The following is a 57,671-nucleotide window of genomic DNA, read 5'->3' as shown; positions in this document are numbered from 1 at the left end:
CAGCGGCGAGAGGCTGCGGATCTGCTCTGCCGCGCTATGGTTCTCCCGGTAAACAATCGGCGATTGCAGCCACTCCAGCAGCGGCGGGTTCGACTTGCGGAACAGCCGCAGCGCTTTGCGCAGGTCCCAGCCGTTAATATCCAGCATATTATTAATCGGGCGCTCGATGACATCCCGCTTATCTTCAATGGACAGGTACCACTCCACCGGACGGACATAGATGAATCGAACATCATAATCACTGTCCTGCGAGGGAAAGCCCCAGGCCCGGCTGCCGGATTCACAGGCATAGATAATTCGCATCTGCTCTTCCCGTTCAATCCGGCTTAACTCCTCTAAGATTTGTTGATGGATTTCTGTCATACCATATCCTCCTTCTCCCGCTCTGCTCCCGGTACGCTCCAGGCTTTTTCTCAAGCGAACCTTTCATTTCTGACCAAATTATTGCATCTTTAAACCTCCACGAACAGGGTGGATGTATTACAAACCTTCTATGCAAGCAAAAAAGAGCTGTTCCAAAAGCCACGGACTGGCTGCTTTGGGACAACTCCTCTAGGGTTGATGCTTTGGAACAACTCTTCTAGAGTTGATGCTGACGAATCTGCTCCGGGGGTGAATCCGCAGTACTCTCACGTTAACGGACCGAGGAGCCGCTATTTCGAAGTTATGGGCGAATAAGCCGCCGTAACGGACTATAGCGCATCCATAAAGCCAAGGCACTTTCGGCCATGGGTTTGTTTCTACGGCACATGCGTCACGATCCACCCGCCGGGCGGATTCCACCGGCATACCCCCCATCAACCCGCCGCCCGGCCGGGCTCCGCCTTCTACTCTATAAACAATTCATTGCCTTCCAGCCCGTCTGACTGCACAGTAACCACTACCCGGCCGCTGAATCGCACAATGGCCTGGGCCAGTCCGTTGAAGGCACGGCGCACACGGCTATGGGCAAGCGTATGATCCGACGGGTCGCCGTTACTGGTGCCGAGCAGCTCAACCTCCCCTTCCAGCATAAATGAAAGCTCATTGCCCGCATCCGGTACCCTCCGGCCCTGATCATCCTGCACTTCCGCCTTAATGACCGCGATCTGATTCTCAGCAAAATCAAGGCTTAACACTACCCGGTACGGAGAACCCGTCGTACTGATGACAGTCTCCTTAAGCAGAACACCGTCCCGATACCCTCTGGCCCGCAGTTCTCCCGGTTCATAGGCAACCTGCTCCCATTCCAGATAGTCATCCGTCTCCATCTTCTTAATGCACAGGCTTCTTCCATTCACAGCCAGCTCAACTTCGTCGAAGTTTGCGAAGACATGCACATCCTTCAGCTCACCCGGCTGGCCATCCCAGTGCGGAAAGACATGCAGCACCTCTTCATCCGTCCACCAGGCTTTATAGTAATAATAGAAGTCCTTGGGATAGCCGCAGAGATCCATAATGCCAAATTGGGAGCTGGTCGCCGGCCAGGCATACGGGCTCGGCTCACCGTAATAATCAAAGCCTGTCCAGAGAAAAAGCCCGCTCATATACGGAGGCTTGGCAGCACGCCACTGCCGGGCACCCTTCATGTATGAACTCTCCGTCTTGTCGGTGACCGCCAGATGCCCCTTCTCCGCCTCTGTGGTGTAGCAGCCTCTTGTGGATTTAAACGTGCCCTGCTCCGTGCAGATCATCGGCTGTTCCAGATACCGCTCATGGTATTCCTGCCACCGGTGATCCTGGTAGTTGAACCCGGCGATATCGAGCTGCTCGGAGATGCCGGCAATGTCGGAGATGTCTTCAATCGGGCGTTTGTTGGCCAGATCCCACATCAGGAGGCCCATCGTCACCGGCCGGGTAGGATCGAGCTTCCGGATCAGCTCCATCATCGTGCCGGCAATTCTGGCGCCCTGCGGTGTGGTCTGCGACTGCGCTTCCTCGTTGCCGATGGAATACATGATGACGGAAGGGTGGTTCCGGTCACGCTTCACCATGAATTCAAGCTGCGCAAGATCCTCCTTGGCGCTGGAGAGCAGCCGGGTCTCGTCCATCACAAGCATCCCCAGCCGGTCACAGACGTCCAGCAGCTCCGGCGTAGGCGGATAATGCGAGGTCCGGTAGGCATTGCAGCCCATTTCCTTCAGCTTCCGGATACGGAAAGTGTATATTTCATCCGGCAGTGCCGTGCCCAGCCCGCCATGATTCTGGTGGGCGCAGACGCCTTTGATTTTGACACTTTTGCCGTTAAGGAAGAAGCCCTCATCCCCCGTAAACTTAATCTCCCGGATGCCGAAGCCGGTGGTATATTCATCCGTCAGCTCATCACCGCTATAGGCCCTGCAGACAGCCTTATACATATGCGGATTATCCAAATCCCATAGCGATACACCGGACAAAAGCACCTCCTGTTCCGCGCACTCCCCCGAGAGCTCCGTCTCCATCGCTCCCACACTGTCACCGTCCGGATTGATAATCTCCGTAACCAGCCGAATCCGGGCGGACTGCCCATTGTCCAGCTCCGTCTTTACCTTAATCCTGGCCGAAAGCTGATACGGATCGACCTCGCACGCTACGAATACATGCTCAATATGTGCCGGAGCGGTCTTCAGCAAATAAGTGTGCCTGTAAATACCGCCGCCCTCGTAGAACCAGCCTTCTGCACCTCTGGCGTCCGCCCGCACGGAAATCACGTTATCGCCGCCGTAATTGACGAAGTCGGTGATATCACAGTGGATGCCGGTGTAGCCGCTTAAATGCTTTTGCACAAAAAAGTTATTTACGAAGATCGAGCTGTCCCTGTAGACGCCGTCAAAAATAAAAACAAGCTTCTTCCCCTTGTCCTCCTCAGGAATGTAAAAGCGCTTACGATACCACCCGACATTCTTCACCAAAGAGCCGGCGGTGGTATGCATGTTGTTCACACTCTGCATCTCGGGTATGGCATTGTCCTTATCGTCAAATTCTTTGACCATGTAGGGCTGAGGCTCCCCTTCAATGACAAAATCATGGGGCACGCTCACCTCTCTCCACGCGCTGTCATCAAACCCGAAGCTTTCCGGCCCCTGGTTCCAGGACCCTGATTTTCCCCAGGCCCAGCGGTTTCTCGGCTCTGTGAAATCCCCCAGGTGGAATTTCCAGCCTTTGTCCATTGATATTGTCTCACGCATTTGATGCCCCTCCTGTATGTTCAGGCCCTCTCCGTTAACGGATGCCATCAGGCCGTAATATACTTAAAATGATAAAATTCATACAACCTTTCTTCAAGATAACGATATTCCGAATCCTATTAAAATATTAAGATCACTGTTGCAGCAAAGCCGCCCCTGCTACAATGAAAAGAAGGCACTACACCGAACGGAGGATCAGCAATGGCCAAGGAAAGCTTCGATAAAGAAATCCAGTTTCTGCGCATGCTTGTCTTAACCAGCGGTGCCTTCAGCAGGCAGCAGTTCGCCGAGCGGCTCGGCATCTCCGTCCACACCTTCGACAAGACGCTGCGGCGGCTGAAGGAAGTGGCCGGCTCCCTGCATCCGCAGGATGCGCAGGAGCCGGGCAAGGAGCTGGCGGACTCCATCCGCTTCAGCTACTATGACTCCGCCGATCCGCTGCTGCTGTTTCTGTTCCGCGCCAAATCCGTCAAGGAAACGGAAAGCCAGCGCATCTCACTCCTGCTGGGCGCCCTGAACGGGCAAGCACTGACAGCGATGGAGCTGCTGGATCTGTGCTGCGCAGGCCTGCCCGCAGGGCTCGCACTGCCCGACGAGAAGACCATCCGCTCCGATCTGAAATACCTGGAGGTGGTCGGGGTGATCCGGCGGGAGCCGGGGCCCCGGCCCTACCGGTACCGCATTCAGGACGATCTGGTGCGCAGCCTGTCGGATGAAGAGCTGATGGATTTATATGACTTCGTCGATGTGATGGCGAATACGCAGATCCCTTCTGTCCAGGGCTATCTGCTCCGGGACGGCCTCAAGAAGCAGCTCATGCGGGGGACGGAAGCGAATTATGCCGCAGAGCCTTTCCTGTATAAATATCATTATCATTCACGGATTCTGGATGAGGCCCATCTGTTCACACTGCTGCACGCCATCCGCGGCCGCCGCCGGGTGCAGTTTCAGTATTTCTCCCCCAAATCAGAGAAAAGCTATGCCGCCAGGAATACCAATCCGTTGTTCGAGCGCAGCCCCGAGGGCAGGGCCGAGAAGACGCTCCCGCTCAAGATCGTCTACGATCATCAATATGGCAGATGGTATCTGCTGGCCCACGGCCGGGAGGGCATCCGTAAATACCGCACGGAGGGAATCACCCAGATTACCGAGGAGAACGAGGCGGCTGACGAACAGTGGTACGGACAGAAGCTGCAGGAGCTGGATGAGCGGCTGCGGTACAGCTGGCTGATCGACACCGGCAAGCCGGTCACGGTGCGCGCCCGCTTTTACAATCCGGAGGGCTCGGATTTCAACTTTGTGAAGGAACGGGTGCTGCTGCAGGGGCAGTGGGGGGAAATTGTCTATGAGGACGGACATTCATTTACATATGAGATAACGGTGAACGGAACCACGGAAATTAAGCCTTGGCTGCGGAGCTTCGGGTCCAGCTGCGAGGTGCTTGAGCCGGCCCGGCTGCGCCGCGAAATGATTGAGGAATGGAAGGAGATCAGGGCCTACTATGAATCTGTTTGAGAAAATCTTCAACCACCAGATCATCTCCCGGCTGGAGGACTCCGGCATCTTCACGGTCACCTCGCATGAACGGGCCTGGCTGAAGACGATGCTTGCCCATCCGGCAGCAGACGGAGCATTCACCCCGGGGACTCTGGCGAAGCTCCGCTCCATTCTGGAGTCCGACCAGGCCATGGATATCTCAGGCCACCTGATCGAGAAGGCCCGCAGCCGGGAGAAGCAGGTCTACCATCCGCTCCTCCGTCCGCTGCGCAGACTTATCCAGGACAAGAGCGGAATCCGCATCACCTACAGCATCAAAAGCGGGCGGGTGTATGCCAATCAGTACGGCCTGCCGTACAGACTGGAGTACTCTATGGTCAAGCGGGAGTGGTACTTGCTCTGGTACCATATCCGCCACCGGGTGTTTATGAGCACCAGACTGGCCAATATACAGTCCTTAGAATCGGAATATGTTAACCCCGCAGTGGCCGAGCGCATTCTCAAGAAGATCAGCTCCACACTCGATGCGCGCAAGGACGAGGTGACGCTTGAAATCGTCCGGAGGTACAACGAAGAATTGTCGCGCATCCTCTACGCCCTCTCCAGCTTCGAAAAGAAGGTGGAATATGACCAGAAGCAGGATCTCTACCGGATTAAGGTCTGTCTGATCGGCGATGAAATGGAATATCTGCTGTCCAAAATCCGATTTCTCGGCAAGCGGGTGCGGGTGACCGAAGGCGATTATCTGAAGCGGAGAATGCTGGAAGCATCGACGAAGGCGCTGGAGCGTTACGGGGCTTCGCCGGCGGATGAGGAGATGTCGTCGTAGAGCGGCAGTGCATAACCTGCGTCCGGCAGCTTGTAGCTATCTGAGGCGGTAACCAAAATAGATTAGGTGTATAGCTGCTACTTTGGTGCAGGCGAGCTGCTAGTTCGATTTCCGCCACTTATTTTCCGCGTAAAGTCCCATTTACCAGCAATAGTTTGATTTTGGCCACCTAATATGACGATACATCCTTCCAGACGTCAACTTCACTATGATTAAGTGGCGATTATCGAACTAGACTATCGTTAACCCGGACCAGTGGGCAATCTAAGTGGCGAAAAGCAAACTAATACCTCCACAGTGAAATCTAAGCGCTCTACTGGTCGTCCAATGAAGCCACGTCTAAAGGGTACATAGTTACAGTCAAAAAACTAGCCGTCCCCGGCAGCCCTTAGGCTCTGGTGACGGCTTCTTCGTGCAATACGGCTTATAGCCGCGGATCGATTTCCCGTTCCTTGGCCACCTCGAACAGCAGGTTCGCAGCAAAATCCGCATAGGCTTCGTGATCGGGGCTGATTTCCGCAAAGGGAACCGCCAGCATCTGCTGCCCCAGACGGTACTCGTTCAGCGAGGTCCGCAGCTTCGGCCGCACATTTTTTTGCTGCAGCAGCTTCCGGTACTTATGCGGGAATTTGTAATCATAGCCATAGATGATGGACAAATAATCCGGGTTCCGCACCTTCAGATATGGTACCGTCTCCCCGTCCCACCGCTCCGGCTTAAGGACGATGCCCTCCATATGCTTCTCCAGCGTCAGCTTGGCGAAATAACGCTCTGCTTGCTCCAGGGCATCCGGAGCGGACAGATCCAGCTTTACCGCCTCGTCCTCCGACAGGAAGGCGTACATCTCGGAGGTCACAGTATCCGGGATTTCCTCGCTCCCGTCTTCATAGACCTTTTTCAGAACCGCAAACGGTTTGTACTCCATCGTTCCCGCTTCAGCGTAGAGCTCTAGCTGCCGTTTGTAGGTCTGATGCGCCTGCAGGTGTGCGGCCAGCGGAACCACCCTCTCCCGGATATCCCCCATGTACTTATAGGTCTGGTACACACTAGGGCCATACTTATCGTTCAGAGCCGCCTTGGCCGTATGATGCTGGTCCTGCTCGAACCCGCTGGCCTCATATTCGGCGGCCAGCTTCGTGAAGGCGGACTCGAACCCATTATCTTGCAGGAAGTTAAGCTCGGTGTCGAGCGCCTGCTCAATCGGCTTGAACTGCCGTTCGATCAGCCCTTCGCCAAGCGCGGTCCACGGCAGCAGCTCCCCGTCCAGCAGGAGCATCGACAGCCCTTGCTCTGCCATGTATCCGCCGAATTTGTGCAGCAGCTTTCCGTAAATCTCCGTCAGCTCCAACTGCTTGATCTTGTAGCCGTTGCGGCTGACGGCAAAGCATTGCTCTACCTCCCGGTGCAAATAAACATTGCAGCGGGAGCCCATATATTTCGGCTGCAGCACGACCTCCTGCACGCCGCGCGACCGGAAGTAATCCAGGCCGCGGCTCAGCGACTCCAGCTCGTTCGTTCCCTCATTCTTGTCGGCGGGCGACATCGTACCGGAGATGAAGTTGATCCGGTGGCGGGAGCAGTAGCGGAGACGGCGGATATCTTCCTCGCCAAGATCTCCGACGGACACCTTGCGTTCCTTCTGGAAGAGAACCGGCAACGCCTCCGTAATTACTGCCTGTGCCGACTTGCGGGACTTCAGGAACGGCTTAAACGTGATGCTGACCGAGGTCAACTGGTTTCCATGAACGGCGCCGGTATCGATATGAATTTTGTTGCCGATGCGAAAGGCCTGCCCGGCCGCGATATGGCCGAATACATGATACGGATGGTTGCTGACCGCTTCCTCCCGCAGAAACGCCAGCTGCGCTTCGGCCTCCTGCTCCCGGTCCAGCCGGAACTGGCGCTGATGCCGGGCGGAATTCGCATCCAGCTTGCCGATGTACTTTTTCCGGCACGGGGCATGGGTAACATAGAAGGACGGCCCGTTTACTCCAGCATAACGATAGAACGGCTGTGCCAGAGACACCAGCTTGCGGAACTTCTCCAGCAGCTGCGCATCGTTCAAGAGTACTTGTGTGGAATCGAAGTAGGACTGCAGCAGCTTCTCCTCAACACCCTGAACCTCGCCCTGCATGTACTTATAGACAAAGTTCTCATGGTTCCCCATCACGAAATAGAAATGCTCCCGGTTGGCATAGAGGAACTCGATGATTTCCCGTGTCTGCTTGCCTTTATCAATCCAGTCCCCGACGAGCACAATTTTGCTGTGCTGCAGCTTATCGCCGGCAACGAGTCTGCCTTCCTGCAGCTTGTACCCGTAATCCAGCAGCAGACCCTTCAAGTCCTCCACACATTCGTGGACGTCGCCGACCATGATGTACTGGTGCTTGTGCGGCAGAACGGTCTGCAGATAAGCCGGCAAATCCTCAATGACGATACGGTAAGCCGGGTTCGCCTGCGCCTGCTCCGGGATATAGAAATCCTTCGCACGCACCTTATGCACCTTTACATAGCTCTCACGGGCCAGCGATCCGAGCACCTCTTTGCGCAGCCGGTTGACGTGGTTCGTAATCAGCCGCTTTGACCGTTCAGAGGCATAGTAGTCCTCCCGCTTGCGGTAATCGAAGACAATGGCTTCCAGGTTGTAGTTGTTCGCAGCCGCAATCTCCTTCACCTTTGCCCGGAAATCCTCCGCCAGCCCGGTCGTATCGACGACCACAAATTCCGCATTCACCGGAAAAGAAGTGACCGTCCGCAGCCGCTCAAACAGCATATGGAACGCCTGCTCGCTCGCCTCCAGCATCACATGGTCGTACTTATCGTATTCGTAGCCAAGAATCTCTTGGCGGATCTGGTCCGAAGAAAGGTATTGAATATTGGCCCGGATATTCCGCTCCTGGTCGGCAAACCGCAGGCCGGGAATCAGCACCTCCTTGGCGAAGGTGGTTTTACCGCATTCCGTCGAGCCGATCAGCATGAAGATGGTATGCAATTTCGTCTGAATCTCCATCATCAGGCCCCCTTCCGTTTCAAAATAACGCCTTGCGTCGTCTGGATACCGTCCACACCGTCACCGATCATTACGAACTCGCTCAGGAGTCCGGTGCCTGTGGTAACCCGGCCCATCCACTCCCGGAAGGCCTCTATACCCATTTCCCATTTATGGTCCTCATGCCGGAAGGTCTCCAGCTCGTAATACCGGTTGAATTCGGCGTTGGGCGTCGTGATCACGAACTTATCGAAGTCGACATGACGGCAGAGCTTACGGATTAAGGCTTCCGCCTCCTCCTGGCTCATATGTTCAATCACTTCGGTGAGAATGACATCGACCCGCTCCCCGTTATAGCTCTCCAGGAACTGATCGACGGAGTTATAAGTCACGAGATTATCGAGCTCCTTGGCTTCCGCCTTGCGCTTCACCTTCTCCAGCAGCTCTGGCACAATGTCGACCGCGTAATAGCTGCCTTCAATCTTCCCGGCATACGGAATGGCGTAGAAGCCCTCCCCGCAGCCGATATCGAGAATCGCTTTGTCAAAATCCAGCACGCTCCCGATGTAATTTCTCCGCTGCAGCGCCGTTCCCCCATAGGCGAACTGGATCTCATACCGGGGTGTCTGCTCCACTTCCGCTTTGTATCTCCGGAACAGCTCACGCGAAGACAGAAAATTGCGCACAAACAGGCTGCGGATATAGAAGGGCGCATCGATAACCTTGAGGCTCCGGATATACTTGTCGAGAACTCTGTCGGAAATATCGATATATTCGTTGCCGAACATGGACAAGAACAGACACAACACGCTTACGGTGTGCAGCAGATGATACAGGCTCTTGGTCGTCGTGACGGTGAGCGAATAGCTTTTGTGCGCCAGATGGTCCGTTTCGAAGGTGAAATCCTTCAGATGCTTACCGAACACCTCGATATACCGGGGCAGCTCGATATGGATCATGTTAATGAAGAAGGTATGCGTGTAACCTTCGGTATCCCGCTCGTGCTGTGCCTTCAATGGCGCGGACAAGAACTCATTAATCGCATTCAGCGGGAACAGCGGCGTATTGTACCTTGACACGTTGAGATATTCGAAGCTCTCCTGCTCGTTCTGCTTATAGGAGATTTCATTGTCGGCATCCTTGAAATAGACATTGTAGGTCTGTTCATCCGTGTACCAGCCGTAGGCCAGCCCTTTACGAACTGAGCGCAGCTGCATGCCGGATTGCGGATTTTTTTTGAGGAGGAACGAGAACTGCGGGTGGGTCGATCTGACTTGTACGATGGCCATTTCAATCGGCTCCTTGACTTTGTTTTCCATATTATTGCATCCACTGAGCATCCCGAACAGGGTAAAAGTATTACAACCTGCGAGCCCACGCAAAAAAGAGGAGCCTCCGATTGGAGGACTCCTCTTCACGACATCATTACAAATAAATGTAAAAATGCTAAAATGGACATATCTTATGTTTACACCGGAGGTTGATCGCTGCATGTACATGGAAAGCTCAGTAAAAACGCTAATCGTCGTGTTGCTAATTCTTGTTATCGTGCTCGTGTGGTCCTTTATCAAGTGGGCGAATCACAAATCAGGGAAGAGATAAGGCGCGTTACTGCGTCTCTTGTTTAATAAAACCGAAGAATTGCGGCCTGCCCTCTTCATTTACAGGCAATGAATACGGCTCAGTCTGATCATAGTAGCGCTGCACGAACTTCCCTTCGGCTACAGTGTAGAGTTCAATATACAAGCTCCCCTTGAAGCGTACAAAATACAGTTTGCCCCCGGTATACTCCAGCTGGATTTTACCGGGCAGATAGGTCCCGCAGTAAAGGGCAAGCGTCTCTTGCCCGGCAGGCATCTCCGCATGTTTGGATGGAGCCTGAACCTCGGCCCCGTGCACGATATCGGCTATTGCATGGCCCAATTTATACTGATTGACGGCTTCGTTATTTGACAGAATAAGAATACATAAGTCCTCGGCAAAAAAGCTCTGTATATACGTGGCGACACCCAGATGGTCCCCGCCATGAGCATACCGGTCCGTCCCATAGACCCTGGAATGCTCCAGACCATAACAATAGCCGTTCATATTGGCGGTGAAGAACCGTTCATATGCCTCCGCCGACAAAAGCTTCCGGTCCCGCAGGCATTCGTGCCACTTGAATAAATCCGCACAATTGGAGACCATCGCCCCTGCACCGATACTGAATTTCTCGTTATAATACGGGCATCTGACATACGAATCGTAATTCTTCGTATAATTGAAGGATTTGCCAGCAATGATCTTGTCGCTGTCATCGATGGTTGAGCCCTTCATCTGCAAGGGTTCATAAATGTGCTGCGCCATAAACTCATCGAATGCCAGACCCGACACATGCTCAATGATCCAGGCCAGCAGGTTATAATTGGAATTATTATAGTCATACCGCTTCCCCGGCTCCTGTACCGGCTGCTTCATGATATAGTCTGCGAAATACTCATCCCGCGAGTAATATCCCCGGTTGTCCCGGTCGAAGAAATCATCGGCAAACTGATAAAAGTTGTATAAACCCGAAGTGTGCGACAGCAAGTGGTGAACCGTAATGTTCTCCGGAATCTGCAGCCTCGCCGGGAGATAATCGTTCGCCGGTCTATCCAGATCAAGATGTCCCTTGTCATGCAGCAGCATAACGGCAAACGCCGTAAACTGCTTCGTCACCGAAGCAAGCGTAAAGCGTGAATCCACAGTGTTCTTGATTCCGAATTCCAGGCAGGCGTAACCGCTGCTGCGTTCGAAGACAACCTCGCCCCGCTGAATCACTTGAATCACTCCGAAGAAATCCCATAGCTCCAGATATTGGTCAATGTACTGCTTAAGCTTGTTTATGTATGGCTTGATCACTTGTTGTCCTCCACCCGCAGAATAACCCCACTCCCCAGCTCCTTCATCCCTGCGGCATACCCGCCGCTGAACGAGGAGGAAATCTCCGAATACTCCAGCTTGGTAAGCAGGTTCCCCCGTTTATCCATATAGCCGAAGCCCGTATCCAAATACCTGAGCTCTCCATCAATAAGAGTCAGCTTGTTATTGCCGACGAGAGCAACGCCGTTATGGAAATCGTAGACCCGGTTGAAATTACGGTAAGGGATCACCAGCGTCCCGGCCTTGTTGATATAACCCCACTGATCTCTGTCATTGGATACATAAGCCAAGCCTTCACTGAAGCTGCCGGCAAAGCTGAACTTGAAGGGGATCACCGTTTTGCCGTTCTTGTCGATGTATCCCCATTTGCCGGCAGTGTTCTGCACCGGGGCCACCCCGTCCGAGAAGTCGCCCCCGTTTGCGTATTTTAAAGGAACAGTTACCTTGCCTTGTGTATTCAGGTATCCGTATTTCCCCTTGTCATTCCGCACAACCACCAGTCCTTCACTGTATACGCGCCCATAATCGTACTTGAGGGAACCACGAGCGTGCCGGAAGTATCGATAAACCCGATGCCTCCGTCCTGATTATAAACCAATGCCAGTCCGCCGTTAAAAATATAATCCGAGCTATACACTTTCTTGAACTTGCTTACTACGCGGCCGAAGCGGTCGATCACTAACTTCTCCTCGGAGCCGGGCAAGGACACACTCGCGATGCCTTCGGAATAGGTTGCTCCCGTCTCATACAGACAAGGCACGGCTAACGCGCCTTTAGTGTTGATATAACCGACAAGGTTCGTCTTCACATCCTTTACAAGTGCCCTCTGTCCGTAAAAATCACTCAGCGGCTCGACCCCTTCCGGCAGAGTAAAGGCTTCCTTCCCCTGGCTATTATAAAATACTTTCTCCCCGTCTGACTTTACTGCCAGCAACAACCCGTCATGAAATGCACCGTCGCTCTCCGGCACAGCGGGGCTGAAATCGATGGCCGCCACCTTGGACACCGAGACGTCGGGTGCAATTTAAGAAGCTGCAGCGAAGGCAGGCATGGTGACCAGCAGAGTCAAACACAGGGCAGAGCACAGGGTTACGAGTGTTTTTTTCATGTTACCGCATCCTTTATAGCAGATTTATGTGAACTGGGAATATCATCCATACATTTGGACGTATGAGCGAGTGGGAAGTTGCGGGGGATAGACAGACATAACTTAGCCGATACAACTGCTCAGCATAGCCCTATGCAATAAACAAGCAGGGAACCGACAGTCATGTCGTTCCCTGCTTCGTGCCGCCTATTCGAAGAAAGTCAGGATGCTTCCGTTCACCGTGGTCACAGCGCAGGTCTTGCCGCCCCAAGAATGCTGCTGAACCTCTGTAATTTGATTCCAGCCCTTCTTAGTCTATGCTTCCTTTATTCCCCGTACTCCTCCCGCAGCAGCCCGTACATCTCCAAATCCACAACGCCCTTGCCCGCCCACAGCGAGGCCTGTCTCAGCAGCCCTTCCTTGCGGAAGCCGTTCTTCAGCAGCACCTGCTTGGAAGCCCTATTAGGCGGCATAACCTCAGCCTGAATCCGGTTGACGTTCACTTCCCGGAACAGGAAACCGAGCAGAAGCTGTACTGCCTCCGTAGCAACGCCATTTCCCCAGCAGGCTTCCGCGAGGTAATAGCCGATCGTTACCTTGTTTACTTTGACTTCAAAATCCATCGCCTCAATAATTCCCAGCAGACGATCGGGCTCCGCCTTGGCGAAGATCCCCCATTTGATCCTCGATCTTTTGTTGAAATCCCGCTCGAAGTGGCCGATCATATTCTTCACGGTCTCTTTTTTATGCTTGGGGATGATCCCGCACCATTCGAACACTTTGTCGTTATTATAGATTTCGAATAAGCCCTCCAGATGATGGGCTTCGATCTTAGCCAGCCTGAGCCCGTCCGACTCCAGGACAGGAAATTGTCCGAATGCGGCTTCCAGATTCATGCCGTCACCGCCCTTATTCTTATGTTTAGTCTTAAACTCTTTGAATGCGATGCCTTGCAGATACCTGTTCCCGGCGATCAGCCGGCTTGCTCTCTGCAAGACCTCCGGCCCCTGGGGCACACCGCCGCTCCGTTTCAGGAGCACCCACCGTAAGCAAGCGAACGCCTCAAACGCCTCCTGTTCCTCCTGCGGAAGCTCACTGTCCGCCAGATAGGCACGAAGGAACACCTCGGCCAGCCGGTCCGAGAGATACACCCGCAGCAGCAGCACCGACCACGCCAGCTCATACCTGGGATCACCTAATTGCCCGTTCGTCCAATCAATGACCGTATACCGGCCCTGATCCTCCAGGACATTTCCCGGATGAAAATCGCCATGAATCAGGCGTTCCTGCCTGACGGTTATGCTCTCAAGGAGCGGCAGCAGTGCCTCAGTGATGTCCTCATGTTCACCGGCCCCGGGAAAGAAGTATTCCCTGAAGGTGAACGCCGGGATTTGAATATCGCCAAGCTCTTCAACGCAAAGATTATGTATTCCGGATAAAATACCCGCCAGCACCGTCATCGCCCGCTCATCCGGCTTGCGGAGTGCTTCCCCGTCATAACGGGTCAGCAGGACCTGCTCCCCTCCGGGACTGAGCCCCCAGCCGAGCGGTCTGGACACTGAGATCCCCCGGGCCGACAATGCCTCCAGCAGCCGGTATTGAAGCCGGATATCGGGCCTTGCGCTTTGGTTCCATATTTTCAGGACATAGCTCTCCTGATCTAATGCGAGCTTCACAACCTCCGCTTCCATTCCCTGGTCCAGAGGGTGCATGGTTACCTTGGCTCCCTGCTGCAGCAGAGCATCCAGTCCAGCAGTATGCTCCATCCAGGTTACTTCGCTTATCGGATCCGCCATTCGCGCACTTCCTTCACTAAATTACATTCCTCTCCGTTTAACCGGCACATACAAGTCAACCTTACATTTCCCATCCGCTTCCTTGGCAGGGTCCTCCAGACAGAATTCCAGGCACGGCCGGTCGTCGGCATCATATCCGCTGTCCGGCAGCCACAGGCCGAAGACGGTCTGATAGGCCAGCACGAAATGTTCTACCGTCCCGGAATATGGATACACCGCATACAAACCGCCGGACAATGTCTTATATTGAACTGGCCCTGCTAACCCCACTCGACTGGCTGCGCCTGGCGGCAAAGTCACACAGGCATCATACCGGCAGGCGAACTCATCTGTGGTATTCGGGTCATCCAGAGAGATGCCGATAAACTTGGCCACGGGAGGCGTAAGCCCCTGGCTGCATGCCCAGCCTTGCAGCTTGTCCCATGCCTGGCGGGTGCCCAGGTAACTCCCGACATGTCTTACATACGCCACTTCGTAACCCGGAATTTCCCGGATGGTGATCATGGCGTCCCACGCCCTTTGCCGCAGCGAGTTGTTTCGGTTTCTATTATTGTAATCCCCCGGGGCATTCGGCGCGCCTTGCTTATTGCTGAGATCGTGCAGATAATTGCTGTTCTGTCGGAGTCCGGTCCGCACTTCGCTTGGGCTCTGACCATAATGCTTCCTGAATAGCGAATGGAAAGAGGATACTGATTCGAACCCGCACTCACTGGAAATGTCCAGAATGGTAGATTCGCTCGCAGCCAACAGGTAGACGGCCCTCTGCAGACGCACCCGGTTTACATAGGCGACGGGAGTCACTCCGGCTGCAGCCGTAAATAACCGAATGAAATGATATTTGGAAAAGCCCGCGATCTCCGCCAGCAGAGCAAGGCTCAGCTTCCGGTGGCTGTTGTCTTCTATGTACCTTATGACCTTGCCGACTCTATCCTTGTAATCCGTATGCATTGGCCTTGAATCCCCAGTCAGAAATATAGTAATTTCCTAAATTATACACCTCCAGCGGAGGATACCGATAGGCTTTGCATCGGGTGGCCCCATAAAGAAAAGCGCACAGGAGATTCCCGGCGCCGGAGGACGAACGTATACGGTTGTACAGGTGAATTCAGTAGAAAGCCTGATTCAGGACTGCGGAAGGCCGCAGGGGTTCCAGTTCCCCCCTTTGGCGTATAAGGCCGGCTCACTTCTTCGCACGGACCACCCGGAACCCCTGATCCGGCCCGTAGCCGCTGGCCTCGAACTTGCCGCGGAAGGATACCGCGTCATTGCTGACATCGCCGATCCAGCCGCCGCCCTTCACGGTCCGGTATGTACCGCTGCTGACATCCGGTTCGCTGTACCAGTCCCAGCACCACTCCCGGACATTGCCGGACATATCATAGATGCCGAGCTCATTCGGCTTCTTCCCGCCGATGATATGAGTCTTGTTCTTATTCTGCTCTATGGCCGGCCAGAGCCAGTCTCCGGTCAAATACTGATCGCCGGCATTCCGCCAGTACCAGGCCACATCATCTGCTTTATCGCTGCCGCTGTACATGTAGCTTTGGCTTAGCTGACCGCCGCTTGCGGCATATTCCCATTCCGCCTCTGTCGGCAGCCGGTAACCGTTCGCCCCCTCATTCGGGGTAACTGTCCATTTCAGCGTATCATTGCCGCTTTTATTGGCCGGGTCCTTAGTCTGCTTGTCTATCCTGTAAAAGGGCTCGAAGCCCTCTTGTATGCTCCGCTTATTGCAGTACTCCACCGCATCATACCAGCTCACCATTTCCACCGGCAGCTGACTGCCCTTAAAGAGCGAGGGATTGCCGCTCATCACCTGCAGCCATTCCTGCTGCGTGACCTCATAGCGGCCGATATAGAAATCGGGAATCGGGACCTCTTGTCCATAATCATTGGTCTTCGGGTTTACGAACTTGCCGCCCTTCACGAGCACAAGCGTATCCTGCTTGACGGGCTCACTGGTAGATTGCGGCGGGGCGGTCAGTTCGCGGGAACAGGCGCTGAGAGTAAGAGCTACGGCTATGATGGTGAAAATATTCGTCAGTTTTCGCATGGAACGCACTCCTTTAAGCAGATAGGCGAAGGCAAAGCCTGCGCTCTCCGTTGCCAATGGTAAGGCCACCCGGCATAACAGCCGGGCGGCCCATAACATGATCTCGGCTAACCGGTTACCACACCGTTACATTGGAGCTGCCGCTGCTCTGGTAGCCTTCAGTGGCCAGGACCTGGTAGGACCAGCTGCTGCCCAGGTTCATGCCCTTGCTCTTCCAGGCATTCACATGGTTGGCGAACGTGATGGCAACATTGCTACCGGTCGGCCGCTTCGACTGCCGTACGCTCCAGTACTGGGTGAAGGTAGCGGTACCATCGATGGAAGGGGCATTATACCGCATAGTAGTGTAAATATCATAAGTGCCGCCGTCACTGGTTACAGAGCCTTTGTAGGTTCCGGTTGGACGGTAGGTGCCCCAGCTATCCACCACGTAATATTCAATCAGCGAGTTCCGTGTCCAGCCGTAAAGTGTCAGATAGGCATTGCCGGACGGAGCGAACACACCGGCGTTGTAGTTGATGGTACGGGAAGGCGAGCCGACATTCCAGCCTTTGCCCACAACGAAGTTTCCTGTATTAGACCAATTAACACTGTAATTACCACCAGAACCATTAACAGCGTTTACAGTTCCTCCGCCGTCAGTCCAGTTCTGCCAGTAGTCAGTCGCTGCACCTGCCGTTGCTGCAAACATGCTAAATGCCATCGAAGCGGTAAGAAGCGCGGTCATTACCTTTTTAAATTTGAACATGAATATACCTCCTAGAGTTTAGTTGATTGGTCACTGCTTAAGTGTGTATTTCCGGAATATCGTCTTACCTATCCCCTTGAATTCACATCTGCAGAAGCTCCTGGAGTAATGGCCTAATCCCTGCGCATTTCTAGCTTCCTTCTCTTTTCTGCTGTTGCCTCCTCTCTTTCCCTCTGGGCCTTTCAGCATATTTGCAAATATACGAGATGATTATAGAATGACAGCGTTATCATTGCTATCTACCAAATTAAAGGTTTTACCCTGTTTTTTTCATATATTGAATCATTAGGAATCTCAATCCCGTGTCTCATCCTCCAGCAGGATGATCTTTTCTCCCCGCTGCTGCCTCAGTTCGATATTCTTCCTCCCCCACCTGCACATCACATCAACGATCTCATTGGCTGTGACGCCGTACTCCGTGAGGCTATATTCGACTTTGGGCGGCATCTGCGGATACACGGTTCTGCTCACGAGACCGTCCTGCTCAAGTTCGCGGAGCTGCTGGATCAGGACCTTTTGCGAAATGCCGGAAATCCTCCGCTGCAGCTCACTGGTTCGTTTCGGACCGGACATCAGCATGCAGATAATCAGCGCTTTCCACTTTCCGCCGATGATTTCCAGTGTAGCTTCTATACCTAGATGATACTGCTTCATTGCCTGTTCCCCCACTCCTACCGTTCTGTTCAAGCCTGCCTAATCCTTTATTCTTGCATAACAAGGAGGGGGAGTCCAGTACACACTTTGAGGTAACTATATGACAATATTGTGTGTATTTTCTTTTTGAGAGGCGTGCCAGATAATGAGAATATTCGATTAATGAGTATTCGGGAAGGAGATTTCATGATGAAGACGTTAGTCATTCTGGCCCATCCGGATCTTGGGGGCTCCAGAGTTAATAAGCGGTGGAAACAAGAGCTGCTGCAATATCCCGGCGATATAGCCGTTCATGAGCTGTACAAGGAGTATCCCGACTGGAACATTGATATTGGCAGAGAACAACAGCTGCTTGAATCTTATGACCGTATCATCTTGCAGTGTCCGCTGTATTGGTACAGCTATCCGCCTTTGCTGAAGAAGTGGTTTGACGAGGTATGGACTTACGGATGGGCCTATGGCTCCACGGGTGACAAGCTTGCAGGCAAAGCCTTCGGCCTCGCCCTGTCCATTGGCGACAAACAGGAAAATTACCGTCCGGATGGCTCCGTTTCTTTTACCGTGGATGAAGTGATCGCGCCTTTCAAGGCCAGTCTAATTCATGTCGGCGCCGTGGCATTGCCCCACTTTTCATTCTTCGGCGCTTCCTTTAAGGCCAGCGATGCGGCGATTGAGCAAAGTGCCCGGGAGTATATGGATTATATCCGCAGCATTCAGCAATAAAATAATCCTGCAAAGCGGGGCTTTGGCATGAAGCAGGGGCTATCCCAAAGTCAGTCCCCCTGACTTTAAGGATAGCCCCTTTTCATTCTACCAAAAGATCTTACGGCTAAGCTCTACAGGCAAAGCTCCAGTGCGGCTACAGCGTCTCCGTGCTCAGCGTAAAGCCTTCCACCATAACCTCTTCTTCCACCTCAATCATGAGGTAGCGTCTCCCCTGATGGTTCACCTGCTTCAAATATCGCAAATCCTGCGGGCTGACCGAAATTGTCGCCACCTTCGTCTCGATCTTAATCGATTTCGAGGTGAATTTCGGAATGACGCTGCTCGCCTTCATCTCGTAGTTCCGGTCGTCGATGACTGTCTCGAATGCCCGTTCCACCTTCTCGGCCGTCACATCCTCCACGCCGCTGGCCATCAGGACGCGCTCCACATCCTTGAAATCCAGCCTTGGCGGCTCTTCCGCATCTGCATTGTCCTCAATGACCTGCTGGATATTCTCGTACACATGCGCAAGCGTAGAGGCTTCAAGCTGCTCGCCCGCAATTTCCTTCACGATATCCTCGAAATAGGCCCGCTCATCCAGCGCCGTTACCGTCTGTTCGGCATTCAGCACCTGCTCGATAAACTGCGGATTCGGATCATTTACCTTGCCAGCGCAGTACAGGATACGGTTCACGTCAGAGTAATTGTCCGTCACGCTCGGGTAGAAGAAGCCCTGCTCCGGCGTACTGAGCTTGATGACCGGATCGACGATCACGTTGTACTTGAATTCCCGCTCCACATAATCGAAGATCAGCGTCTTCTTCTGCACTTCCGTGGAATTTAAGCTGCACAGAATGAACGGATGGGCGAACATTTCGTCCTTCTCGCTCTCCTCCGCTTCATCGTTACGGGACTTGGTCGGGCGGTAGTATTGTCCGCGGACGAAGGTGACCACCTTATCCCGGTCGAACCTGGCATCCACCAGCATTTTCTCCACCAGCAGCAGCATCAGGTCCTGCCACTCCTCCGGATCGCCGGTGACCAGCGCCTGATGGAGCAGCACGCGCGAAGGGTCCTGCACCTCTGCGGAGTCATCCAGGAACTTCAGCTCGAACAGCTTCTGGTCGAGCTCGCCGCTGAGCAATTTTTTGAAATTGCCCATATGCAGCTCCTGCTTCTCCCGCTCCACAAGGCCGAACGGCTCCCGCTCCCAGTGATAAATCTCGTTGTTCTCTTTCATAATATACACATTAAGAATGTCGTAGATGCTCAGCAGATCATGATCCAGCTTGAACTGCTTGCGAATGTGCGCGAGTTCTTTCTTCTTCATGGCTTGTCAGACACTCCCAGCTAGTAAAATTGGCTTTACCAGTATAAACGATATGGGAAGGAGTTCGCTAGAAGGGGATTTTGGGAAGGGGCTTATTTGCTGCAAAAGATTGTAAGGTATTTTTGAAGAATATGGTATAATCACAGGGCAGTAGAAAGGCTTATATGGGCGGTCGGCTAATCTCCCAGAAAAGCTTATGCTTCCGATGTGGCTTTCTACGAAAGCCTTCAGGTGATGCCTGTGGAGGTTTACCAAGCGTTGTCATTAATGTTCATGTTCGGTATGTTCATTATTGCTCTGCTAACTTACCTCAAAAAGAAATAGACCGCCCCGGCCAAAGGATGCGGTCTATTCTGCCTAAACCTTTTGATTGAGCCTCCGCCCTTAAAAGCGGCTACTGCACGGAGAGTCGTGTTAGCAGCACGGCTCTCTTTTGCCATTGTACGCTGTTTCTGAGTCCATTATACCACGATGACAAAGTTTTACAACGCACACCCTATCATTCTGGAAATTAGAGGAGGCTGCTGCATGCTGAAGCTGTTTGAGTATAACTGGCAAGTCCGCAAGGAGTGGTTAGACTGGTGCGAGACGGTAAGCCGTGAGGAGCTGCTGAAGAAACGTACCGGCGGTATAGGGTACCTTCTTCCTACGCTGTATCACATTGTGGCCGTGGAGTACGGCTGGATCTGCGGAGGCATTCAGGAGCAAGCCATCAACATTCCCGAATTCGGGGATGTGGCCAGCGTGCAGCAGATCAGGGAATTATCTGAGCGCTGCCATGCAGAACTCGCCCCTTTCCTCTATAACTGGAACGACAGCCTCGAAGAGCGGATTATGATCGATATCACGGATGAAGGCGAAGAGGAGCCTCATACCTACGGTGAGGTTCTGCGCCACCTGATCGCCCACGAGATCCACCACATCGGCCAGCTATCTGTGTGGGCCCGGGAGATCGGCAAGGAGCCGGTCAGTGCGAATCTGGTGGGACGGGTGTTCAGCAGCCATCCGGATTACCGCCCATCTTAATTCTATTGTTGATTCGGCACAGGGTGGTACAATCAGGAAAATGCTTCAGGAGGGAAACATGGACTATACCGGTTCCGAATTCTATGATAATGATGCCAACTTCGCTAAATATATGGAGCGGCGGCAATGGCAGGAGAATGCAAACGATACACTGGAGAAGCCCGTCATCCTTGAATTGATTGGAGATGTGCAGGGCAAGAAGATTCTGGACTTGGGCTGCGGGGATGCCAAATTCGCCAAGGATCTATTCGATTTGGGCTGTGAGGAATATAGCGGCATTGAAGGCTCCGCTAATATGGTTCAGGCTGCAGCCGCAGCAGTAAAAGGTTATAACGCCAGTGTAATTCACACCACCATGGAATCCTGGCAACCCCTCCACAACAGCTTTGACCTCGTTATATCCCGGCTGGCCGTCCATTATATCGAGGATTTAGCCAGCCTGCTGCAGAAAATTCACCAAGCCTTAAAGCCTGGCGGCAGCTTCATCTTTTCTCTAGAGCATCCTGTGATTACCTCGACACTCCAAACCTCGGGAACCCGCACCAACTGGATCGTGGATAATTACTTTATCGAGGGCTACCGCGAGCAGCAATGGCTGGGAGGGTCGGTCCAGAAATATCACCGTTCCATTGAACAGTATTATATAGCCCTGCAGCAGGCTGGATTCAGGATCGACTATCTTAGAGAATCCAACCCTCAGCGAAAAAACTTCAGCACCGATGAAACCTACGAACGCCGCTTGAGAATTCCATTGTTCTTGTTTCTATCAGCTAGTAAATAATTGCGGATGGCTGAATATGGGAGAAGCAGAGCCATTACATTGCAAAAGAAGGCGGTACAGAATGATCTCTGTACCGCCTTCTTTATGTTCTCTTCCCGCTCCGCTTACTGCCGCGCGCCGCGACGAACATGCCCGCTTTGCGCTCTCGCCACAGCGGGTCAACTGCCCGGCTTGACTCGCCTGCCTCCAGCCTTACAGCCTCCCCGCCGCCTTCACCTTCACCAGCAGCGCATTGCCCGGCAGGTATGCAATCGGAATGTCCTCTACGGATACAATCTGTACCGTCTCCGGGTCCGCCCCGGCGGCAGCCGCTTCGTTCATGGCATTCTGCTTCGCATCGTGGATGACATCGTCGTACTTCCAGTCGTCCAGCGAATAGATGCGCTCCGACTCGCCGCTGACCTCACCCAGCGCCGCGCCGATGGCGTTGGCCGCATCATAATGGTCCGGCTTGATGATCCGGGCCGCACCAGCCAGCTTCTCCGGCACCAGGATGCTGCCGCCGCCGACCAGAATGACATCCACGTCACCTGCGCTGGTCTTCATCCGGTCGATGGCTTCCTCCAGCAGCTGCTGCATCACCGCATCCGCCTCGCGGCAGGCGGACTCGTCCAGCGCAGCGCTGTCTGTGCCCGGCCACACGGCGCGGCCCAGCCTGACGGCTACGTCGGTCGCCGTCAGCGTATCGCCGCCGAAGATGCGGCCCCGTTTCGTCAGCTCGTAGCCGACGCTGTCCGGGCCGACCGTCACGCCGCCCGGGCCGTCAGGCCGCACAATCGTGCCGCCGCCGAGGCCGATGGACAGAATATCCGGCATCCGGAAGTTCGTGCGGATGCCGCCCAGCTCCACCGCTGCCGAAGACTGGCGCGGGAAGCCCTGCACGAGCACGCCGATATCCGTCGTCGTGCCGCCAATGTCGACGACCAGCGCGTCGCTCAGCCCCGACAAATGCGCCGCACCGCGGATCGAGTTCGTCGGGCCGCAGGCAATGGTCAGGATCGGATAGCGGAGCGCATATTCGCTCTTCATGAGCGTGCCGTCGTTCTGGCAGATGTACAGCTGCGCATCAATGCCGAAGCCGTTCAGCGCGGCCTCGAAGCCGCGCACCACGCCGGCAATGACCTGCAGCAGCGCCGCATTCAGCACGGAGGCGTTCTCCCGCTCCAGCAGCCCGATGCTGCCGATCTCACTGGAGAATGTGACCGGCATGTCCGCTCCCAGCACCTCGCGGACGATGTCCCCGGCCAGCTTCTCCTGCTCGCGGTTCACGGGGGCGAACACGCCGCACAGGGCCACCGCGTCGACTTCGCCGGCCATCCGCCGGCACAGCCCGGCAAGCTCCGCCGCGTCGAGCTCGGCAATCTTCCGGCCGTCATATTCATAGCCGCCGGAGGCCATATAGCTATGCGGCCCGATGGCCGCACGCAGCGTAGCGTCCCAGCCGGCCAGCGGCGGAACCGCCGTCGTCGCCGGAGCGCCGATGCGGATCAGGCCGACCCGGCCCAGATGCTTGCGCTCGACGATGGCATTCGTGCAGTGTGTGGTGCCGAGCATCGCATAGCGGATATCGGCGGCGTCCACGCCGCTCTCCTGCAGCAGCCGGCGGACCGCCTCCACGATGCCTTCGTTGACGTCGGCGGTTGTGTGCACCTTCACCTTGTGGACACAGCGCAGGCTGGAATCCAGCAGCGCGGCGTCCGTGTTTGTGCCTCCCACATCAATACCGATGCGGTAAGCCTTCTCCGGTCCGGCAGCAGCTCCATTATTCACCGTAACGTTCATTCTGCCGCACCTCCCTTCGCAGCCAGCGTCTCAACCGGCACATAGTCGAGATCATAGCCGAAATAGCGCGGCCCGGCCGTCTCAATCCCTTTGGCCGTGCGCCATTTGGCGTCGCAACGTAGGCCTGCGACCGTCACCCGGGCGCCGTACTTCAGGTTCTCCGTCGTCACCGGCATGCCTGTGTCCTGATCGAGCAGTGTAATCAGGTCCGGTGTAATTGCGACTGGCTCGTCCTCTACGGTGGCGAGCAGGAACTCGTTCTGGAAGAACAGCCGCAGCGACCGGCCCTTATCCGCGCCGGTGCCCTCGAACACCGCTTCGCCGCGCGTGAACCCGCCGTCCATCCGGCGGCGGATGTCCACGGCCTTGCCGTGGAACAGCGCATAGCCGTCCAGCTGCGTCAGCAGCTCCTGGACGGGATTCAGCTTCTGCTGCTTCGCCTCGAACAGCGTCCGGCCAATGTCATAGGCCAGCGACAGCGTACCGCCAATCGCGCTCCGCTTGGCCTCCGCTCCGGTCAGCGGATAATCGCAGATGGAGGCAGAACCGCCCATCTCCACCGTCAGGGCGCGGGCCAGCCGCTCCTCCCATACGCCGTCAATCGTATGCAGCAGTGCGGTGTTGCCCCGCTCGTCCGCCATCGTCACCGGGCTGCAGGGGATGCCCTCCAGATGGAAGGTCACCATCTGCGACTCGGGAAAAGCCCGTCCCATCGCATCGGCATCGACCAGCGGAATCCCCCGCTGCGCCGCCGCAAGCACCGGGACCAGCGAATTGCCGCCGCCGACCTCAATCGGCATGACGGCCGTTACGGGTCGGCCGAGCTCTTTTTCCAATAGATCCAGCGGTTTGGTTAGCTGCTGTGCCGAAGGAATCTTCTCCAGCATCACCGTTGGCGCTCCAATCATCGATACGGGTACGATCAGCCCTTCGTCGCCCAAATACTCGAGCTGCACGATCGCTACCGGACCATACTTACGGATCGCTTCCAGCGCCATCAGCTTGCCGACATGGGGATCGCCCCCGCCGCCTGTGCCCAGGACTGCTGCTCCTACCGCAATATACTCCACCGCTTGTTCGTCCAAGCTAGTTAATCTGGTTGTGTTATTCATGCTGTCATCCTTTCTTTACTGCCCACTTGCCAATCAATGCCTGCAAAATAAAAGCAATCAGGAAGCTGTCGAGCGCCGGAACCTGCGTCACCTGGAACCAGCCGAGCCCGTCCGGGCTTGCCGTTGTCATAAATCCGAAGAAGGTGGCTACGATCCAGACGGCGATCGAGCGGCTAATCCAGTTCCTGTTGCTGTCCAGTCCCTCGAACGAGAAGCGCTCCTTATTCACGAGCAGGTATTCCGCCGTATAAATGCCGCCTAGCGGAGCGACCAGCATTGTAATATAGGTAAGGAACGTAAGGAACCGGTCATAAATGCCAAAGTAAGCGAGCAGCGTCGCAAGCACACCGGCAATAACCGTAATCACAGATTTCGGCACCCGCTTGAATACGACGGAGAAGCCCAGCCCTGCAGAATACAGATTGTTCGTATTGGTCGTCCATTGCGCCAGCGTCAATACGATGATGGCCGGAATGCCCAGCCCCAGCGCCAGGAAGATGCCCGTAAGATCGTCGGAATCCATCGCGCGGGACAGGAAGAGGGCAATAACGGTCATAAAGCTGTTGCCGACAAAAAAGCCGATAAACGCCGCCGTAATCGCATGCTTAGGCGTCTTGGCCCAGCGCGCAATATCGGGAGACAGCGCCGTTCCGAGCACAAAGATGCCGATTACCAGCGAAATCGCCGTTCCCATCGGCAGCGCCTCTCCCTCAAAGGGCACCCACACCTTACTGCCGCCGTCACCGTTCAGTGCCATAACAAGCGCGATAATAATAAACACCACAAGCAGCGGCACCGACCACACACTTAACCGCTCAATCGCCCGGTAACCCCAGATAGCCGTAGACATCATCAGCAGCCCGCCGATGACGGACAGTACCCCTAGAGACCAGTGCCAACCGAGCAACTCGCTTAGCGCCGTCTGGAAGTTGGAGGCGAAGAAGCCCACCTGCACCCCGAACCAGCCCAGCGATGAAATGCCCAGAATGACGGAGACGATCAGCGCCCCTTGATTGCCGAACAGAAACCGGCTCAGCATCGCCGTTGACAGGCCGGTTTTGGCCCCGACATAGGCACAGACGGCCCCGATAATCCCCAGGATAATGGACCCCACAATAACTGCGGTAAGCGAATCGCCGATGCTCATTCCTGCACCGAGCTGCGCCCCCAGAAACATCGCCGACAGATCAATGCCAATTGCGATCCAGACAAGTGCCATGGACAGCCATGATTTCCGCAGGTGCTGCGGGACGGGCTCTCTTTCGTAATCCTGAATTTTTGTCTCGTTGCTCATCCTCTGACCCCTGCCTTCTGTCTATTCTAGTTGATTGCCTATGCCTTGACCGCTCTCCAGAACAGCTCGAACCCATGCTCCAGCTTCCGCTCGAACAGCTCCGGCGACTTATAGTAGTTGTACTGCACACCCAGTCCGTCCATCAGCGTGAGGAACGCATCCGTCAGCGTCTCTACCGGAAGGTCGACCAGCTCGCCGCGGTCCAGTCCCTCCTGCATCATGGCGTTAATAATTCCGCTCAGCAGCAAGTCGGAACGCTCGAACGACTCCTGCAGCCGCTCCTCCAGGAAGCTCGGCGGGAACACCAGATACCGGAACGTAAATACAGCCAGCTCATGCCGGTTCCGCTGAAAATCATAATGGCGGAGCAGCAGCTCATGCAGCTTCTTCTCCGTATCCATCCCTTCGCCGCTGTCCGTGAGAGCTTGGATAAACTCAGTGTAGGAGCTCATCGATTCCTCAAACACCGTCATGAACAAATCTTCCTTGCCCTCAAAAAAAGCATAGATCGCCGGCGTCTTCACCCCGACCTCCTTGGCAATCTCCGATAACGCCGTCCCGTCGTAGCCCTTCTGCCCGAACAGCCTCAGCGCGGCCTCCTTCAGCTTATTCCTGGTCATGGCCATCCCCTTTTCCAGTTTTTAATTAACGTTAATTAAGTAGATTATACAACTTTCTGCATAAAAATCAATTGGTTTATATCCCCGTTATTGTCGCCGGATAGGCCGCTCTATAAACAAAAAGCTTCAAGCCAGACGCAGCTTGCTGCGCCGCCGGCTTGAAGCCCTTGCGTAATGTCCGCTGTTTACTTGGCACCCTTGCTTTCACCTATAAGCGAGCTTAACCGCTCCAGCAAATCGCCGCCGCCCGTTACCGAGATGGAGCCGATCTTGTCGCAGATCTTCTCCAGGAATTCCAGCTCCTTCAGCCGGAACAGCGTCTGATTCTCGTCCATCAGCTTGGCCGTATTGAGCAGGCTGCGCGTTGAAGCTGTCTCTTCCCGGCGGGTGATCAGGTTGGCCTGGGCCTTTTTCTCGGCGAGCAGCACGGTGTTGAGGATATCCTTCATTTCCCCCGGCAGAATTACATCCTTCACCCCTGCACGGAGGAAGCGCACCCCGAACTCTTCGCCTTTCTCCTGGATACGGGACAGGATGAAGGAAGCCACATCCTCTTTGCGTTTCAGTAAATCGTCCAATTTCAGCGTCCCGACATATTCCCGCAGCAGTAGCTGTAGCTGGATGTGGATCTGCTCGTCGAAGGCTTTCATCTCCAGCACACGCTGCGGATTCACAATCTTGTACTGGCAGACGAAGTTCAGGCGCAGCGTTACCTTATCCTCGGTCATCATCTCCTGGCCGATGAGATCCATCTGCTGCTGCCTTAGATCAACCGTTCTCACCATCACCGAGACAGGGCCTTTCCAGAAGTAATATTTACCGGGGGCAAGCTCCCGCTGGAGGGCATGATCATAGAACAGAAAGCCGGACTCATGGCTTGCGATTTCGCAGCACTGTACATACGGAGTAAGCTTCATAACAACCGAACGGTCAATCCCGGCAGGGATTTCCGGCTGTCTGATATCTGTATGTACGAAGGTATGCTTCTTCAGAAGGTTCCAGTAAGCATAGACACCCGGCTTCAGCAGCAATGCGAATTGCCCGTCCTCATAGTGCAGGACCATCTCGTGATCCGCTACGCGTACGACATCGAGCTCCTGCAGGAGGTCTTCATCCTGCAGGAACAGCTGCAGGTCTTTGCCCTCGACGGCGAACGGATTGGCAATATTGAGCACTACTACCGTATGCTGCGACCAAGCGAAATAACGGTAGGTGCCCGGAAGCAGCCGTTTCACATAACTTCCCTTATGAAAGAGCAGACCGCGCTGGTCCGCTTGAATCGTGATTTGCTTAAACATTAATGTTACCCCCTTCATGGTTGGCAATGGATGGCAGAATCCCGCTGCATTCAGGCGGAATCACGTTTGAGACAAGCGGTCTGCCCGCGGGCTTGAGAGAACGGATGAAGCCGATGATCGGCTTACCTTCAGCCGGCCTTCTTCCTCTTCCTTCTTGCTCAGCCTGCCGGGATTTCCGCCATACCGGTATCCACGGATTGCAAAGCCTTCCCGCAGTGCGCTATAGCAGCCGCAGGGATTCTGTCCATTGGTTTCTTTTGCCCAAATACGCTCCAATTCTCGATGGAAATCGAGTGCTCTACCAGAATCGCTTCCAAGGCGACTGGGGAATCGAACCCCACTAGGTGACTCTTACCGGAACGGGCCGTACAGGATACCGTAACATACATGCCGGCACTGCGGGATCTTCCTGAGATCCCCGCCTCGTTACGACCGCCCGGATAAGAACCGGTGTATGGCTGTCTTGCAGGTTCTATCTTCGCTGAATTCGCGCCGAACGAACATGGCGAAAGTATTACGACGGGAGAATAAATTTCCAAGAGGGGGCTTAGCGCGGAACCTATTTCATTTCTCAGCGTCAGAATATACAGCAAGTTACACATGACCACGAGGTGAACGATGAAGAAACTGGACGGTCTCTAGCTTCCCTATAAGGAGGTTAGAGCGCCACATGAGCCATAGTGTAAAACAATCACCTGCACACACCGACCACCGCACACCCGGCACCCGCTGGAGCAAACGCCTGGCGAGCAAGACGGTCCGCCGCTTTACCGGCGACGTCTCAAACGGCAAGTGGTACCGCAAGCTGTTCAGTTCCTGGAATATTTGCGATTACCATTTCTACAAAACCAAACAGCAAGCGGTTCATGAATGGGAAACTACTGCCTGGCTGCAGGAGCGGTTTCCGACCAGAGCAGAAGTAATCAAGGATTGGGAAAAGATTTATAGAAGAAAATAAGCTCAAGGCCGGCATGGGAAGCCCGGCTTGAGCTTTTTTAATCGAGATATGTATATGTGTAACCGGAAGGATGATGAGGATACAATCGGAGCATTCAATGAGCGCTACTAATGACAACCTCAATATGTATTCAAAATTTTCCAGACATGCTATAATCGCAGAAGCAATAGAAAGGCTTATATGGGCGGTCGGCTAATCTCCCTTGAAGGGAGGTGATGCCTGTGGAGGTATACCAAGCGTTGTCCCTGATGTTCATGTTTGGCATGTTCATTCTGGCTTTGCTAACTTACCTCAAAAAGAAATAGACCGCCCTTCTCAAGGGAAGCGGTCTATTCTTTGACTGCCTTACCTATTTCAAGCCTCCGCCCTTAAAAGCGGCTATTGCACGGAGAGTCGTGTTACCAGCACGGCTCTCTTTGCCATTGTACGCTGTTTCTGAGTTCATTATACCACGATGACAATGTTTTACAACGCATAACACAACTCAATCAGCACATTCTGTTCTTGAAACCGCCACCTCTAAAAGCGCCGACCGCCACCCCCGCCTCCCCGTGACTGCGTGATTTCTGTGATCTGCTCCCCATTCACCGTGACAGTCCCTCCATTTAATTGGGCTGTACCATCCGCATCAAAGGCAGACGTAGCTTCTACATTAATGGTCCCGCCATTGAGATAAAGGTCACCGTTTGAATCAAAAGCATCCGTATCCCCGCTGCCCATGCTTACATGAATCGTACCGCCGTTAACCTCAATCGCCGCAGCATCATTTACTTTTGGTGTAGCGTTCAGGCCGTCATCACTTGCGTACAGTGTAATCTGACCATCATTTACGACGATATTATTGGCCTCGATGCCTTCTACAGAAGTCTTAATGTCAATGGTGCCCCCATCGATCTGCACAAGGTTGTTAGCGGTGATGGCATCATCGGCAGCGTTGATATTTAAGGTGCCGCCTTCAATATAGATATTTCCAAGGGTAGCATCCTCATCATTCTCGCTATGCAGGGCATCTTTATCCGTATTAATAGTAATCGTCCCATCATGGATCAGAATGGCATCATTGGCCTCCAGCGCGTCCGCAGCGGATTGGATGGTGTACACGCCGCCAGTGATTTTGAGATCATCCTTGGAAGAAATCCCGTTGCCTTGACCCGATACAATACCTAGGGTTCCGGTTCCGTTCAGAGTCAAATCTGCTCTGGAGAAAATAACCGCATCCAGATTCGTCTCCCCATCCGCCACATAGCTTCCGGACACCTCCATATCGTTCTCACTGTCAGTAGAGGTAACGAACACCTTATCCGCTGCCTTCACATAAATGGCTGGTGAATCTTCATTGGTGATATGCACGCCATCAAGGACGAGTTGAACCTTGGCCTCCTCGACAGCCTCCACTGTTACCGTTACATTCTCCACATCACCACTTAAGACGTATACGCCTTCCTCACTTATGGTCACATCCTGATTGCTTACCAGCTTCATCTGTGTTGCTGCTGCAAGATCCGCCGACTGCTCTAAATCCCGGTCACTGAATAATTCTGATGTGGCTGCAGCAGAAGTTTCTGATGTAGTAGCTGCACCGGAAGCTTCCGCAACTGACGTTGCACTCGGCGACACGCCCGTAGCTGTCTGAGTTTCGGTTTGCGCAGCTGTTTGAGTGGCTACAGCTGTCTCTCCACTGCCAGCTTCTGTATTGGAGCAGCCTGCAGCGGATACGGCAAGTAATGCGGCCAAAGTAATGGCGCTTAGGCTTTTCAATTTTTTTCTTTTCATAATGAACACTCCTCTATAATCAGCAGCAATCCTCTGTTTAGTATTCAACAAGCGTTACCGCTTCCTGACTTGTTCCAAGCATAATGCATAGAACTTAAATGAAACTTAAACAGAGAATACAAAAATGAGATATAGAAGAGATGATATAATTACGCTGAAATGGAAGCTCCCTCTACAGATAAACTCAGCCCGCCATATACTGACTCCGGAACAACAAATCATAGGTTTCATTTCGGTTATACAGGCTTGCATGTGTACCGAAGGCCACCACTCTGCCAGCTTTTAGAACCATTACCTGATCGCAGTCCAGAATAGTAGATAGACGGTGTGCAATGGAAATCATGGTTTTCCCCGAGGACAGGCTCTTGAGTTCTGTAATGATATCACTCTCATTTTCGTTGTCCAGCGCGCTTGTGCTTTCGTCAAAAATAATGATGTCCCTATCCTGTAAAAAGGCCCGCGCAATCGATAAGCGCTGCCTCTGGCCTCCTGAGAGCTTGACCCCCTTCTCACCAATGACCGTATCCAGTTGATCCTGTAAGGTATCAATGTAATCATATATGCGCGCCCTGCGGCAGCACCCGATCAATTCCGCCTCTGTTGCACCGGGCTTGGCCAGCAATAGGTTCTCTCTGATGGTCATATTGAAAAGAACAGGTTCCTGCGTAACGATACTCACTTTGTCTGATACACTCTCGCTGTTCACGGAATAGATATCAATGCCGCCAATGCTCACAGTACCCCCTTGCGGTTTAAGCTGCCCTGTCAGCAATTTAGCGAGGGTAGACTTGCCGCTGCCGCTCTCTCCCACGATGGCCAGATGCTCGCCCTTACTCACCGAGAACGAAATACCGTCAAGCGCAAATGAATCGTTCCCCTCATAGGTGAATTTCAGCTGCTCAACGTTTAGGTCTGTTCCGTCAATTTTTTTATAAGGCCTCTTACCGGATTCTAGATTTAATATCCCGATTACTTTTTCGATATTCACGGAATCACTCTTATAATTCATCATGGAATTGCTAATGCTCTCTATGAACCCAAAGAATTGCCCGTAAAAGCTGATGAAGACGAGCAATACCCCAACCTCCGAATAACCCTTAATGACAAATAATCCGCCAATAAAATAGATAAACAGCTGGGTAATAAAATTCTTCGTGAAGAACGAATACGTAATCCCAAAATGTAAGTACAGCTGATTGAGGAACCAAAGTGGCCTTATCTTCTTATAATATCCGTTTAATTCAGCGAGCTGCGCTTCTTCAAGGTTGTTGGTCTTAACATCCTTCCAGTTCTGAAAATTTGCGTGCAAGAAGCTTTCATATTTGATCTGCAGCTTCCACAGCTCCTCGCCGACATTCTTCGCTTTAACGCCCAGGAAATTAACCGTAAACAATGAGACCGGAACAAAAATAAAACTGAGCAGCGCAATTCGCCAGTCGTAGCACAGCAATATCACTGCCAATGCAACAGCATAAACGACGGCGTAGGCAAAATCCAATAGATGAGTCGTGAAGAATCTCCCGACAACAGCAGCATCGTTCTCAATCCGGCTCTTAACATCGCCAATACTGTATGTGCCATATACATCACGATCAAGGCTGATATACTTTTTGAGCAATTTGTTCTTCATTCTCACATCATATTTCAGGATTAACTGGTTGGAAAATCTCTTGCTGACTGCAATTCCGATGGTCGTGAGCAGGAACACAGCCAGATAACCGGCGATGACAGGCCAAAGCTCATTCAAGCTCTTATCAACCAGAACGCGGTTAACCAGAAACGAGTACAGGAACAACGGGATCAGCCCGAATACCAGATTCCACAGCTTGAACAAGCCGAGCGCAATAAGCGGCCTGCGGATACCGTCAATATCTCGTGTTAATGTCTTAAAGGTGTCCCATCGTTTCATACCGCTTCACCTCCTGCATACTGTTCACTGAATAAGTCCATGTACGTCTGATTGCTAGTAATCAGTACATCGTGAGTATCATAGCCTTGGACAACACCATCCGCCAGAACCGCGATTTTATCACAGCTTGCAATGGTGGAATAACGGTGAGCGATGATAATCAGCGTCCGGTCTTGCGAAAGCTCACTCATCATCTGCCGGATCAGCGCTTCGTTCTTGCTGTCGAGGGAAGATGTAGCCTCATCGAAGATTAGAATCTTAGGATTCTTGACCAATATCCTCGCGATAGCCAGACGCTGCTTCTGCCCGCCGGATAATTCTTGCCCGTCTGTCCCAAGCAGCGTATCCAGTCCGTCAGGGAAGGTCAGGACAACATCATACAGGGCGGCTTTCTTAAGCGCTTCCATTAATACGTCATCATTATCCTTGTTATTTGAAAAGGAAAGGTTGTAGCGCAGTGTGTTATCGTACAGGATATTCTCCTGATGGACAATCCCCACCTGGCTCCGCAAGCTATGCAGGTTATACTCATTGACATTCACTCCGTCGATCAGAAGCTCGCCGCCGTCAACGTTATACAGATTGTAGAGCAGGTTTCCCATCGTTGTTTTCCCCGCACCGCTCCTTCCGACAAGGCCAATCGTGCTTCCTGCATCTATGCGGAGATTGAATCCGTTCAATATAGGTCTATCTTCAGAGTATCCAAAGGTGACATTGTTAAATTCAACCCTGCCCTCCTTAATTTGCGTATGAGGCTGGTTGTCTTTGTAATCCTCTTCCTCTTCATTCAGAATATCCACGACGCGTTGTAAAGAGACGGTCTGCCCCCAGACATCGACAATTTTGCTGTTAATAGAGCTGAAGTAAGTCACAGCCATACTGAAATAGCTTACGGCCGCTACGAAAACTCCGAGCTGCATGTCGCCTTTAACAATGAAATAAGCGCAGACCGTAAAAATCAACAGCTGGGCGAGCAGAGTGATGAATGCATTCACCCGCTCAGTCGTCACCTCGATTTTTCCGTTCTCGACGTTCAGTTTATTGATCGATGTCGTTTTTCTTAAATAGACGCTTGTTACCTTTTTACCTGCGTTAAGGATCTTGATCTCCTGTAAATTCTTCACAATTTCAAATAAGTACGAGGATAGTTTGCCCTGTTCCGTTGCAATATCTTGGGTGACCTTTTGCGCTCTGGCCTTGAAATATTTCGAGGCAAAGAACACGGCAGGAACCAGAACGACCGTAAAAGCCCCCAAAAAGACGTTATAGTAAAACATGAAGCCTACAGCGAATACGATATGTAGAAAGTTGGAATATCCCCAAAGTCCGCTCCAGAAGACAAGATTCATAATATCCGTGGCATCGTGATTCATCCGGCTGATCATATCACCGCTGTACATTCCTGAGAGGTCTTTCCCTTTCTTATGTAATATCTTGCTAAATAGCGCCCGCCGTATATCGAAGACGAACCCCGTCATCAGCTGTGACGATATGAGATTGTTTAAGGTCGCAACGACAAACTGATTGAATACGAGTATACCCGCATAGATTAAGCACAGATTCAGAAATGCACTCATGTCTTGATCATAGAAAGCAACATTGATAATTCTCCCGTTCAGGAACGGATACATCAGATTAATCATCGTCATTAATGTAGTGATAAGGAACCCGCATGCAAATACCCATTTGTGCATTAACATAAACTTAGTGACCCATTGCCTTTTCGTCATAGACTCACCGCTTTCCATTTATTCACAAAGCCCATTGTAGCACAAACGTTCCTATTCACGAGTGAAAATTCTATGACTGCTGATGGTTAAAAATAAAAAAGAAGGGGCATCGCCCCCTCTTTAACCAAGTTAAATATTAACCCCAGTACTGCTGGGCAATCTCCTGCCCCTGCTTAATCTTCGCCCACTGCTCCTCTTCCGTTAACTCGTTGCCTCCGTCACAGGACGCAAAACCGCATTGATGCGACAGCAATAACCGGTCCTTATCAATAATCTTCGAGGCCTCATCCAGCATCCGGACGACACGTGCTTCATCGTCAAGCGTATTGGTTTTGGAAGACAGCAAGCCAAGTACAATCTCCGTTTCCGGCCGGTCTTTGAACACCGCCAGCGCCTCAAGCGAGCCCGCACGCTCATCATCCCATTCCAGGAAGAAGCGGTCATATTTAAGCTGCTTCAAGAACAGGTTGGCAATCTTGGCATAGGAGCCGCCGCCCATATTGCGGGAATCGTAGTTGCCGCGGCAGTTATGCGTCCACATTTTGAGACCCAAGCTATGACCGTAATCAATAATGGTATTGTTAATATCAATAAATTCTGCCGCCAGCGCCTGAACTTCCTCCTGATTGATATTCTCGCCGGTATAGGGGGAGTTCGGGTTATCATCGGCGAACAGCTCCCATAAGCAATCGTCGAATTGCAGAATTTGTCCGCCGGCAGCAGCGAAGTCCGTAACAAATTCCTTGTATGCCTTAACCAGACCCGCCTTAAGCTCCTGTCTGTCCTTATAGACAGCCTCTGTGCCGCCGATGTTATCCGACCAGGACAGTTCGCCAAAAATATGAGACGGAGAAGGCACGCACAGCTTCGTTTCACGGTCGCCGGCCAGGGCTTGAAGCTTCTTATATACAGCAATAAAATGATGGTTCTTCCCGCTCAATTCACCTGTGATGCGCAGTCCGATATCTTTTCGGGTCTCGTATTTGGAGGTTCCGTCGGTATCTCTGAAGAAATACCCATGTTCCGCGATATACCGCTCAATCCCCTGGAAGCCCCAGACAAAATCCAGATGCCACATCGATTTCGAATATTCTCCATCCGTAAGAACGGATAGGCCATTGTTCACTTCCTGATCGACTACGGCCTGAATCGCCTCAGCTTCACACTGCTCATACCCCTGGAAGTCCTGGTAGAAGGGATATTGGATGTCATCCCGGTGTTCAATCTGGTGTTTATATTCTAGTAAATTGGACGGACGCAGCAGGCTGCCTACGATCTGAAATCTGTTGCACATATGTAATCCCCCTCAATCTCATTCGTTACTTGCTGGAATGGTTTGATTCTAGCATGGAGGATCACGATCCACATAACACCTAAAAGTAATACCTGGCTAGAGGTAAAAGCTATAATGGGCATCGGATGGTACTAAACGATCCGGCTATCCGCTTTAGCGCTCCTGAAATACCATGATTTGCAGCTCAAATCCCTACAGAAACGCACCAAAATAAAACTCCAGCGCCTCCTGAGAGTAGCCATCATTGCCCTGCCACTCCGCCACGGAGATGAAGTCAGAGCTCCCGCCTCTGCCCTTCCGGGGGGTGTCCTGCGGTACCAGCAATCCGGCATAGCCCCAAATTTCCATGAGCACATCCCGCTCATTCTTACTGGAAGGAAGCACGTCCTTCCACCGCTTCTCCAGCATCCGCGGACTCTCGTAATCCGTACAATCCTTTATCGCTTCGAGCATTCCCGTGAGTATGGCAGTATCCTCGGCGGTACACTCGGCAGCTTCCTCCTTACTGAACAATTCGAGGTCCAGCCAGCAGTACAGCAGCCAATTCAGGCGAATGCCGCCCCATTTGACCCTTTCGAAATTCAGCACATTCAAATCCTCTTCGATATAATCCCGATCCGACATTATCCCGTGAGCGTTACAATCCCCGCAGCTGCTGTAATTCGGCCGAACCACACTCCGCTCCCCATAGGTATGCTCAGGCAACCCGGAAGTCAGAGCCCAACTGGACAGGGCACTCCGCAAATGGACTTTCTTGGTGGACAGACTATGCAGGAAGGCGGCAGCTACCCGTTCCTTGGTAATAACCTGATGCAGCTCATGCAGCCGCTTGATGATCTCGTCATGGGTAATGGTGACCGGATCGAACATCAAGCCCTTGCTTTTGGCATACTCGAAAGGCTCCCCGGCAAAAGCATCCGGACTGCTCTTCCAGCCGGCTGAGGTCCAGAAGGTGTTCATTAATATCTTCTTGGCTTGTTTGTCCATGGGGTCACTTCCTATCTGCTTATGTATAACGTGCTAAATCTTATTTATTCAAGCTTGCAATTGCCAAGTATTCAAAATTTTCCATCCATCTTATAATCGCAGAAGCAATAGATAGGCTTATATGGGCGGTCGGCTAATCTCCCTTGAAGGGAGGTGATGCCCGTGGAGGTATACCAAGCATTGACGCTAATGATTTCGTTTGCGACTCTGGTTGTGTTGATTCTATCTTTCCACAAAAAGAAATAGACCGCCCTGGTCAAAGGTAGCGGTCCTATTTCGATGGATAAACCTTTCAAGCCTCCGCCCTTAAAAGCGGCTATTGCGCTGAGAGTCGTGTTACCAGCACGGCTCTCTTTGCCATTGTACGCTGTTTCTGAGTTCATTATACCACGATGACAATGTTTTACAACGTAAAACAGAGCTCTGTCTTCAATTCTATTCATCCTAAACATTCCGCACCTCAACCACCCTGCCCAAATCCACACATTTTCTTGAAAACGTGGTCCGTGTACTGACTATCTCGCTAATCAACAAACCAGGCGTCTCCATTAAACTCACTCCAGTGGAGAGAGAAGCCTTTGGCTTGGATGACCCATTTACAGAAGTGGCTATCCAGACCCAGGATTATGTATAGATAGCAGTCTTCTTGTTGTATCCGTTCGAATTGGAGAATCTCCAGGTCTTGCAAGTCAGTGCACTCCATTCGCCGGTGAGACTTCTCTTCCTGAAATAGAGTTGCATGACTGAGGGATGGATGGGCAAATATCAGCCTGCAGTAATCTGTACTTTTAGCTACAGAATAAGGGTTAAGCGGATGACCCGCAAGTATGTTAACCGCCTCGAGCTCTACAACGATTTCATGGTCCGATACTTGAATGCTATCTATAACCGCATCGTGAAAATCCAGTAAATCGAAGGTTTCATCGGTTGCTGTGTATCTGAATGTATTCATGGTTCATAGTTCACCACCGGGACTATATGTAGGGGCTTAGTCCTTCTCAAAGGATAGCCGGGTCTCTTCACGCGAAGCCGCTTGGCATTATCATCTTGCTCATCCTTACGAATGTGTCTTACAGGTTCCATCATCGCTGAAATCACGCCGAACGAACATGGTGAAAGTATTGCGACGGAAGCATAAATTTCCAAGCAGCACCCATAGCCCGAAACCTATTTTAATTCATAGCGTCAAAATAAACAGCAAGCTACACCAGCAGATGAGGTGAGCTATGAAGAAATTGGACGGCCTCTAGCTTCCCCCTAAGGAGGTTAGAGCGCCAAATGAGCCAAAGTGTGAAACGATCACCCGCATACACTGACCACCATACACCCGGTACCCGCTGGAGCAAACGCCATGCGAGCAAAGCAGTCCGCCGCTTCACCGGCGGCATCTCAAGCGGCAAATGGTACCGTAAGCTGTTCTGTTCCTGGAGCATTTGCGATTACCGCTTTTACAAAACCAAGCAGCAAGCGATTCATGAATGGGAAACTACTCCCTGGCGGCAGGAGCGATTTCCGACCAGAGCAGAAGTAATCAACGATTGGGAAAAGGTCTTTAGAAGAAAATAAGCTCAAAGCGCCGGCACGGGAAGCCTAGCGCTTTGAGCTTTTTTAGAGTGCGGATTGTGATTGGGTTATGCTCCTAATCCGGCATCTTCAATCTTTATGGTTGCCCTCATCCCCATGGCATTCATAACAGCTTCAATTTTTTCTGCAGTGGCACCATAATACTCGTTTCGTTCATCCCGGGAAACCTGCGCCTCCGAAACCTCTAGCCTTCTAGCTAACTCCGCTTGAGTCATATTAATGTATATTCTAAAAGCAATAAGGTTTTTTCCTATGTCAGTAAATTTATAAATAGGATTAAAGGATCCCCTTTTTATCTTCTCATAATACTCAACTTCTTTCTTTAATTGCTCATGAAAAGATAACAGTGGTTCTATCGCCATTTCGATTTGCTCATCTGTCAGACCCATTTCTGTAAATCTCATTTTTTCCCGGAGGATAAAATCTTTATCTTGCTTTAACTTTTCCTGTGCTTTTTGGTAAGCTGTCTCGTTTTTAATCAACTTTCTCAGCTCCCTTCATTTAATGATTTTGATAATTCCCTTAGGCTCAAATGTATCACGTGTCTTTCTAAACGCAGCAGGAAACATCTGTTCAAATCCATGCTCATCCAAGATTCCTGATAGTTGACCAACATGCGGGTATAATTCAACTCTATATCGATGCCACATTGGAAGTTGCCACTTTGCAGAATTACGGTCATAAATGCGATCTTTCCAACTCCAGATTTTATGGGGATCAATAAGATGGAGGAGTGACTATACATTCCGCACCTCAACCACCCTGCCCAAATCCACATACTCCGCATGATCCAGCTTCACATGCACCCGGCCCCTACGGCGCATCTCGCGCCATTCCCGCAGCGCATCCTCTGTTTCCAGCCGTAGCTCGGCAATTTCGAGTGCCCGGTCCAGGATATACTTGCTCGTATAGAGCACCTTGTATATCCCTTGGCCTCCAAGGACGATAGGGGCGGCTAGCCTCTGCCAGGCCTCCACCGTAAACCGCACATACAGCTCTTCTTCGGTACCCGGACGGCAAGGGACATGCTCCGCTCATATTCACCGGAGCCCGCTTCCTGGTAGACTATGCCGTCCCGGTAGCGGTGCATCGTATTAATATCCTCCTCTTCCGGCCCCGGCTGTCCATAAGACCGCTGGTAGGAAGTCCCCTCATAGGCCGGGTTCAAGCGGTATTTGGCATCGAATACATACTTGTACTCCTTGACCTTGCCCGCATACAATTAACATATACCTTGGAATCAGTCTTATTCCGAAAGGACAGAAGGAGAAGCAAATGCATCAGCAAGCTGCATTCCATCCTTGAGTCCTTGTAGGTATAGACGTTCATATAGAAGAGATTGCTTTATAGAAAGCTTATCCTCCCAATCCTCAAACTCTGGCTTACGTGCAATATCCATGGAGGCAAACAACGCTTGAAAAGCTTTGTGTTCTTCTTCAAAAGCTTGTCTAGGCTCGGATTGATGTTCAATTAGTGCGCTTACCTCAACCAAGCGACCTTGAATCGTTTCTACAAACCATGCTGGAAAGCCCACCATATCTCCTCCAAGAAAGAAGTTTAAACAAAACGCATGTGAAATATCTATTCTTTTCTTGATACATCTGATTAATAAGCTCATCCACTCTACAACTCTGAGCCTGAGACACCCATTGCTGCTTAACGGAATTACCTACTCCAGCGGCCTCTCTCCGAGTTCATTCTGTGCTTCTCCTCCTCATATTTGTCATCAGATGTTTCATTGCATCCTCACCTTTCCGGCAAAGTTATTTGCATTAACTAGACTTTTCAGATAGCTACAACTCGCCCTACAATGAAATTTTTTGTCACGCGGAGACTCTTCTCGATACTTCATTTAGGTACCTCACTATATAGCCAAATTGTATGCAAAGAAAATGTTATTTTAATGCTAACATCGAATTAAAATAACATAAATTAATGAACACATTAGAATTTTCATACCCAGCTATAAAAAAGAAAATTCATTTTCAATTGCAAACCTTCGGTTTTGATATCAGCCCGACCAGTTGATCGCGATTGCAAGGTCAACATATTAGGATTATGAGGTGGTTGCTATTACGAAAATGCTTGATGTTTCTGTCGGGAAGTTGTTGGGGGAGAAGGATTTAGAAGAGAGTGGAATATAGACCGATTCCTAAACATTTATCAACGTAAAGAAAGACGGTCTACTTCAAATAATCATTGAAATAGATCGTCTTTAATATTATATATCCAACTTGTGTTCCCTTTATCCAATAATCTTGACCGCATTCTCTTTAATTCTTGTAACCGTCTCTACCAGCTTTTTCTGTTTCGTACCGTCGAAAAGCTTAACGAAACTTTGCGGCTTGTCAAAAGGCGGTTTTGTTAGCTCAGATACACTATCAATATAGCCGTTCTGGACAATATAATCGATAACCTTTTTGACAAACACGATTTGTCCCTGGTTAAGGGACTGGTCATTAATGAACTCTGAGAACGCAGCGGTGGCGGCTTCATATTCCAGCTTGGCGATTTTACGCACCAATAAGCCAAACGGCGTATCCTTGAATTCCCGTTGATAATCCTCCGCTGTACCAAGCTCGCCTGTGAAGATTTTTTCCAGTGCTTCATAATCCAGCGCCGTTAGCGGAATATTATTGCGAAGCTTGTGGATCACAATAGAGTCACGGTTTTGCTCAATATACCGATTGACCTTAAGCTTGTAATCTTCGAAGGTGTATGCTTCATACATCGCTTTGCCTTCATGGATTTCAAGAATCTCATCCGTTAAATTCGTAAAAATGGGATTTTTGCCGCCGCCCTCATCTATGGTTAGATAAATCAGACTACGCAGCTCCTTGCGTATCGTTTCAAAATCCAGCAGACCCGCACTCTCCCAGAACGCCTCCGTACCTATAGTCTGGATAAGGGGAAGCTTTTCTTTTACAAACTGGACGGTAGCCTTCTGAAGCAGGATGGAAGCCACCTCCTTCAGCTGCTTCTTCCCCTTCTTGAACTGCGGCGACTCTTCTAGCTGGGCAATCATCAGACCATACATAAAATTATCAAACCGTTTGGCATGTTCATCTGTATCTGACATAAATACAATAGGTGCAAGGTACAGAATAAGATTCGATTTATCTTGGTCCAGCAGGCAGGCAAAAGCTTCATGGTGCTTATACTTTTCTATATGCTGTAATTGCAGCTTTACTGATACCAGTTCGGTATTAAGGGCCAGAATCTGCCCCAATACTATCACTATCAATTCTGTACGGACCGCCTGATAGGCGTCATCGATAAATGCAGCCTGCTGCAGATGATGAATCAGCCGCACCCGCTTCGCAAAAATTGCTTCAGACAGACTCTGTCCTTCATTTCCCTGCAGACCTTCCTTGTGCTGGCGGAAAAATTCAAAGTTACCCAGATAATCAAAAATAACGAAATGCTGCTTGTGCTCGCCCTCTCCAAACAAATCCTTACGCAGTCTTGTCCCGCGTCCGATCATCTGCCAGAACTTTGTTTTGGAACGAATCCGTTTGAAAAACACCAGATTAACAATGTCCGGCACATCAATCCCCGTATCCAGCATGTCTACCGAAACGGTAATATGCGGCTCTTTATCCGACATTTTGAATTCATCGATCAGACTCTGTGTGTATGTATCTTCCGAGACAATCCGTCTGGCAAAGGTACCCTTATACTGCGGATAGAGCTTATTAAATCGTTCCACGATATATTGAGCATGATTTTTCTTCTGGGCGAAAATAATGGTTTTCCCCAGCCGGTCTCCGCCTGCTACCTTGATCCCCCGGGTCATCAGATCCTCCAGCACTCGGTCCACAGTGGCCTGATTAAAAATGAATTCGTTAATCGCCGGGGACGGAATAAACTCTGGCATTTCGCCGTCCTCATCCGTGAAGTCCTCCTCATACCGCGCTTTATCTTCCGGCGATAGAGTATCATAGGTAATTCCCTGCTCCAAAAACCTCGTCGTAACCTCAATGTTATAGTAAGGGACCAGTACACGGTCAATTTCCACAGCCGTTTCATAAGTATAGGCATAGGTCGGCACACCGCTCTGCATCTCAAAGAAATCATACGTATTGCGGTCCACTTCCGTCTTAGGAGTGGCGGTCAGGCCCACAATAATGGCGTCAAAATATTCAAAAATCGCCCGGAATTTCTTGAATATACTCCGGTGGGCCTCATCCACAATAATCAAATCGAAATGGGCGGGGGTAAACAGCCGTTTACCGTCGTCACTCTTAGCCTGGTCGATTGCATTCAGCATAGTCGGGTAGGTGGAAAACACAATGCGGGCTGTTTTGTCATTCTTATTGCTCAGCAGATTACAGAGGGACATATCCGGCAAATAATTCTTGAAGTCGTCTTTGGCCTGTTTAACCAGCGCCTTGCGGTCAGCGAGAAACAGAATATTGGTCACATAACCGCCGCGGGACAGCACATCCGTTAAGCTGGAGGCGGTTCGGGTCTTGCCGGTTCCGGTGGCCATTACCAGCAGGGATCGCCTGTGTCCGTCCATGATATTCTCGCATACGGCGCGGATCGCTTCCTTCTGGTAGTAGCGGTCGGTAATCTTGTCGTCAATAACGACCTCGTTCAGCGCCTTGCGTTCATGTCTGCGGTTCATCAGCTTCTGCAGATCCGCCTTGGAGAAGATCCCGCTCACTTTACGCTGCGGCGAGGTAACATCATCCCACAGATTCGTTTCAAAACCGTTCGTTGTAAACATCATCGGCCGTCTTCCGGTCATCTGCTCCAGACAATCGGCATACAGCCTAACCTGTTGAGTACCGATCTTCGGGTCCTTTGAAGTGCGTTTGGCTTCAATGACTGCTAGCGGCAGACCGTCTTTGCCGTACAGCACGTAGTCCGCATAACCCTTTTCCTCGCCATTGGGCATGCCGTACAGTTCTACTTCTTCCCTTACATCGTCACCGAGGGTCCAGCCAAGCAGCTTCAGATCAACATCAATGTATTTCTTACGGGTACGGAACTCGGAAAGATCACCAGGTGTAAAACGACGTGCTTCCTGATGCTGCTCTTTGTCAGCAGTAAGCCTGTCACTCATCGCGGCAATCTGGGCACGCAAAGCTTCGATTTCCGATTCCTTTTGTTCGATTAGGCTGTCCTTCTCTTTAATCTTCGCTTCGTCCAGAACGACCTTTTCGGCCGGGATGCTGCTCTCATTGAACTGCCGCTCTTCGTAATTGGCCCCGTAGCAATAATCAAGCCATTGCACAAATTCAAATAATGCAGCAAGCGACAACACCGCATCACTCCGGCTGACATTTCTGTCTGTATGTACCGCGAGGTTCCCCAGCTTGATAATATAACCCAGCTTACCCCAGGTTTGGTTCTCCATCGCGAATTTGAAGGTTGGCTCATGAATCAATGCTTGCAGATTATCCTTATAGGGCATAGTAATGGTGTTATCGGCAGCATACACCCACTTCACTGCAAGCTCAAAAGCCTTCCGGCTGCCCACCGCCGCCATCGCCGGAGAGGTGGCAAGCACCCGCTCCGCTTCAATGGCCGCTGTAGCAAACAGCCTATATTCCGTCTGTCCCTGTAAAAAATCAAAGTTTGCCGGCATTCGGTTCACCTCATGGGTAGAATGATGGTAGCAACTTGCTGACTTTGGAAGAATAGAGTTCAAGCCCGTTATTCAAAATACTCGCTCATCAGGCTGTCGAAGAGATGTTGCGTTTCGTCAATGGCTTGCTTGACAATTGCTTTTTGTTCTTCGATTTTGGTTACGATGTTGGCGAATTGGGTTTGGAGTTGTAGGGGCGGTACAGGGAACTGAAATCCTTCTAGTTGATTCTTATTTACTTTTGGAATGTTAGTACGGTTACTAAAATCCATAATATAGCTTAGAAAGAATTTTGAACGTAGAATATATGCCAAATATGCTTTATTTAATAGACCCTCTTTGGGTAAAATAGGGTACGCATCAGCAGAACAAAGTCCTTCGAAATAAGGTAAGGCTACCTTATTGAGATTTGGACGTATTTTGCTATAAATAATATGTTTATCACTAAATAAATACTTTCCACTAATTATATCGCTATCTTTAACAAGTTTATAATTAACTATTGCTCCCGTTTCCTTTTCAATACTATCTATGCCTATATGCGGATAATTAGCATATTTTACGAAATCCTTTGTCATTTGTGTATCTATTACAGCAACATCTTTAAATGTGCTAATTGTCCAGCCCATTTCATTAGTATCAGGGGCACCAAATATATCAAAAAAAGTTGCTTTGATCAGAGTGCCCAACTCAGTAAGTAGCTGTTTACGCATATCAAGTAATTCTGCAGCAGAGTCTAATGTTTTTGCTATTTGCTTTTGGGTTTCAAGAGGGGGTAGTGGAAAATATATATTTTTAAGAATTGTAGCTGAAATATTTGGTTGCGCCCCACCTACTCCTAACTTTATAAAGTCGTTCTTCTTACTACAAAGAAAATAATATAAATAGGAACTATCTACTTCTTCATTCGGCAAAAAGGCTGCGCACGCTTGATTAGTAGCTGCCTCAATGGACAGAATCGAACATGCACCAATTGTAGCTCCATACATGGCAACTAGGACTGTATTTATTGGAAATAGCTTTGCCGAACTATTTCTAATTGCATCTTCTGTGATTAAACTATCTACTTGAGTGATATATTTTTCTTTTAAGTCACCTGTTCGCACCCATTGAATAGTTCCATTTTCATAATATTCAGATTTACTTTTTGAGGGAGTTCCACCTGAAGATATTTTAAACATGTCCCCCAATTTAACTACTTCCCACTTACTCACCCAGCAGCCCCCTCAATTCCTCCGTCTTAGAGGCAATATCAAGGTTCAACTGATCCAGTCGGTTCATAATCACTTCAGGCTTGTCGTACTCTACCTTCTCATACACAACCTCTTTATAACGGTTGATCGACAGGTCGTAATCATTCGCTTCAATCGCTGACTTGTCCACCAGGAAGCTCTGCTCTGTCGGCAAGCGGTCTGCTTCAACTTCAAGGGCATGGTAACGGGCGATGATATCCGGGATATCATTAGCTGCGATCGGAGAACGTTTGTCGTCCAGCGAATAGCCATCGGCTTTCATATCATAGAACCATACTTTATCTGTACCGCCCGCACCTGTCTTGGTAAAGATAAGAATCGCTGTGCTAACTCCCGCGTAAGGTTTGAACACACCGCTCGGCAGAGAAATGACCGCCTGAAGCTGATGATTCTCTACCAGTTCCTTACGGAGGGACTTATGCGCTTTGGTCGAGCCAAACAGGACGCCGTCCGGCACGATACAAGCGCAGCGTCCGCCTTTACGGAGAATACGCAGGAAGAGGGCCACGAACAGCAGCTCGGTCTTTTTGGTATCAGTGATTGTTCTTAAATTGTCATTAATACTCTCGGCATCCACGGTTCCGGTAAACGGAGGATTGGCTAGCACAATGTCATAGGCTGAGGCTATATTATTTTGTCTGGATACACTATCCACATAATCAATATGCGGCTGGCTGATGGAATGAAGCATCAGGTTCATTGCGGACAAGCGCAGCATTGTTCTGTCGGTATCGTACCCGGAGAACATCTCCCCTGCAAAATGCTCCCATTGTTCGCCGGTCATCTCAGACTCATATTTTTCACGAATATACTCGGCAGAAGAGACCAGAAACCCCGCTGTACCGCATGCCGGGTCAACGATTTTGTCATTTGGTGTAGGTGCGAGCAGACGGACCATCAGGTCACGGATATGCTTTGGTGTTCTGAATTGGCCGTTTTGCCCAGCCGAAGCGAGCTTGCCCAGCATATACTCGTATAGATCGCCCTGCATATCGAGGTCTTTAATATCATGCTCATACAGCTCATCAAGGCCTGTAATCATCTTCTGCAGCACCTGCGGCGTCGGAACCAGGAACATGGCATCCTGCATGTAGCGTGTGAAGGCTGTCATGTTATCGCGATTCATCGTCTTGATAAACGGAAACACCTTCGTCCCGACAATATCATAGATGATACGGGCATCTTTGGTTTTGAACTTGCTCCAGCGCATGTCCTGCCCGTCTTCGTCCTGAGGAAAAATCTTAGGCATCTCAACACCGCTCAGCGCCTCAAAGCTTTCATTCTCCAGTTCCTTCTCATCCAGAGAACGGATAAACATCAGATAAGTTAGCTGTTCTATAACGGTTAAGGGATTAGTGATCCCGCCTGCCCAGATATCAAACCAGATTCTATCAATCTTATTGCGTACTTCTCCTGTTAGCATCCGCTTTCTCCATTTCTATAATTCGAATTGTTCTTGGCATAACTCCATAATTTCTTTTTATATTATACACTCTGTAAGAATACATATCTGAGACCAAATATATCATCAATTATTAAAAGTGCTTTTTAACAAGTAAAAAGGGGCATGAATATAATCATGTCCCTATCATTTAAAACTTACAAGTCCTTATACTTCAAAGCATTACCCTAGTCGAACGTTTAAACTCCGCATCATATCAAACGTATTAATAACGGGTATACGGTGCGCATCGCAAGCATTTGGGATCATTATTCTTTTTTTGGCTCCAGCCTTTGAAGCTTCGTGAGTAACAACAGTAAATTCATTAGCTTTAGCACAGGCGATAAGCCAGCTGTCGGCAACAGAAGCAAATTCCATCTTTGCCGCCTCTGTAAATTGTTCGCTTGTTGTAGCCCAGTTTATAACTTCTCTATAAGCATCTATAACCTTTAAATCCTGCGTTGGAAGAAACCATTCACCAAATTCCTGGTTGACCCATACTTTCAGTGCATCATCTTCTCCATAACCATCAATTTCACTTTTCACCCGGTCAATGCTCACAATCTGACCAGCCCTAGCCCTTTGGACTAACGCACTCCAGAATGATGGAGCGATATCAAATGAATAATATCTCTTGTAGGCTTCAACCAGAATATTAGTATCGATAAGGTATATAGAACCGCTCATATCTCTCCCCCGTAACCTAGACGTGCAGCAAAGTTCTCAAAAGTCTTTCCTTTTATACCCGTAAGTCTATACGCTTCTTGATAAAGGAGCCTTCCTTCCTTGGTCGCAGTTATTACGGCCTTTGCAAACCGCCTGCTAATTCTATAAGGCTGATTTAGGTAGAAGTCTCCACCTCCCGGTGATGTAGGATTCTCCAATACTCCCTTTAGATATCTGTTATTGTAAAAATCAAAGAATTCAGGACGTGTAATTAGTGTAAGATCTAACGATCTACGAGCTATGACAACTTCACTTACTTTGAAATGTCTTGCTAGTGTCTGATATCGATCAGCGTCATCTTGTAATGCAGGCCAAACTTTTCTTAATTCATCTTCCGGAACAAGAAATTCAGCTGCAACAAGATTGCACAGTCTTTCAATTTCAGCATCGGCTGGTTGGAGCTGATACAAATCAAATGCGGCACTCTCACCATACCAAACATGTGCTAATTCATGCGCCAATGTAAACATTTGAGCGGCTTTGCCGTCTGAGTTATTAACAAAAATCAAGGGGGCTAAATCATCTACGAGAACAAATCCTCTAAACTCATCGACATCCAGTTTACGTTTTGTATTATTACCTACGATACCATTTACCACTACGAGTATTCCGATATCCTCAATACGATTGATTAGCATCGTTAATGCAGCCTGCCAATTAGGACAGCTTGCCGACCACCCTCGTTCAAGCCCTAACTGTATCCGTATATCCTTTGCAATCTTCTTAGGGTCATGACGCCTGTCTCCTCTTCCAACAAAACTTAACCGGTCATAACCGATTTCACTTAAATAGTCTCGCATCCATTCCTGTCTTCGTTGCATTGTCTGTACTGTTTCGAGCAGGTTTGAACTCGGCGCTTCATTACCACGATCATTAGTTGTCCGATAATGTGGAACTGGTAGCTTTTCCTTGGGAGGTGCTGGCAAGAAGAATAGTCCTAAAGGAGTGGAAGTGAATTTCGAAATTTTCTCTAATTGATTGAATGTCGGTTGGCTTTCTTTATTAATCCATTGCCCCCACTTCGGAAACTCATCTTGAATTATGTTCTCTTTTCCCGCTCGTTGAGCTGCCCAATTCAATATGTCGGGACTTACTTCTACCTTGACCACACTCGCACCTCCTTTGAACTTTATTTTATGCTACATTGCAATTTTTTGAAACAAAAACATATGTGACTAGATCATTGTTTGAAATCCCAGGTTTATGTTAAATATTAGGATTTCTGATATAATTCATTAGCGGCTCCTGATGTATCTTTCCTGCTTATAGGCTCTATGTTTCCCGCTTTTATCCGGTTGATACACTCCTAGACCCATCCGCCTCATCTAATAAAAATACTGCGCCGCCTGTTGATATCTATGCCCTTGAAGCCTTCCTTCGCGAGGCCTATGCTCAACTGACGGAAGTATTTCGGCCTATCCCCCAGATATGTGCGACCATGGGCTGTTCGTTCTCGGTGAAAGTCATCAGCCTCCCCCTATGCTTCAGTACCACCTAAACTAAATCATCCGCCATGCTTAGACGCCTTTTACTAATTGAAGAGCGGCCGCTCTCAGTTCGCTGATGCGCTTCTCCGTCTGCCAGGCCAGAATCTGCTCGATCGGCAGGCTTCTCGCCACAACTCTGCCCTCATATTGTGTACCCTTCAGAAGCTCAATACAGATGCCGCCGTTGTCTGGCCTTCCCGCAAACTGCGGATACACAATGACAGATAGATGAGGGTCCGTTGTCTTATTGAAATACTGCGCATAGAAAGACAATTGAAAGAGATCCGCCGTATCCACTGGCTTACCGCCATAGTCTTTATACTTAACGTCCAATACCCGGCGCTCCTGTTCCGCTGTATCGTAAACAACCAGGTCCGGGATGACATGACGGTAGCTGGTGCCGTCCACTTGAACCGCATCGGTTACCCTGTGGGAAGCTTGTACTCTATAGTGCTCAGGCAGGTAGCGGTTAAGAAGTGTACCGACGAAATCCTCAAACAGCTTGTTCATATCGATCATCATAGAACAAAAGGAGGTGTCAGACGAGCGGTAGATATTATTCACGTTCAACTGGTCTACGATATATTTAGCGATTCTGTGGACTGGTTCATAATGGGCATTTAACCGGTGATAGTGGAACTCCGGCCACTTCCCCGAAGGATAAGGCTCGCACATCAGTCCGAACTCTGACCGGTACCTGTTAATTTTCCGGACGGTATCGGGACGCGCCTTAAAGCGCGACCCCGTTTCGAGAGCCAGCAGAATCACCTGGTTCTCGGGCTGGTTCGTGACCAGTTCGTCATACCGGCAGGCAATCCGGTTAGGGAAACCCTGATTTTCGCGCAGATTCCGGATAAGATCTGGACGTCCGCGCAGCACGGGGAGACTGTCCTCTTCGGTTACATAATCTTTCAGAATCCCTCTTTTCCATAGTTGATCCACCTGCTCCAGGAACAGACTGAGCAGCAGCTCAACCAGATCGTTCTTGCCCCATCCAGCGGAAGCCCTATGCCAGCGATAGGCAGGGAGACCTTCTACGAAGCCGATCATATCAAGAAGAGCCTCAAACCCTCTGTCAAACTTGGGCCTTATAGCAATTCTCGCCCGCTCCAGTTCAATGACACCGGCCCAGCTCAGCGTCCGAATCCGCAGCCCCTGCCTGAGTTCGTCGAAATAGAACCGCTTCTTCCCATGCTCCGCACTGTTGAGATCGGAGAGGGACTGGAGGTACTGCCGCTCCTGCTCCGTGAGCGAATAGCTTTCCAGAATACCTTCGCCGTATTCCGTTAAGTCCATAGACCGCTTCATCATTGCGCTTTAAACCTCTTGATTAACTCTGCCCCGAACACATCCTCATGCTGCTCGAACAGGGAAGTCCGAATCTCCATATGATCTGCGTCTATAAAGCTTTCACCTACGATTTCTGCCAAGAGACCATAATCATCAAAACAGTATTCCTGAATAAGCGGAATAATCTCGAGCTCGTAGACTTCCTTCAGATCCGCCAATGCAGTGAGCGGCTCCCCGTTCTTCATAAAGTAGGCGTGGCCAATTTGCTTATCACGTCCTTGAGTGTTCACGAGCGAGTTATTGAGAGATTTAAGGATATCACCGCTACTAATTCCAATATTATCGACTTCCTGCTTCAGCAAATCGTAACGAGGCATACACTCGATAAAGGCGAATCTCCGCTTCAAAGCGGCATCCATCATTTTGATGCTGCGGTCCGAGGTATTCATCGTAGCGATCAGGTGCAAATTCCCCGGAATCGAGAACGTTTCCTTGCTTTGCGGCAACCTTACCTCCACGCCCCGCTTGTCTTTTTCGAGCAGGGTGATCGTTTCACCGAAAATTTTCGCAACGTTGCCGCGGTTCAGCTCGTCGATGATCAGGAAATACGGTATTTTCGGATTTTCGCGGGCTTTTTCGCACATTCTCATGAGCAGTCCCTTTTCTAACCTGAAGGCAACTGAACCGTTTTCACCGGGTGCCGGCTTATACCCTTCGATAAAGTCCTCGTAATTGAACGACGGGTGAAAGGTACAGAGCTCCACGTTCTGCTGTTCCGGCATGTCCAGCCACTCTGCCGCCTTTTGGTCGCCGTTCTCCAGCAAATAATCACGGACCCATTCCGTGAACTCTTCCGTTACCTCGAACATGGAGCCCCGGTTGTTCATTTTTCCGGCCTGGGTGCTCAGATACTCTGGTGTATGTTTAAAATCATTGTAGGGAATCGCCTGCTCAAACCGTATGCTTCCTTTTACATGCAAATGCTCTCCGTCAAAAGGTGCCGTCACCTGGGCAAAGCCCACCAGACCATTATCCTTGCCTGAACCTTTGTAGCACAAAATCTTGTCGCCCTGCTGGGCGCCGAGAAAATTCCGTTTGACACTTCTCAGCGTCCATGGAACTGTTCCCCCATTGTTAAGGATACTTTCCCATTGAAAATCAAAATTTGCCGAGGCAATCATCAACCATACCTTAGCCGGCCTTCCGGGATTCGGGTTCATAATCTTGGCCTTCTCATGCTTCCATTCGATGTATTTTCTAGCCATGAACGTCTTCCCCGTTCCTGGAGGTCCATACAGAATGCATTGGCCTTTCCGCTCAAGCGCCTGTTCCAGCTTCGCAAAGAAACGCTCGTCCTCTTCAGTGTATTCAGCCGCTGCCCTTTGTACCGGTTTGTTCTGATCCGTTACGTTTGTCCACTCCAGAACCTGCTTTTTCGACAGTTCATATACGGTTTTCATAGCCCAGTATTTTTGAGCGGGTATCTCAAGCGGCTGGTCATAGACCTTGTCCCATTTCACAGTTAACGTATGCTTCTGATCATTCAATTCCGGCCGAAACCTATATCCAGGCTCAATAACAGTACCCATCGCGAGTATGGATGATATGCCTTTATTCGCAATGATCCTGTCGCCTGCCTTCATGTTATAAAAAAGCCAAACTTCGTTCGCCTTTTCAGTAACTTTACTTGGTGAATCTTGATAATAGTGAGTTTGAAAGGCACTCTTGAATTCTTCAAAATCTGCATACTCGTTAAGATCGCCTATATCATCCCAGCCGATGGAGATATATCCGCCATCCCTGCAATCCGTCCATAATGCCGCGTCTTTTCCAGGGGAGATCTTATAAAATTTCTCCGCCCGCAGTACGGTGTCATAAAGAAAATCTTTAATCTTGACGGGATGCCAGTTTCGAAAAGGCTCCTGTGCCCTCACGGCCTGGTTTAGCATTCTGCTGCAGGCGACATTATCTTTCCCCACCCACTCGGCGGAAGTATAACCAAATTCGGCAAGGGCGGTATGGAGGCTATCCAACTGGTAAATGGGCAGATAATCATCCGGATGGTACAGAAAAAGCAATTTGCCCCGTACCATATTGGCGCGGTGGAGGAGGTTATCGGTACTCAGCTCAAAGCCTTCGTCATTACTCCAATCCATCAGCTCCACAATATCCGAGCGCAGCTTTAGCCATGCCTCCTGGAGACTACTGAAACCGGCCGGATACTTCCAGGAGGAATACTTTTTGCTGTAAAAAATGATGTGTTTGGCCGCAACCCCACCCTTGATGCTGCCAAGGGGGATCGTGTTGTATTCCAACCACCAGCTGAGCGAACCGGTTGCAGTTTTCCCCAGCGCATATTCCTCCACGGAAAGGTCCGCAAAGGACTCCTTCGGAAAACGGGCGAGAAATTCCTTATGTAGCTGTATCGTTCCGTCCAGTGCCTGATGATCATATTGTTCGTCGAATGCTTTTGAAAGCTCCATCCATGATTTTTCCACTTGTCCCAACCGCCTTTTTATTTGTTAGGCGGAGAGCCTAAGGGAGTCTCCACCGCCACATCCATAGTTAGTTCTGTATAACGTAGACCGTTGCCATAAAAACATGCCGTCACAAAACTTCTATCCCGCTTATTTATTTTCCTGCATTTCCCTAAGATTTCCTAGTAACCGATACGACGTTCCTTTTCAACGGTATACCTTAGTGGGAATAACCATACATAGTAAGAGCCATGTAGATAGGTCTACATGGCTCGGTCATAATTTAGTATCCACTCATTTCGTTTCAAATACAGTTCTTTTAGCTACAGTTCTTTTAGCTACAGTTCTTTTAGCACTTCCTTGGAATTAGAAACAACATGTAATCCCCGACTATCGTAAAAATGAAAAACTGTATTTCTGGATGTGTTTACAAAGTAGATACCGTAAAGTGAAAATAGGATTTTTCTATATTTCAAGTCAGAACCTCTACACTTTAGAACAAACCGATAAGACTCCCAACCGTCGTCCTCCTCATCATACTTATGAAGTCTTTTACAGCAAAGACTGCGAATAATCCTCTGATCCTTAAATGCATGGTCTCTTATCCCGAAATTACCACCGTACTTTGAATAGACAATTTCCTTTGCAAGTACGCCTTCAGATATAGTTCCACACAGCAGCCCACCTGTTCAACGGATTCAGGGTCATCGCCCAGGTCGTCATATTGTTAAGGTTCTAGCTCAAATGATAGCCCAATCCCCGCCGTAAATCCATGAAATTCCAACCCTTCACTCCCTGCGTGACGCAAAAATAAAGACGCCAAGGGAAATCCCCCAGCGTCTTGAGGCCTTTCTATTAATTCTTGCCGCCATACCCCTGGTAGGTAGCGTAAACGGCATTGGCATATTGATCGGCCAGAATAGGACGGCCATAGGAATCGGTAGCACCCGGATACCAGTAGTCCCCTCCGTTATAGTGCAATAATCCGTTGTATATATTTCCGAACCGAACGATCTTTTCATCCAAAATCAATGCGCCCATGCATACCTGATCCTGTTCACTGCTGTGATTATAGCTGCGGCCGAATTTGGCACTGAATTGCGATAGATAGGCATTGCGTGTGTTCGGTTCTACCTGCATTAATCCGTCACCGGCTGATGGACTGCCCGGCAGACCTGCTCCAAAGCTGCTTTCCTTTTTGATAACCGCACTTAAGAGTAGAGCAAAATCGCCCCCTTTACCGAATGCATTGTCTACATTCATGACATAGGTCCAGATGTGACTTGGAACCTCGGAAGGCTTGGTTACAGAAGCAGGCGGTGAACCGGTATAGATCTTAACCGAGCTCATCTTGTCATTGACCGTATCGCCAACCCAGGAGGAATTTGCAGTATAGGTCCATTTGGTTCCGCCAAAGTTATCATTCTCATATACTTCAACCGTCCAGCCGCCAGGAACCTTAAGCGATGACATCCAGTCATTCGGAATTCCTGCTGCGTTCAACTGAGACAGTACATAGTTACCTGTTCCAAGAGTTACTGCCTTGCCGCCATAATTGATATCTGCATAGAAGGTGACTCCGTTGGTTGCCGGGGGTGGCGTTGGTGTGGGTGTCGTTGGTGTTCCGCTCTTCCATAAGGCAGGAACATTGGATGGCTCCCAGCCTGCGAGGGAGGTATGTGCCTGAAGACAGGTATACGTACTTCCGCTATAGGTCACTGTATCATTTACTGCATATGCAGTATTTGGCGCCCATGCCCCTCTGGCGGCCGCGTTTGCAGGCGATAAAGCTGTGAAGTAAAGGGATAGAAATACGGCTACCACTACCACAAGGGACAAGGCTTTCGCGGGAACTTTTTTCAAACTCTTAAGCCTCCTTTATTGGGTTTACCGGTTTCGCCCATAAGGCGATCCACAGATATATCTTATTTTTGTTTGTAAAAAAATTCCATTCTCCATAAACTTTAGCCGGTTGCCTCCAAAGTAAAAAGCTCCACTGACATCGCCGTCAGTAGAGCTTTCCTGGAGCTTGTAGCTATTCATCAGAAGAATGATCAGCCCGGGAAGGCCGGGAAACCGCCGCCGCCCCCATCATCAGCGTATTCACCCGGAATCATCTCATAGGTTACGTTCTGTGCAGGCATTGGGAGTGAACGGATGTCCATATTTTCGATCTCCGGGCCGCCATCTACTGCTCTCCACCCAAGAACCTTGCTTATATGGACTGGCGTTTGCCGCAGACGAGTAATTTTCACACAAACCCATCTTCAGGCTCACCAACATCAAAACCCAGTACTTGTGTTGCTTCTGATTTAAACCTCTCGATCCAGGAATCCCAATCGCTCTTAGTCATCTGTGCATAGAAGGATAACCCGCTTAGCTCAACGGAGGCCTCAATATACACATCATCCTTTTCCTGGCCGAACCAATAGGGAATCCCATTGTGATACCCGATCCAGCCAGGCATAGCCTTATAGATATCGGCAACCTTACGCCACATTTCATCAGGCAGATCATGCCATATATTCAGATTACATTGATGCGCGCTTATTCTATTCATTTGCCCTCCCCTTAGCCTAAGACTTATAGCAATTATACTCACATCCCCATCAACTCATAGAAATACTTAGGCTCGTGAGTCTTGTTAAGGTTATACCAGGCACCTAATCTATTAGAAGGAAAGACATCCAGGGCTTTCAGGACGTGAACGGTAAACTCCAGCGGAGCCAGTCCAGATGCGGTAATCAGCCTTCCATCCGTTACAGCAGGCTGAGGTTGATAGAGCGGTTCGCCGGTGTACGCGGGGCAGGTCATCTTCAGATACTCCAGATCATTGCTCGTGTGCGCCCGTGAATTCAGCAAGCCTGCCTGCGCAAGTCCTGCGGTAGCCCCGCAGATTGCGGCAACCCAGAGATTTTCCTCTAAATAACGCTTGGCGGTTTGCAGGACGGGCTCGTGCATGGCTTCTGTCCATGTCTCCCCGCCCGGTAAAATCAGCATATCCGCACCTGTCATGCTGCACTCCTGCAGGCTGATGTCAGGCAGAATTGTTAATCCGCCCATTGTAGTGATAGCGGACTTGTCTATCCCTACGGTAACTATTGTAGAAGCGGCTTGCCCCTCTTTATAGTATCTTCCCGAGTTCAGTTCAGCCGTCAGGTATCCTATCTCCCAGTCTGCCATGGTGTCGAACACATATAGATATACGGTATGGTTCATGTATAGCTCCTCCTGCAATGTAATACCTGTATAATAAAACAGCTCCACTGACATCCGCTGTCAGTGAAGCTTTTATAGCCGGTAATATTCTGTTAGTGGGACACGCCGGAATTCAGCATCCACCCCGCCGCAGCTCATAGAAATACTGCACCGCCGGATGCTTCATCCTCATCTTCTCCCTCATGCCTAGAATCCGCTTTTTTCCCACTCGCTTGTCCACCAGGGCCAGAATGTTCAGCAGGATATCGCTGCTCTCCAGGCTCTCCTCAATAGGCGTAGTCAGGAACTTATTCGCGACAACGTTGAAATTCGATTTAGTTAAGGCCGCCTGTGCGGACAACAGCTCTTTGGCAAGCTCTGTGCTTAGTCTGTTCCGGGCCATGATGATCAGGCGATCCTCCGGCACGGTTCCCTTATTAGCTTGTCTGATCGATTCAATGTCGTCACTGCTTACAGGAATCTGGATGTCCGGATCGTTCTTGATCTCCAGCTCCGTCTGATACCAGCGGATGAAGGTGGACTTATCGTTCATGTTGAGGATGTTCTTCTTATCTACCGAGATGTAACAGGTCCCCGATTTATCCGGTGAATAGCGGTAAGCGGGTGCGCGGTATTCGATCCTTCCATGTAGCGCAGGGCTGAGAAAGCTCTCCAGCTGTTGCTTCAATTTGCTCCAGGACATGATATCCCCCTTCCTATAGAAACAGAGGAAAGGCTTGCTGGCTCCGGGCAGGTTACCCTTTCCATTCATCCGTTCCTCGATGTTGGTGTGTTATTTATTTTATAAATGCCATCATCCGGTAAACGGGCTCTCAGGCAACCCTAGCGCTATCCGTAAAAGGTTCAGGTTAGGGAATTGCGGATTGTGTACGTACTGCTTAAATTCTCTTCTCCGAACGAGCATTTCCACACTTAGCTCAGGGTGCTTCTCTTGTTCAACCTGGATTCCTTGCAATAGCAAGGGCAGATTGCCGTAGTCCGTAATCTCTTGCTCGGAGAGGTCTAATTCGGTTATGATGTTGTAGCTTTTAACAGTATAGTCTTGGGGAAATTGATGAGCTTCCCGTTGTTCATCCACCAGGGTCAGACCGCCAGCTGCAGACAGCTCCGACTCCAGCAGCTCCAGTACAGCTTCAAGCTCTGCACCCTGCCAGCCATGAACGGTTACTCCCTGTCTGTCCATTTCAATAGTAGCGAGACTCTCCAGGACATGGACTTCGTCCAGGCCAAGACGTTCCCGGCGGTCCGCTGGTATTGCAGCCCATACCCCGTCCAGTTTCTCTGCCCGGCTAATGATAATGTTATCCTCTGCAGGGTCCGTCCCCGGTGACAGGATATATTCGTCTTTTCTCTCAAGCAGCATGTCCGCCAACAGCTTGGGATGCTCACAAGTATATTCCCGCGTTACATAGGTGTGCTCCCTCATGTCCTTCAGAGTGCCGGCCGGCTTATTCTGTCCATTGTTAATTTGGCTGCATAAATTGAGCATCGCCGGATAGTTCGCGGCCAGGATGTCCGCAGGTGCCAGCTTCTGTCCTGAAGCCTGTATAGTTTCTTCCTGCAGCTGCCCTACCCGGGTCCTTACCGCCGCTTCCACATCCGGGTGACCCCACGAAAACACCCCATGAATACACCAATCCTCTATATAGGGCTCAAGCATTCCGATGGATACGGTCCAGGGAGGAAGCTTCGGCATCGTTTCACAGTACGGCATACGGTACCTTGCTTCAGACCAAATGTCCTCAATGATCAAGCCTTGCTCATATTGGTCCACCAGCTTATAGCAGGACAGCTTCATGTCCCGCCATCTTTCAAGCATCTCCCGGTCCTCCCCGGAATATCTCTGGCCTCTCTCTTCCAGAAACCATTCGATCCCGCGCAGACCGTTATCATATACTTGATAGAAATAAGCCTGCATGTCGCCGGCCCCGTTTCTGTAATAGCCTAAAGAGGAGTCAAAGGGTTTATATTTCTGATGGTCGAATGCCCACTCACCGCCCTGCTTTTGAGCCACAAAGGTATACAAGTCATACGTCAATTTTTGTTTCCGCTCAAAAAACCGCCGGCTCTTCGCCTCCAGCGTCTGAGTCTCCGATTGCTTCAGCATGCAGCATTGCTTGTACTTTTTCCCGCTTCCACAAGGACAAGGGTCATTTCTTCCTGCCATGGTATACGCTCCTTCAAGATAAGTATAATGAAGATTCCTGAGTTCCCCCGGATCAGGGGCCAAACCAGGCATTTCCTTCAATAAAGCTCAGACATTCCGCAAGCTTGCCCTCATACAATGCGACCCATTGCC

Annotated in this window: 52 protein-coding genes and 2 pseudogenes (2 of these 54 cut by a window edge); 10 read left to right on the top strand and 44 right to left on the bottom strand. The window is 50.5% G+C overall.

What is annotated here, in order from left to right; translation table 11 throughout:
• Window positions 1-363 carry the 5' end (the start) of a nucleotidyltransferase domain-containing protein gene (locus F1379_RS24345; RefSeq protein ID WP_150274914.1) on the bottom strand. Its footprint begins 438 nt before the window's first position, so the window shows 363 of its 801 coding nt (coding positions 1-363); its start codon is at window positions 361-363; its stop codon lies beyond the left edge, outside the window.
• Window positions 364-827: 464 nt separating this feature from the next.
• Window positions 828-3,146: a glycoside hydrolase family 2 TIM barrel-domain containing protein gene (locus F1379_RS24340; RefSeq protein WP_162551274.1), complete on the bottom strand. Its 2,319-nt coding sequence runs from the start codon at window positions 3,144-3,146 to the stop codon at window positions 828-830.
• 201 nt (window positions 3,147-3,347) lie between these two features.
• Between F1379_RS24340 and F1379_RS24335 the strand changes: the two genes are divergently transcribed.
• Complete coding sequence (locus tag F1379_RS24335; protein WP_150274910.1) at window positions 3,348-4,661, top strand: helix-turn-helix transcriptional regulator; 1,314 nt, start codon at window positions 3,348-3,350, stop codon at window positions 4,659-4,661.
• Window positions 4,648-5,472: a WYL domain-containing protein gene (locus F1379_RS24330; RefSeq protein WP_150274908.1), complete on the top strand. Its 825-nt coding sequence runs from the start codon at window positions 4,648-4,650 to the stop codon at window positions 5,470-5,472. Before F1379_RS24335 ends, F1379_RS24330 begins: the two co-directional genes overlap by 14 nt.
• A 424-nt stretch (window positions 5,473-5,896) precedes the next feature.
• Here the strand turns inward: F1379_RS24330 and F1379_RS24325 are convergent, their stop codons facing one another.
• From F1379_RS24325 to F1379_RS24285, 11 genes and pseudogenes are all read right to left on the bottom strand, one after another.
• Window positions 5,897-8,482, bottom strand: a complete 2,586-nt coding sequence (locus F1379_RS24325; protein WP_150274906.1) for a metallophosphoesterase — start codon at window positions 8,480-8,482, stop codon at window positions 5,897-5,899.
• A gap of 2 nt (window positions 8,483-8,484) precedes the next feature.
• Window positions 8,485-9,750: a class I SAM-dependent methyltransferase gene (locus F1379_RS24320; protein ID WP_150274957.1), complete on the bottom strand. Its 1,266-nt coding sequence runs from the start codon at window positions 9,748-9,750 to the stop codon at window positions 8,485-8,487.
• 319 nt (window positions 9,751-10,069) lie between these two features.
• Complete coding sequence (locus tag F1379_RS24315; RefSeq protein ID WP_239004793.1) at window positions 10,070-11,341, bottom strand: serine hydrolase domain-containing protein; 1,272 nt, start codon at window positions 11,339-11,341, stop codon at window positions 10,070-10,072.
• Window positions 11,338-11,853, bottom strand: coding sequence for a WG repeat-containing protein (locus F1379_RS30455; RefSeq protein WP_239004792.1), 516 nt, complete (start codon window positions 11,851-11,853; stop codon window positions 11,338-11,340). Before F1379_RS30455 ends, F1379_RS24315 begins: the two co-directional genes overlap by 4 nt.
• A complete protein-coding gene (locus F1379_RS30450; protein WP_239004791.1) occupies window positions 11,820-12,359 on the bottom strand; it encodes a WG repeat-containing protein in 540 nt (179 codons plus the stop codon). The genes F1379_RS30455 and F1379_RS30450 overlap by 34 nt, the downstream gene beginning before the upstream one ends.
• Before the next feature lie 416 nt (window positions 12,360-12,775).
• Window positions 12,776-13,345: a GNAT family N-acetyltransferase gene (locus F1379_RS30445; RefSeq protein WP_239004796.1), complete on the bottom strand. Its 570-nt coding sequence runs from the start codon at window positions 13,343-13,345 to the stop codon at window positions 12,776-12,778.
• A gap of 210 nt (window positions 13,346-13,555) precedes the next feature.
• Window positions 13,556-14,161 (bottom strand): annotated as a pseudogene (locus F1379_RS30440) (aminoglycoside phosphotransferase family protein); the annotation flags it as partial.
• Window positions 14,162-14,266: 105 nt separating this feature from the next.
• A complete protein-coding gene (locus F1379_RS24300; protein ID WP_150274901.1) occupies window positions 14,267-15,193 on the bottom strand; it encodes an AraC family transcriptional regulator in 927 nt (308 codons plus the stop codon).
• 232 nt (window positions 15,194-15,425) lie between these two features.
• Window positions 15,426-16,298 (bottom strand): formylglycine-generating enzyme family protein, encoded by an 873-nt coding sequence (locus tag F1379_RS24295; protein WP_150274899.1) that lies wholly within the window; start codon window positions 16,296-16,298, stop codon window positions 15,426-15,428.
• A 115-nt stretch (window positions 16,299-16,413) separates the two neighbouring features.
• The gene (locus tag F1379_RS24290; protein WP_150274896.1) at window positions 16,414-17,046 is read right to left on the bottom strand and encodes a glycoside hydrolase family 11 protein; all 633 of its coding nucleotides are present in this window, start codon (window positions 17,044-17,046) and stop codon (window positions 16,414-16,416) included.
• A 294-nt stretch (window positions 17,047-17,340) separates the two neighbouring features.
• Window positions 17,341-17,700, bottom strand: a complete 360-nt coding sequence (locus F1379_RS24285; protein ID WP_150274894.1) for a winged helix-turn-helix transcriptional regulator — start codon at window positions 17,698-17,700, stop codon at window positions 17,341-17,343.
• Between the two features lie 189 nt (window positions 17,701-17,889).
• On the opposite strand from F1379_RS24285, the gene F1379_RS24280 reads away from it, so the two are divergent.
• Window positions 17,890-18,423: an NAD(P)H-dependent oxidoreductase gene (locus tag F1379_RS24280; protein WP_150274953.1), complete on the top strand. Its 534-nt coding sequence runs from the start codon at window positions 17,890-17,892 to the stop codon at window positions 18,421-18,423.
• 136 nt (window positions 18,424-18,559) lie between these two features.
• On the opposite strand, the gene F1379_RS24275 is transcribed toward F1379_RS24280, so the two are convergent.
• Window positions 18,560-19,735, bottom strand: coding sequence for a DUF4317 domain-containing protein (locus F1379_RS24275; RefSeq protein ID WP_150274892.1), 1,176 nt, complete (start codon window positions 19,733-19,735; stop codon window positions 18,560-18,562).
• A 234-nt stretch (window positions 19,736-19,969) separates the two neighbouring features.
• Between F1379_RS24275 and F1379_RS30650 the strand changes: the two genes are divergently transcribed.
• The 3 genes from F1379_RS30650 (at window position 19,970) to F1379_RS24265 (ending at window position 21,542) form a co-directional block, all read left to right on the top strand.
• Window positions 19,970-20,059 (top strand): putative holin-like toxin, encoded by a 90-nt coding sequence (locus F1379_RS30650; protein ID WP_338046801.1) that lies wholly within the window; start codon window positions 19,970-19,972, stop codon window positions 20,057-20,059.
• Window positions 20,060-20,263: 204 nt separating this feature from the next.
• Window positions 20,264-20,761: a DinB family protein gene (locus tag F1379_RS24270; protein ID WP_150274890.1), complete on the top strand. Its 498-nt coding sequence runs from the start codon at window positions 20,264-20,266 to the stop codon at window positions 20,759-20,761.
• Between the two features lie 58 nt (window positions 20,762-20,819).
• Window positions 20,820-21,542 carry a class I SAM-dependent methyltransferase gene (locus tag F1379_RS24265; RefSeq protein WP_150274888.1) on the top strand — a complete coding sequence of 241 codons (723 nt, stop codon included), beginning with the start codon at window positions 20,820-20,822 and terminating at the stop codon, window positions 21,540-21,542.
• 192 nt (window positions 21,543-21,734) lie between these two features.
• Here F1379_RS24265 and F1379_RS24260 read toward each other — a convergent pair whose 3' ends face one another.
• The 5 genes from F1379_RS24260 to F1379_RS24240 form a co-directional block, all read right to left on the bottom strand.
• Window positions 21,735-23,324, bottom strand: coding sequence for an ROK family protein (locus F1379_RS24260; protein WP_150274886.1), 1,590 nt, complete (start codon window positions 23,322-23,324; stop codon window positions 21,735-21,737).
• A complete protein-coding gene (locus F1379_RS24255) occupies window positions 23,321-24,436 on the bottom strand; it encodes a DUF917 domain-containing protein (protein ID WP_150274884.1) in 1,116 nt (371 codons plus the stop codon). Before F1379_RS24255 ends, F1379_RS24260 begins: the two co-directional genes overlap by 4 nt.
• A 4-nt stretch (window positions 24,437-24,440) precedes the next feature.
• Window positions 24,441-25,730: a cytosine permease gene (locus F1379_RS24250; RefSeq protein ID WP_150274882.1), complete on the bottom strand. Its 1,290-nt coding sequence runs from the start codon at window positions 25,728-25,730 to the stop codon at window positions 24,441-24,443.
• Between the two features lie 38 nt (window positions 25,731-25,768).
• Entirely contained in the window at window positions 25,769-26,350 is a 582-nt protein-coding gene (locus F1379_RS24245) for a TetR/AcrR family transcriptional regulator (RefSeq protein WP_150274879.1), read from the bottom strand.
• 185 nt (window positions 26,351-26,535) lie between these two features.
• Window positions 26,536-27,648, bottom strand: coding sequence for a slipin family protein (locus F1379_RS24240; RefSeq protein WP_150274877.1), 1,113 nt, complete (start codon window positions 27,646-27,648; stop codon window positions 26,536-26,538).
• A 670-nt stretch (window positions 27,649-28,318) separates the two neighbouring features.
• Here F1379_RS24240 and F1379_RS24235 point away from each other — a divergent pair.
• Together F1379_RS24235 and F1379_RS30590 are read left to right on the top strand one after the other, a co-directional pair.
• Window positions 28,319-28,606: a hypothetical protein gene (locus tag F1379_RS24235; protein WP_150274875.1), complete on the top strand. Its 288-nt coding sequence runs from the start codon at window positions 28,319-28,321 to the stop codon at window positions 28,604-28,606.
• Between the two features lie 215 nt (window positions 28,607-28,821).
• Window positions 28,822-28,911, top strand: a complete 90-nt coding sequence (locus tag F1379_RS30590) for a putative holin-like toxin (protein WP_275262654.1) — start codon at window positions 28,822-28,824, stop codon at window positions 28,909-28,911.
• Window positions 28,912-29,125: 214 nt separating this feature from the next.
• On the opposite strand, the gene F1379_RS24230 is transcribed toward F1379_RS30590, so the two are convergent.
• From F1379_RS24230 to F1379_RS24210, 5 genes are all read right to left on the bottom strand, one after another.
• Window positions 29,126-30,379: a carbohydrate-binding domain-containing protein gene (locus tag F1379_RS24230; RefSeq protein ID WP_150274873.1), complete on the bottom strand. Its 1,254-nt coding sequence runs from the start codon at window positions 30,377-30,379 to the stop codon at window positions 29,126-29,128.
• A gap of 184 nt (window positions 30,380-30,563) precedes the next feature.
• Complete coding sequence (locus F1379_RS24225; protein ID WP_150274870.1) at window positions 30,564-32,288, bottom strand: ABC transporter ATP-binding protein; 1,725 nt, start codon at window positions 32,286-32,288, stop codon at window positions 30,564-30,566.
• Window positions 32,285-34,018, bottom strand: a complete 1,734-nt coding sequence (locus F1379_RS24220; protein WP_162551273.1) for an ABC transporter ATP-binding protein — start codon at window positions 34,016-34,018, stop codon at window positions 32,285-32,287. The genes F1379_RS24225 and F1379_RS24220 overlap by 4 nt, the downstream gene beginning before the upstream one ends.
• A gap of 136 nt (window positions 34,019-34,154) precedes the next feature.
• Window positions 34,155-35,312: a cobalamin-independent methionine synthase II family protein gene (locus F1379_RS24215; RefSeq protein WP_150274866.1), complete on the bottom strand. Its 1,158-nt coding sequence runs from the start codon at window positions 35,310-35,312 to the stop codon at window positions 34,155-34,157.
• 192 nt (window positions 35,313-35,504) lie between these two features.
• The gene (locus F1379_RS24210; protein WP_150274864.1) at window positions 35,505-36,299 is read right to left on the bottom strand and encodes a hypothetical protein; all 795 of its coding nucleotides are present in this window, start codon (window positions 36,297-36,299) and stop codon (window positions 35,505-35,507) included.
• Window positions 36,300-36,455: 156 nt separating this feature from the next.
• Here F1379_RS24210 and F1379_RS30755 point away from each other — a divergent pair, with 156 nt between their 5' ends.
• Window positions 36,456-36,545 (top strand): putative holin-like toxin, encoded by a 90-nt coding sequence (locus F1379_RS30755; RefSeq protein ID WP_222850467.1) that lies wholly within the window; start codon window positions 36,456-36,458, stop codon window positions 36,543-36,545.
• A 277-nt stretch (window positions 36,546-36,822) separates the two neighbouring features.
• Here the strand turns inward: F1379_RS30755 and F1379_RS24205 are convergent, their stop codons facing one another.
• Window positions 36,823-37,251, bottom strand: a complete 429-nt coding sequence (locus tag F1379_RS24205) for a hypothetical protein (RefSeq protein ID WP_150274862.1) — start codon at window positions 37,249-37,251, stop codon at window positions 36,823-36,825.
• Window positions 37,252-37,577: 326 nt separating this feature from the next.
• Between F1379_RS24205 and F1379_RS24200 the strand changes: the two genes are divergently transcribed.
• On the top strand, window positions 37,578-37,865 hold the full coding sequence (locus tag F1379_RS24200) for a hypothetical protein (protein WP_150274860.1): 288 nt from the start codon (window positions 37,578-37,580) through the stop codon (window positions 37,863-37,865).
• A gap of 65 nt (window positions 37,866-37,930) precedes the next feature.
• Here F1379_RS24200 and F1379_RS24195 read toward each other — a convergent pair whose 3' ends face one another.
• The 19 genes and pseudogenes from F1379_RS24195 to F1379_RS24095 all read right to left on the bottom strand — a co-directional run.
• Window positions 37,931-38,365: a helix-turn-helix domain-containing protein gene (locus tag F1379_RS24195; RefSeq protein ID WP_150274858.1), complete on the bottom strand. Its 435-nt coding sequence runs from the start codon at window positions 38,363-38,365 to the stop codon at window positions 37,931-37,933.
• Window positions 38,366-38,620: 255 nt separating this feature from the next.
• Window positions 38,621-38,800, bottom strand: coding sequence for a hypothetical protein (locus F1379_RS30430; RefSeq protein WP_150274856.1), 180 nt, complete (start codon window positions 38,798-38,800; stop codon window positions 38,621-38,623).
• Between the two features lie 38 nt (window positions 38,801-38,838).
• The gene (locus F1379_RS30425) at window positions 38,839-39,105 is read right to left on the bottom strand and encodes a nuclease domain-containing protein (RefSeq protein ID WP_150274854.1); all 267 of its coding nucleotides are present in this window, start codon (window positions 39,103-39,105) and stop codon (window positions 38,839-38,841) included.
• 24 nt (window positions 39,106-39,129) lie between these two features.
• Window positions 39,130-39,501, bottom strand: a complete 372-nt coding sequence (locus tag F1379_RS24175; protein WP_150274852.1) for a hypothetical protein — start codon at window positions 39,499-39,501, stop codon at window positions 39,130-39,132.
• 627 nt (window positions 39,502-40,128) lie between these two features.
• Window positions 40,129-43,479: a DEAD/DEAH box helicase family protein gene (locus F1379_RS24170; protein ID WP_150274850.1), complete on the bottom strand. Its 3,351-nt coding sequence runs from the start codon at window positions 43,477-43,479 to the stop codon at window positions 40,129-40,131.
• Window positions 43,480-43,547: 68 nt separating this feature from the next.
• The gene (locus F1379_RS24165) at window positions 43,548-44,693 is read right to left on the bottom strand and encodes a restriction endonuclease subunit S (RefSeq protein ID WP_150274848.1); all 1,146 of its coding nucleotides are present in this window, start codon (window positions 44,691-44,693) and stop codon (window positions 43,548-43,550) included.
• On the bottom strand, window positions 44,686-46,155 hold the full coding sequence (locus F1379_RS24160; protein WP_150274845.1) for a type I restriction-modification system subunit M: 1,470 nt from the start codon (window positions 46,153-46,155) through the stop codon (window positions 44,686-44,688). The genes F1379_RS24165 and F1379_RS24160 overlap by 8 nt, the downstream gene beginning before the upstream one ends.
• 201 nt (window positions 46,156-46,356) lie before the next feature.
• Window positions 46,357-46,860 carry a DUF4411 family protein gene (locus tag F1379_RS24155; protein WP_150274843.1) on the bottom strand — a complete coding sequence of 168 codons (504 nt, stop codon included), beginning with the start codon at window positions 46,858-46,860 and terminating at the stop codon, window positions 46,357-46,359.
• On the bottom strand, window positions 46,857-48,008 hold the full coding sequence (locus tag F1379_RS24150; protein ID WP_150274841.1) for an ImmA/IrrE family metallo-endopeptidase: 1,152 nt from the start codon (window positions 48,006-48,008) through the stop codon (window positions 46,857-46,859). Before F1379_RS24150 ends, F1379_RS24155 begins: the two co-directional genes overlap by 4 nt.
• A 239-nt stretch (window positions 48,009-48,247) precedes the next feature.
• A pseudogene (locus tag F1379_RS24145) lies at window positions 48,248-48,378 on the bottom strand (tRNA-dihydrouridine synthase); the annotation flags it as partial.
• A 38-nt stretch (window positions 48,379-48,416) separates the two neighbouring features.
• Window positions 48,417-49,697, bottom strand: a complete 1,281-nt coding sequence (locus tag F1379_RS24140) for an McrC family protein (RefSeq protein ID WP_150274838.1) — start codon at window positions 49,695-49,697, stop codon at window positions 48,417-48,419.
• Window positions 49,694-52,174 (bottom strand): AAA family ATPase, encoded by a 2,481-nt coding sequence (locus F1379_RS24135; RefSeq protein WP_150274836.1) that lies wholly within the window; start codon window positions 52,172-52,174, stop codon window positions 49,694-49,696. The genes F1379_RS24140 and F1379_RS24135 overlap by 4 nt, the downstream gene beginning before the upstream one ends.
• A gap of 317 nt (window positions 52,175-52,491) precedes the next feature.
• Window positions 52,492-52,758 (bottom strand): DUF3885 domain-containing protein, encoded by a 267-nt coding sequence (locus tag F1379_RS30750; RefSeq protein WP_476739485.1) that lies wholly within the window; start codon window positions 52,756-52,758, stop codon window positions 52,492-52,494.
• Window positions 52,759-53,008: 250 nt separating this feature from the next.
• A complete protein-coding gene (locus F1379_RS24120; RefSeq protein ID WP_150274834.1) occupies window positions 53,009-54,016 on the bottom strand; it encodes a carbohydrate-binding protein in 1,008 nt (335 codons plus the stop codon).
• A 388-nt stretch (window positions 54,017-54,404) separates the two neighbouring features.
• Entirely contained in the window at window positions 54,405-54,713 is a 309-nt protein-coding gene (locus F1379_RS24115) for a hypothetical protein (RefSeq protein WP_150274832.1), read from the bottom strand.
• 38 nt (window positions 54,714-54,751) lie between these two features.
• Window positions 54,752-55,372 carry a type 1 glutamine amidotransferase family protein gene (locus F1379_RS24110; RefSeq protein ID WP_150274830.1) on the bottom strand — a complete coding sequence of 207 codons (621 nt, stop codon included), beginning with the start codon at window positions 55,370-55,372 and terminating at the stop codon, window positions 54,752-54,754.
• A gap of 112 nt (window positions 55,373-55,484) precedes the next feature.
• Window positions 55,485-56,054, bottom strand: coding sequence for an SF0329 family protein (locus tag F1379_RS24105; protein WP_150274828.1), 570 nt, complete (start codon window positions 56,052-56,054; stop codon window positions 55,485-55,487).
• A 111-nt stretch (window positions 56,055-56,165) separates the two neighbouring features.
• Entirely contained in the window at window positions 56,166-57,539 is a 1,374-nt protein-coding gene (locus F1379_RS24100) for a YecA family protein (RefSeq protein ID WP_150274826.1), read from the bottom strand.
• Window positions 57,540-57,591: 52 nt separating this feature from the next.
• A protein-coding gene (locus tag F1379_RS24095; RefSeq protein ID WP_150274824.1) for a hypothetical protein crosses the window boundary here: on the bottom strand, window positions 57,592-57,671 show its 3' portion. The gene runs 313 nt beyond the window's last position; only the last 80 of its 393 coding nucleotides appear in the window; the start codon falls outside the window, past its right edge; it ends in the stop codon at window positions 57,592-57,594.

Origin of the sequence: Paenibacillus tepidiphilus (assembly GCF_008635795.1) — a bacterium.
Classification (GTDB): domain Bacteria; phylum Bacillota; class Bacilli; order Paenibacillales; family Paenibacillaceae; genus Paenibacillus_AQ; species Paenibacillus_AQ tepidiphilus.
The sequence above is the reverse complement of the archived record's forward strand: the minus strand, read 5'-3'. Positions and strand labels throughout refer to the sequence as shown.

Excerpts from the sequence above, each read along its gene's own strand:
- F1379_RS24340 (WP_162551274.1), bottom strand. The coding sequence starts at position 3,146 with ATGCGTGAGACAATATCAATGGACAAAGGCTGGAAATTCCACCTGGGG.
- F1379_RS24335 (WP_150274910.1), top strand. The coding sequence starts at position 3,348 with ATGGCCAAGGAAAGCTTCGATAAAGAAATCCAGTTTCTGCGCATGCTT.
- F1379_RS24330 (WP_150274908.1), top strand. The coding sequence starts at position 4,648 with ATGAATCTGTTTGAGAAAATCTTCAACCACCAGATCATCTCCCGGCTG.
- F1379_RS24325 (WP_150274906.1), bottom strand. The coding sequence starts at position 8,482 with ATGGAGATTCAGACGAAATTGCATACCATCTTCATGCTGATCGGCTCG.
- F1379_RS24320 (WP_150274957.1), bottom strand. The coding sequence starts at position 9,750 with ATGGCCATCGTACAAGTCAGATCGACCCACCCGCAGTTCTCGTTCCTC.
- F1379_RS30445 (WP_239004796.1), bottom strand. The coding sequence starts at position 13,345 with ATGAATCTGGAAGCCGCATTCGGACAATTTCCTGTCCTGGAGTCGGAC.
- F1379_RS24300 (WP_150274901.1), bottom strand. The coding sequence starts at position 15,193 with ATGCATACGGATTACAAGGATAGAGTCGGCAAGGTCATAAGGTACATA.
- F1379_RS24295 (WP_150274899.1), bottom strand. The coding sequence starts at position 16,298 with ATGCGAAAACTGACGAATATTTTCACCATCATAGCCGTAGCTCTTACT.
- F1379_RS24290 (WP_150274896.1), bottom strand. The coding sequence starts at position 17,046 with ATGTTCAAATTTAAAAAGGTAATGACCGCGCTTCTTACCGCTTCGATG.
- F1379_RS24285 (WP_150274894.1), bottom strand. The coding sequence starts at position 17,700 with ATGAAGCAGTATCATCTAGGTATAGAAGCTACACTGGAAATCATCGGC.
- F1379_RS24280 (WP_150274953.1), top strand. The coding sequence starts at position 17,890 with ATGAAGACGTTAGTCATTCTGGCCCATCCGGATCTTGGGGGCTCCAGA.
- F1379_RS24275 (WP_150274892.1), bottom strand. The coding sequence starts at position 19,735 with ATGAAGAAGAAAGAACTCGCGCACATTCGCAAGCAGTTCAAGCTGGAT.
- F1379_RS30650 (WP_338046801.1), top strand. The coding sequence starts at position 19,970 with ATGCCTGTGGAGGTTTACCAAGCGTTGTCATTAATGTTCATGTTCGGT.
- F1379_RS24270 (WP_150274890.1), top strand. The coding sequence starts at position 20,264 with ATGCTGAAGCTGTTTGAGTATAACTGGCAAGTCCGCAAGGAGTGGTTA.
- F1379_RS24265 (WP_150274888.1), top strand. The coding sequence starts at position 20,820 with ATGGACTATACCGGTTCCGAATTCTATGATAATGATGCCAACTTCGCT.
- F1379_RS24260 (WP_150274886.1), bottom strand. The coding sequence starts at position 23,324 with ATGAACGTTACGGTGAATAATGGAGCTGCTGCCGGACCGGAGAAGGCT.
- F1379_RS24255 (WP_150274884.1), bottom strand. The coding sequence starts at position 24,436 with ATGAATAACACAACCAGATTAACTAGCTTGGACGAACAAGCGGTGGAG.
- F1379_RS24250 (WP_150274882.1), bottom strand. The coding sequence starts at position 25,730 with ATGAGCAACGAGACAAAAATTCAGGATTACGAAAGAGAGCCCGTCCCG.
- F1379_RS24245 (WP_150274879.1), bottom strand. The coding sequence starts at position 26,350 with ATGACCAGGAATAAGCTGAAGGAGGCCGCGCTGAGGCTGTTCGGGCAG.
- F1379_RS24240 (WP_150274877.1), bottom strand. The coding sequence starts at position 27,648 with ATGTTTAAGCAAATCACGATTCAAGCGGACCAGCGCGGTCTGCTCTTT.
- F1379_RS24235 (WP_150274875.1), top strand. The coding sequence starts at position 28,319 with ATGAGCCATAGTGTAAAACAATCACCTGCACACACCGACCACCGCACA.
- F1379_RS30590 (WP_275262654.1), top strand. The coding sequence starts at position 28,822 with ATGCCTGTGGAGGTATACCAAGCGTTGTCCCTGATGTTCATGTTTGGC.
- F1379_RS24230 (WP_150274873.1), bottom strand. The coding sequence starts at position 30,379 with ATGAAAAGAAAAAAATTGAAAAGCCTAAGCGCCATTACTTTGGCCGCA.
- F1379_RS24225 (WP_150274870.1), bottom strand. The coding sequence starts at position 32,288 with ATGAAACGATGGGACACCTTTAAGACATTAACACGAGATATTGACGGT.
- F1379_RS24220 (WP_162551273.1), bottom strand. The coding sequence starts at position 34,018 with ATGACGAAAAGGCAATGGGTCACTAAGTTTATGTTAATGCACAAATGG.
- F1379_RS24215 (WP_150274866.1), bottom strand. The coding sequence starts at position 35,312 with ATGTGCAACAGATTTCAGATCGTAGGCAGCCTGCTGCGTCCGTCCAAT.
- F1379_RS24210 (WP_150274864.1), bottom strand. The coding sequence starts at position 36,299 with ATGGACAAACAAGCCAAGAAGATATTAATGAACACCTTCTGGACCTCA.
- F1379_RS30755 (WP_222850467.1), top strand. The coding sequence starts at position 36,456 with ATGCCCGTGGAGGTATACCAAGCATTGACGCTAATGATTTCGTTTGCG.
- F1379_RS24205 (WP_150274862.1), bottom strand. The coding sequence starts at position 37,251 with ATGAATACATTCAGATACACAGCAACCGATGAAACCTTCGATTTACTG.
- F1379_RS24200 (WP_150274860.1), top strand. The coding sequence starts at position 37,578 with ATGAGCCAAAGTGTGAAACGATCACCCGCATACACTGACCACCATACA.
- F1379_RS24175 (WP_150274852.1), bottom strand. The coding sequence starts at position 39,501 with ATGAGCTTATTAATCAGATGTATCAAGAAAAGAATAGATATTTCACAT.
- F1379_RS24170 (WP_150274850.1), bottom strand. The coding sequence starts at position 43,479 with ATGCCGGCAAACTTTGATTTTTTACAGGGACAGACGGAATATAGGCTG.
- F1379_RS24160 (WP_150274845.1), bottom strand. The coding sequence starts at position 46,155 with ATGCTAACAGGAGAAGTACGCAATAAGATTGATAGAATCTGGTTTGAT.
- F1379_RS24155 (WP_150274843.1), bottom strand. The coding sequence starts at position 46,860 with ATGAGCGGTTCTATATACCTTATCGATACTAATATTCTGGTTGAAGCC.
- F1379_RS24140 (WP_150274838.1), bottom strand. The coding sequence starts at position 49,697 with ATGATGAAGCGGTCTATGGACTTAACGGAATACGGCGAAGGTATTCTG.
- F1379_RS24115 (WP_150274832.1), bottom strand. The coding sequence starts at position 54,713 with ATGAATAGAATAAGCGCGCATCAATGTAATCTGAATATATGGCATGAT.
- F1379_RS24110 (WP_150274830.1), bottom strand. The coding sequence starts at position 55,372 with ATGAACCATACCGTATATCTATATGTGTTCGACACCATGGCAGACTGG.
- F1379_RS24105 (WP_150274828.1), bottom strand. The coding sequence starts at position 56,054 with ATGTCCTGGAGCAAATTGAAGCAACAGCTGGAGAGCTTTCTCAGCCCT.
- F1379_RS24100 (WP_150274826.1), bottom strand. The coding sequence starts at position 57,539 with ATGGCAGGAAGAAATGACCCTTGTCCTTGTGGAAGCGGGAAAAAGTAC.